The 57158-nt window shown below is 73.2% G+C and carries 50 protein-coding genes and 1 pseudogene (2 of these 51 running past the window's edge); 21 read left to right on the forward strand and 30 right to left on the reverse strand.

The annotated features are described in order from the left end of the window. Positions 1 to 821, reverse strand: partial view of a YndJ family protein gene (locus tag ACZ5ON_RS02845; protein WP_465584341.1) — the 5' portion only. Its footprint begins 7 nt before the window's first position; the window shows 821 of its 828 coding nt (coding positions 1–821); its start codon is at positions 819 to 821; the stop codon falls past the left edge of the window. Between the two features lie 560 nt (positions 822 to 1381). On the opposite strand from ACZ5ON_RS02845, the gene ACZ5ON_RS02850 reads away from it, so the two are divergent. Continuing rightward, complete coding sequence (locus ACZ5ON_RS02850; protein WP_344635589.1) at positions 1382 to 1621, forward strand: DUF1876 domain-containing protein; 240 nt, start codon at positions 1382 to 1384, stop codon at positions 1619 to 1621. 154 nt (positions 1622 to 1775) lie between these two features. Here the strand turns inward: ACZ5ON_RS02850 and ACZ5ON_RS02855 are convergent, their stop codons facing one another. Continuing rightward, the gene (locus ACZ5ON_RS02855) at positions 1776 to 3005 is read right to left on the reverse strand and encodes an NAD(P)/FAD-dependent oxidoreductase (protein ID WP_465585302.1); all 1230 of its coding nucleotides are present in this window, start codon (positions 3003 to 3005) and stop codon (positions 1776 to 1778) included. Positions 3006 to 3330: 325 nt separating this feature from the next. Between ACZ5ON_RS02855 and ACZ5ON_RS02860 the strand changes: the two genes are divergently transcribed. Together ACZ5ON_RS02860 and ACZ5ON_RS02865 are read left to right on the forward strand one after the other, a co-directional pair. Further along, positions 3331 to 4707, forward strand: coding sequence for a serine hydrolase domain-containing protein (locus tag ACZ5ON_RS02860; protein ID WP_465584349.1), 1377 nt, complete (start codon positions 3331 to 3333; stop codon positions 4705 to 4707). Between the two features lie 208 nt (positions 4708 to 4915). Next, positions 4916 to 5683, forward strand: coding sequence for a VOC family protein (locus ACZ5ON_RS02865; RefSeq protein ID WP_465584352.1), 768 nt, complete (start codon positions 4916 to 4918; stop codon positions 5681 to 5683). Positions 5684 to 5812: 129 nt separating this feature from the next. On the opposite strand, the gene ACZ5ON_RS02870 is transcribed toward ACZ5ON_RS02865, so the two are convergent. Both ACZ5ON_RS02870 and ACZ5ON_RS02875 read right to left on the reverse strand, forming a co-directional pair. After that, complete coding sequence (locus tag ACZ5ON_RS02870; RefSeq protein ID WP_465584357.1) at positions 5813 to 6067, reverse strand: hypothetical protein; 255 nt, start codon at positions 6065 to 6067, stop codon at positions 5813 to 5815. 36 nt (positions 6068 to 6103) lie between these two features. Further along, complete coding sequence (locus ACZ5ON_RS02875; RefSeq protein ID WP_465584360.1) at positions 6104 to 6961, reverse strand: SDR family oxidoreductase; 858 nt, start codon at positions 6959 to 6961, stop codon at positions 6104 to 6106. 131 nt (positions 6962 to 7092) lie between these two features. Between ACZ5ON_RS02875 and ACZ5ON_RS02880 the strand changes: the two genes are divergently transcribed. Further along, entirely contained in the window at positions 7093 to 7989 is an 897-nt protein-coding gene (locus tag ACZ5ON_RS02880; protein WP_465584363.1) for a LysR family transcriptional regulator, read from the forward strand. 88 nt (positions 7990 to 8077) lie between these two features. Here ACZ5ON_RS02880 and ACZ5ON_RS02885 read toward each other — a convergent pair whose 3' ends face one another. Beyond that, positions 8078 to 8998 (reverse strand): phosphorothioated DNA-binding restriction endonuclease, encoded by a 921-nt coding sequence (locus ACZ5ON_RS02885; RefSeq protein ID WP_465584366.1) that lies wholly within the window; start codon positions 8996 to 8998, stop codon positions 8078 to 8080. Between the two features lie 183 nt (positions 8999 to 9181). Further along, a complete protein-coding gene (locus ACZ5ON_RS02890; RefSeq protein WP_465584369.1) occupies positions 9182 to 9817 on the reverse strand; it encodes a TetR/AcrR family transcriptional regulator in 636 nt (211 codons plus the stop codon). A gap of 198 nt (positions 9818 to 10015) precedes the next feature. Here ACZ5ON_RS02890 and ACZ5ON_RS02895 point away from each other — a divergent pair, with 198 nt between their 5' ends. The 3 genes from ACZ5ON_RS02895 to ACZ5ON_RS02905 are packed head-to-tail and all read left to right on the forward strand — an operon-like array spanning position 10016 to position 12527. Continuing rightward, positions 10016 to 10765: an SDR family oxidoreductase gene (locus ACZ5ON_RS02895; RefSeq protein ID WP_465584371.1), complete on the forward strand. Its 750-nt coding sequence runs from the start codon at positions 10016 to 10018 to the stop codon at positions 10763 to 10765. Next, entirely contained in the window at positions 10762 to 11562 is an 801-nt protein-coding gene (locus tag ACZ5ON_RS02900) for an SDR family NAD(P)-dependent oxidoreductase (RefSeq protein WP_465584373.1), read from the forward strand. Before ACZ5ON_RS02895 ends, ACZ5ON_RS02900 begins: the two co-directional genes overlap by 4 nt. Beyond that, positions 11559 to 12527: an NADPH:quinone oxidoreductase family protein gene (locus tag ACZ5ON_RS02905; protein ID WP_465584376.1), complete on the forward strand. Its 969-nt coding sequence runs from the start codon at positions 11559 to 11561 to the stop codon at positions 12525 to 12527. The genes ACZ5ON_RS02900 and ACZ5ON_RS02905 overlap by 4 nt, the downstream gene beginning before the upstream one ends. Positions 12528 to 12651: 124 nt before the next feature. Here ACZ5ON_RS02905 and ACZ5ON_RS02910 read toward each other — a convergent pair. The 3 genes and pseudogenes from ACZ5ON_RS02910 to ACZ5ON_RS02920 form a co-directional block, all read right to left on the reverse strand. Next, positions 12652 to 12852: pseudogene (locus ACZ5ON_RS02910) on the reverse strand (acyl-CoA dehydrogenase family protein); the annotation flags it as partial. Between the two features lies 1 nt (position 12853). Further along, positions 12854 to 14113, reverse strand: a complete 1260-nt coding sequence (locus tag ACZ5ON_RS02915) for an acyl-CoA dehydrogenase family protein (RefSeq protein WP_465585304.1) — start codon at positions 14111 to 14113, stop codon at positions 12854 to 12856. Between the two features lie 2 nt (positions 14114 to 14115). Continuing rightward, the gene (locus ACZ5ON_RS02920) at positions 14116 to 15144 is read right to left on the reverse strand and encodes a phosphotransferase family protein (RefSeq protein ID WP_465584381.1); all 1029 of its coding nucleotides are present in this window, start codon (positions 15142 to 15144) and stop codon (positions 14116 to 14118) included. Positions 15145 to 15371: 227 nt separating this feature from the next. Here ACZ5ON_RS02920 and ACZ5ON_RS02925 point away from each other — a divergent pair, with 227 nt between their 5' ends. Beyond that, a complete protein-coding gene (locus ACZ5ON_RS02925) occupies positions 15372 to 17054 on the forward strand; it encodes an FAD-binding oxidoreductase (protein WP_465584386.1) in 1683 nt (560 codons plus the stop codon). A 400-nt stretch (positions 17055 to 17454) separates the two neighbouring features. Here ACZ5ON_RS02925 and ACZ5ON_RS02930 read toward each other — a convergent pair whose 3' ends face one another. From ACZ5ON_RS02930 to ACZ5ON_RS02950, 5 genes are all read right to left on the reverse strand, one after another. Beyond that, a complete protein-coding gene (locus tag ACZ5ON_RS02930) occupies positions 17455 to 19116 on the reverse strand; it encodes an APC family permease (protein ID WP_465584393.1) in 1662 nt (553 codons plus the stop codon). Positions 19117 to 19493: 377 nt separating this feature from the next. Further along, positions 19494 to 19883 carry a hypothetical protein gene (locus ACZ5ON_RS02935; protein ID WP_465584397.1) on the reverse strand — a complete coding sequence of 130 codons (390 nt, stop codon included), beginning with the start codon at positions 19881 to 19883 and terminating at the stop codon, positions 19494 to 19496. 86 nt (positions 19884 to 19969) lie between these two features. Next, entirely contained in the window at positions 19970 to 20884 is a 915-nt protein-coding gene (gene ligD / locus ACZ5ON_RS02940) for a non-homologous end-joining DNA ligase (RefSeq protein ID WP_465585306.1), read from the reverse strand. Positions 20885 to 21243: 359 nt separating this feature from the next. Continuing rightward, complete coding sequence (locus ACZ5ON_RS02945; protein ID WP_465584404.1) at positions 21244 to 22641, reverse strand: NADP-dependent succinic semialdehyde dehydrogenase; 1398 nt, start codon at positions 22639 to 22641, stop codon at positions 21244 to 21246. Between the two features lie 4 nt (positions 22642 to 22645). Continuing rightward, entirely contained in the window at positions 22646 to 22927 is a 282-nt protein-coding gene (locus tag ACZ5ON_RS02950; protein ID WP_465584407.1) for a DUF6158 family protein, read from the reverse strand. A gap of 229 nt (positions 22928 to 23156) precedes the next feature. On the opposite strand from ACZ5ON_RS02950, the gene ACZ5ON_RS02955 reads away from it, so the two are divergent. The 6 genes from ACZ5ON_RS02955 to ACZ5ON_RS02980 all read left to right on the forward strand — a co-directional run bounded on the left by ACZ5ON_RS02955 (position 23157) and on the right by ACZ5ON_RS02980 (position 32411). Beyond that, positions 23157 to 24200 carry a PHP domain-containing protein gene (locus ACZ5ON_RS02955; RefSeq protein WP_465584412.1) on the forward strand — a complete coding sequence of 348 codons (1044 nt, stop codon included), beginning with the start codon at positions 23157 to 23159 and terminating at the stop codon, positions 24198 to 24200. Then, a complete protein-coding gene (gene ligD, locus ACZ5ON_RS02960; protein ID WP_465584417.1) occupies positions 24169 to 25101 on the forward strand; it encodes a non-homologous end-joining DNA ligase in 933 nt (310 codons plus the stop codon). The genes ACZ5ON_RS02955 and ligD (ACZ5ON_RS02960) overlap by 32 nt, the downstream gene beginning before the upstream one ends. Positions 25102 to 25188: 87 nt before the next feature. After that, on the forward strand, positions 25189 to 25722 hold the full coding sequence (locus ACZ5ON_RS02965; protein ID WP_465584420.1) for a CU044_2847 family protein: 534 nt from the start codon (positions 25189 to 25191) through the stop codon (positions 25720 to 25722). Positions 25723 to 25730: 8 nt separating this feature from the next. Beyond that, entirely contained in the window at positions 25731 to 28037 is a 2307-nt protein-coding gene (locus ACZ5ON_RS02970) for a VMAP-C domain-containing protein (protein ID WP_465584423.1), read from the forward strand. A 16-nt stretch (positions 28038 to 28053) separates the two neighbouring features. Next, on the forward strand, positions 28054 to 29058 hold the full coding sequence (locus ACZ5ON_RS02975; RefSeq protein WP_465584426.1) for an AAA family ATPase: 1005 nt from the start codon (positions 28054 to 28056) through the stop codon (positions 29056 to 29058). A 14-nt stretch (positions 29059 to 29072) separates the two neighbouring features. Further along, positions 29073 to 32411 (forward strand): SAV_2336 N-terminal domain-related protein, encoded by a 3339-nt coding sequence (locus ACZ5ON_RS02980; RefSeq protein WP_465584430.1) that lies wholly within the window; start codon positions 29073 to 29075, stop codon positions 32409 to 32411. 144 nt (positions 32412 to 32555) lie between these two features. Here ACZ5ON_RS02980 and ACZ5ON_RS02985 read toward each other — a convergent pair whose 3' ends face one another. The 12 genes from ACZ5ON_RS02985 to ACZ5ON_RS03040 form a co-directional block, all read right to left on the reverse strand. Then, positions 32556 to 33161, reverse strand: coding sequence for a vitamin K epoxide reductase family protein (locus ACZ5ON_RS02985; protein WP_465584433.1), 606 nt, complete (start codon positions 33159 to 33161; stop codon positions 32556 to 32558). A gap of 4 nt (positions 33162 to 33165) precedes the next feature. Next, the gene (locus ACZ5ON_RS02990) at positions 33166 to 33957 is read right to left on the reverse strand and encodes a DsbA family protein (RefSeq protein WP_465584436.1); all 792 of its coding nucleotides are present in this window, start codon (positions 33955 to 33957) and stop codon (positions 33166 to 33168) included. A 98-nt stretch (positions 33958 to 34055) separates the two neighbouring features. Then, a complete protein-coding gene (locus ACZ5ON_RS02995) occupies positions 34056 to 34715 on the reverse strand; it encodes a hypothetical protein (RefSeq protein WP_465584439.1) in 660 nt (219 codons plus the stop codon). A gap of 176 nt (positions 34716 to 34891) precedes the next feature. Then, positions 34892 to 35380, reverse strand: coding sequence for a MarR family winged helix-turn-helix transcriptional regulator (locus ACZ5ON_RS03000; protein ID WP_465584442.1), 489 nt, complete (start codon positions 35378 to 35380; stop codon positions 34892 to 34894). A 168-nt stretch (positions 35381 to 35548) separates the two neighbouring features. After that, on the reverse strand, positions 35549 to 35968 hold the full coding sequence (locus ACZ5ON_RS03005) for a nuclear transport factor 2 family protein (protein WP_465584445.1): 420 nt from the start codon (positions 35966 to 35968) through the stop codon (positions 35549 to 35551). Between the two features lie 2 nt (positions 35969 to 35970). Next, on the reverse strand, positions 35971 to 36777 hold the full coding sequence (locus ACZ5ON_RS03010; protein ID WP_465584448.1) for an MBL fold metallo-hydrolase: 807 nt from the start codon (positions 36775 to 36777) through the stop codon (positions 35971 to 35973). A gap of 56 nt (positions 36778 to 36833) precedes the next feature. After that, complete coding sequence (locus ACZ5ON_RS03015; RefSeq protein ID WP_465584451.1) at positions 36834 to 37442, reverse strand: DsbA family protein; 609 nt, start codon at positions 37440 to 37442, stop codon at positions 36834 to 36836. Positions 37443 to 37985: 543 nt separating this feature from the next. Next, positions 37986 to 38897 carry a DUF2797 domain-containing protein gene (locus tag ACZ5ON_RS03020; RefSeq protein ID WP_465584453.1) on the reverse strand — a complete coding sequence of 304 codons (912 nt, stop codon included), beginning with the start codon at positions 38895 to 38897 and terminating at the stop codon, positions 37986 to 37988. A gap of 192 nt (positions 38898 to 39089) precedes the next feature. Next, positions 39090 to 39644, reverse strand: coding sequence for a nucleotide exchange factor GrpE (gene grpE / locus ACZ5ON_RS03025; protein ID WP_465584456.1), 555 nt, complete (start codon positions 39642 to 39644; stop codon positions 39090 to 39092). Next, positions 39641 to 41497 carry a molecular chaperone DnaK gene (gene dnaK / locus ACZ5ON_RS03030; protein WP_465584458.1) on the reverse strand — a complete coding sequence of 619 codons (1857 nt, stop codon included), beginning with the start codon at positions 41495 to 41497 and terminating at the stop codon, positions 39641 to 39643. Before dnaK ends, grpE begins: the two co-directional genes overlap by 4 nt. Before the next feature lie 360 nt (positions 41498 to 41857). Then, positions 41858 to 42784, reverse strand: a complete 927-nt coding sequence (locus ACZ5ON_RS03035) for a DUF6895 family protein (protein WP_465584461.1) — start codon at positions 42782 to 42784, stop codon at positions 41858 to 41860. Further along, positions 42784 to 43566: a hypothetical protein gene (locus tag ACZ5ON_RS03040; protein WP_465584463.1), complete on the reverse strand. Its 783-nt coding sequence runs from the start codon at positions 43564 to 43566 to the stop codon at positions 42784 to 42786. Before ACZ5ON_RS03040 ends, ACZ5ON_RS03035 begins: the two co-directional genes overlap by 1 nt. A 320-nt stretch (positions 43567 to 43886) precedes the next feature. Here ACZ5ON_RS03040 and ACZ5ON_RS03045 point away from each other — a divergent pair, with 320 nt between their 5' ends. Beyond that, complete coding sequence (locus ACZ5ON_RS03045) at positions 43887 to 44150, forward strand: dsRBD fold-containing protein (RefSeq protein ID WP_344635545.1); 264 nt, start codon at positions 43887 to 43889, stop codon at positions 44148 to 44150. 24 nt (positions 44151 to 44174) lie between these two features. Here the strand turns inward: ACZ5ON_RS03045 and ACZ5ON_RS03050 are convergent, their stop codons facing one another. From ACZ5ON_RS03050 to ACZ5ON_RS03060, 3 genes are read right to left on the reverse strand one after another with little or no spacing between them, the layout of a single operon-like run. After that, positions 44175 to 45245: a TolB family protein gene (locus tag ACZ5ON_RS03050; RefSeq protein ID WP_465584470.1), complete on the reverse strand. Its 1071-nt coding sequence runs from the start codon at positions 45243 to 45245 to the stop codon at positions 44175 to 44177. Between the two features lie 2 nt (positions 45246 to 45247). After that, a complete protein-coding gene (locus ACZ5ON_RS03055; RefSeq protein WP_465584474.1) occupies positions 45248 to 46534 on the reverse strand; it encodes an MFS transporter in 1287 nt (428 codons plus the stop codon). A gap of 3 nt (positions 46535 to 46537) precedes the next feature. Continuing rightward, complete coding sequence (locus tag ACZ5ON_RS03060; RefSeq protein ID WP_465584477.1) at positions 46538 to 47455, reverse strand: glycosyltransferase; 918 nt, start codon at positions 47453 to 47455, stop codon at positions 46538 to 46540. Between the two features lie 359 nt (positions 47456 to 47814). Between ACZ5ON_RS03060 and ACZ5ON_RS03065 the strand changes: the two genes are divergently transcribed. From ACZ5ON_RS03065 to ACZ5ON_RS03090, 6 genes are all read left to right on the forward strand, one after another. Further along, positions 47815 to 49167 (forward strand): sugar transferase, encoded by a 1353-nt coding sequence (locus ACZ5ON_RS03065; protein WP_465584480.1) that lies wholly within the window; start codon positions 47815 to 47817, stop codon positions 49165 to 49167. 64 nt (positions 49168 to 49231) lie between these two features. Further along, positions 49232 to 50326: a Gfo/Idh/MocA family protein gene (locus ACZ5ON_RS03070; protein ID WP_465584485.1), complete on the forward strand. Its 1095-nt coding sequence runs from the start codon at positions 49232 to 49234 to the stop codon at positions 50324 to 50326. Beyond that, complete coding sequence (locus tag ACZ5ON_RS03075) at positions 50320 to 51015, forward strand: acetyltransferase (protein WP_465584488.1); 696 nt, start codon at positions 50320 to 50322, stop codon at positions 51013 to 51015. The genes ACZ5ON_RS03070 and ACZ5ON_RS03075 overlap by 7 nt, the downstream gene beginning before the upstream one ends. A 22-nt stretch (positions 51016 to 51037) precedes the next feature. Beyond that, positions 51038 to 54505: a DUF4082 domain-containing protein gene (locus ACZ5ON_RS03080; protein ID WP_465584491.1), complete on the forward strand. Its 3468-nt coding sequence runs from the start codon at positions 51038 to 51040 to the stop codon at positions 54503 to 54505. A 110-nt stretch (positions 54506 to 54615) separates the two neighbouring features. Beyond that, entirely contained in the window at positions 54616 to 55653 is a 1038-nt protein-coding gene (locus ACZ5ON_RS03085; protein WP_465585309.1) for a glycosyltransferase family 2 protein, read from the forward strand. A 67-nt stretch (positions 55654 to 55720) separates the two neighbouring features. Continuing rightward, a complete protein-coding gene (locus ACZ5ON_RS03090) occupies positions 55721 to 56701 on the forward strand; it encodes a class I SAM-dependent methyltransferase (protein ID WP_465584494.1) in 981 nt (326 codons plus the stop codon). 52 nt (positions 56702 to 56753) lie between these two features. Here ACZ5ON_RS03090 and ACZ5ON_RS03095 read toward each other — a convergent pair whose 3' ends face one another. After that, positions 56754 to 57158 carry the 3' portion of a glycosyltransferase family 2 protein gene (locus ACZ5ON_RS03095; RefSeq protein ID WP_465584501.1) on the reverse strand. The gene runs 393 nt beyond the window's last position, so only the last 405 of its 798 coding nucleotides appear in the window; its start codon lies off the right edge, out of view; it ends in the stop codon at positions 56754 to 56756.

The raw sequence follows: 57158 nt of genomic DNA on the forward strand, positions 1-57158 counted from the left end.
TGGAGCTCCTTGGTCCGGCGCCAGGCGAGCAGTCCGCAGAGCGCGAAGCCGAGCGCGTTGCCGAGGCCGTGGGTGGCGGCCATCCAGGTCAGTGTGGGGTGCGGGAAGCCGGCGGCTCGGCCGAGGGCCCACCAGAGTGCGAGCACCATGGTGGCGACGAGCACCGCGGAGGAGACGGCGAACAGCCGGCCGGTGAGCAGATCCCTCGAGCAGGTGCGGGAGCGCAGGTCCCGCCAGGTGAGCAGTCCGACCAGCCACATGCCGGTGGTCAGCACGACGGCGCCGAGGAGTTGGGCCCAGTCGTCGACGAAGTACCCGGCGAGGACCAGCAGGGTGCCGACCGGGACGCTGAGTGCCGCGGCCCGGGCTGCGAGCCGGTCGGGGGAGGTGCGGCAGAGGAGGCCGGCGATCAGCGCGGCGGTGAATCCGGCGAAGTGGAAGTGCGGCACGGTGAGCGCCAGGATCCTGAGGTCGAAGCCGAACAGCCGGTGCCCGGAGCGTTCGGCGACCAGCGCGACGCCGGCCACCGAGGGTGTCACGAGCGCGGTCAGAGTGGCGATCTCGGCGGGGGCGAGGGATCCGGTGAGGCGCAGCCGCAGCGGGGCCAGCGCGGCCAGCGCCAGCGTGGCGCAGGCGTAGCCGCAGCCCAGAACGGCGGCGCCCGGCCCGCGCGGCAGCCAGAGCGCGAGCGCGCCCGCGGCGGCGGCGATCGGCCAGAGCCGGGCCGCCCGGGCGGTGCCGGGGCCGTCGATGAGCGTGAGCCCGATCGGTATCACGACGAACATGCCGAGCATGACGATGAGGTTGACCAGTGCGGTCACGGTCCCACCCCTTGTGTGGACGCGCGCGGGCCTGGCCGTCGCCGGTCGGCGCCGCGCTTGAGCGTGTTCAAAACACTGCCGCAGCAGACTCTACGGCAAAACTGAACGCGTTCAACATAGCCCCTCGGTTGCCCGCCGACCGTCCGGGGACACTGGGGCGAGGGCCGCACCCGCCCGGACCTGCCCCAGACCGCTACCGCTCCACCCTGCCGCCGCCGGGATCACGGTCTGGACGGCAGTCACGCCCCGGACACCGCTGCTCCGTCCACGGTGCGGACGCCCCCGGCGCGTCCTCCCCGGCAGCCCGGCCCGCACCGCCGGAGTGGTGCACGCCGAGACCGAACGGGAGGCCTGCGAGCCCGGCGGCCCCACCGCAGCCGGCCCGAGCCGAGTCCCCGGCGGCGGTGCCGCGGCCGGCGGAGGCACTCCACCTCCGCGAGTCGCACCGCCCGCGCCGCCGGGGCGCTGAGTCCTCCCCGGCCGTCGGGTCACCGGGGCGGGTGGCGAGCGCCCGCAGCCCGGAGCACGCTGGATAGCGGAAACCCGTGGAGGTGGCGATCATGATGCACACACTCGTCGGATGGCACGTGGAGCTGGAGTTCCAGGAAGAAGGGGACCGCACCAAGGCCGTCGCGCTGGTCCGGCTCCCGGACGGTACGGAGGTCCGCTCCCATGGCTACAGCACCCGGCACCACGCCGACGCGCCGCAGCCCAGAGTCGGTGAGGAGGTCGCCGGGGCCAGAGCGCTCAACGACCTCGCGATGCAACTGCTGACCAAGGCGCACGACGAGCTCAAGTAGCTCGGCGCGATGAACTCGGGCACCGGCCGGGCCGGTTGAGCGCGCCGTCGGCGTAACCGCCCGGGCCCCGACTCCCGTCTCGGCCCCGAGTCCCGTCCCGTCCCGGCCCTGCCCTGGCTCCGGCTCCGACCGGATCCGGCTCCGACCGGATCGGTCAGCCCTGCCGGGGCCGGCCGGTCCGGTCGAGCGGCGTGTCCGGGTCGGCCAGGGCGTCCGGGTCGACGGGGCGTCCGGAGCGGACCAGGTCGCGGATCGCGTCGGTCACGTCCCAGATGTTGACGTTCATTCCGGCGAGCACCCGGTCACCGGAGAGCCAGAAGGCGATGAACTCCCGCCCCGGCACGTCGCCCCGGAAGACCACCCGGTCGTAGCCGCCGGGCTCGACGTAGCCCGTGTACTCCATGCCCAGCTCGTACTGGTCGGTGAAGAAGTACGGCACCCGGTCGTGCACCGCCTCCTCGCCGAGCATCGAACGCGCCGCCGTCCTCGGCTGGTGCAGCGCGTTGGCCCAGTGCTCGACCCGGACCGGCCTGCCGTACAGCGGGTGGAAGGCGTTGACCACGTCGCCGGCCGCGAACACGTCCGGGTGCGAGCTCTGCAGGTGCTGGTCGGTCAGCACGCCGTTGTCGACCCTCAGCCCGGCCGCGGCGGCGAGTCGGGTGTTCGGGGTGACCCCGATGCCGACGATCACCGCGTCCGCCTCGACCAGCGTGCCGTCGCCGAGCCTGACCCCGTGCTCGGTGATCTCCGTGGCCTGGACGGCGAAGCGCAGCTCCACCCCGTGGTCGCGGTGCAGATCGGCGAAGACCTGCGCCGCCTCCCGGCCCAGGGCGCCCAGCAGCGGTAGCTCCGACCGCTCCAGCACCGTCACCTCGCAGCCGGCTTCGCGTGCGGCGGACGCGGTCTCCATGCCGATCCACCCGGCACCGATCACGGCCACCCTGGCGCCGGGCCGCAGGAACGCCTGGATCCGGTCGCTGTCCTCGACCCGGCGCAGGTAGCACACGTTCTCCCGGTCGGCGCCCGGCACCTGCAGCCGGCGCGGGCTCGCGCCGGTGGTGAGCAGCAGCTTGCCGAAGCCGATGCTGCTGCCGTCGGCCAGCGTCACCCGGTGCGCGGCAGGGTCCACGGCGGTGACGGTGGTGCCCAGGCGGAGGTCGATCGAATGCTCCTGGTACCACTCGGGGGAGTGGACGTCGATCTTCTCCCGCGCGGTCTTGCCCATCAGGTACCCCTTGGAGAGCGGCGGGCGCTCATACGGGCGCTCCTGCTCGTCCCCGATCAGGACCACCGGCCCCTCGAAACCCTCCTCGCGCAGGGTTTCGGCCGCCTTGGCCCCCGCCAGGCTGGCACCCACGATCACGTACGCGCTCTCCATCCCCAGCTCCTCACGTCCGTCGGCCCGCTACCGCATCCCCATCACACTCTCTTCTCCGTGCGGTCGCGCGGCGAACCGTGAATCTGATCGGGTGGTGACTGTGCGGCACCGGCGGCCGGACGGCGCCCGTGCCGCCGGGGCGCGCCGCTCCCCGCTGCCCGTGCCGCCCGGAACCACTCCGCCGCCCCGCCCACCCGGCGGCCGGATCGGCGGCAGCACCGCCCGGGCCGTGCACGGTCGTACGGCGCCCCGGGAAAAGGGAGGCGGGTCCGGCGGAGCCCGGGTATGGTCGGCCGCTCCGAGCCGGACACGAACAGGAACGAGGGGTCAGATGTCCTTTTCGGTCGATGAGTTGCTGCCCGCCACCCGGCGCGCCCTGTTGCACCGGCTGGCCGTCGGGCAGGCGGAGGGGCGCACACCGTCGCTGGTGGGCGCGGTGGTCCGGGGCGGGCAGCTGATCTGGTCCGACGGACGGAGCATGATCGACGACCACCGGCCGGACGAGAACGTGCAGTACCGGATCGGCTCCCTCGCCAAGAGCTTCGCCGCCGTGCTGGTCATGCGCCTGCGGGACGAGGGCCTGCTGGAGCTGACCGACCCGCTGGAGCGACACCTGCCCGGTACCTCCGTCGGCCGGCTGACCATCGCCCAACTCCTGTCCCACACCTCCGGCCTGGCCTCCGAGACGCCGGGTCCCTGGTGGGAGCGGACACCGGGAGCCCTGCGGCCGGCACTCGCGGACGTGCTCGGCGAGCAGCCGATGCGGCACCCGGCCGGCCGCCGTTACCACTACTCCAACACCGGCTACGCCCTGCTGGGCGCCCTGGTCGAGCGGCTGCGCGGGAAGCCCTGGGGCGACGTGCTGCGCCGCGAGGTGCTGGACCCGCTCGGCCTCACCCAGACCACCCTGTCACCCCGGCCGCCGCACGCCGGAGGGTTCGCGGTGCACCCGTGGGCGGACGTCATGCTGCCCGAACCGCTGGAGGACACGGGGTTGATGGCACCGGCCGGTCAACTCTGGTCCACCGCAGCGGACTTGTCCCGCTGGGCGGCGTTCCTGGCCGCCGGGCACGAGCAGGTGCTGAGCCCCGCCGGCGTCGCCGAGATGCGCCGTCCCGCGGCGCAGCCGGACGGACCGGAGTGGACCTCCTCGTACGGGCTCGGTGTGCAACTGTGGCGGGAGGACGGCAGGGTGCTGTTCGGCCACACCGGTTCGATGCCCGGCTTCCTGGCCACGCTCTGGGTGAGCGAGGAGGACGACCTGGCCGCCGTGGTGCTGTCCAACGCGACCTCCGGGACCTCCGTCCCGGTGATCGCCGCCGATCTGATCCGGATCGTCGCCGAGCACGAACCCCGCCTCCCGGAGCCCTGGCGCCCGTTGCCAGAGGCCGATCCGGAGCTGGTCGCACTGACCGGCCCCTGGTACTGGGGGCCCTCGGCCCACGTCCTGCGGCTGCGCGCCGACCGCGCGCTGGAGCTCGCACCGATGGGCGGCGCGGGCCGGGGATCCCGCTTCCGGGCCGAGCCGGACGGCACCTGGACCGGCCTGGACGGCTACTACGCGGGGGAGACGCTCCGGGTGATCCGGTCGGCGGACGGTGCGGTGAGCCACCTGGACATCGGCAGCTTCGTACTGACCCGCGCCCCCTACGACCAGGCCGCGCCGATCCCCGGCGGTGTCGACCCGCAGGGCTGGCAGCCCAGTTGAGCCGGAGCGCGGCGCGGCCGCCGAGGGCGCTCCGCCGCGCCGGGCGCGTCACGGGTACCGTCGGGCCGTCCCCCGGCGTCGGCCGTAGCCGGACGATCGGCGCCCGCCTCGGCGCCCGACCTGCCCGGGGCCCCGCGAGGCGGACCGTGCCGTGGCCCGGTGCTGCCCCTACGCTGAGACCTGCCGGCACCGGAAGGGGTACGTCCGAATGAGCGAGCAAACCGTCACCGTACGCTGCGTACCGGCCACCCCCTGCTGGGTCAGCCTGATGGCGCGCGACCTCAAGGACGCCCGGGCCTTCTACGGGCCACTGCTCGGCTGGACCTTCGAACCCGGCCCCGACCGCTGGGGGCCGTACCTGCGCGCGGTGGTGGACGGCGTGGAGGTCGCGGGCATCGGCGTGGCCGCCGGGGACTGGCAGCCGCCCGTCGCCTGGACCACGTACTTCGGCATCGAGAGCGCCGACGAGGCCGCCGCCCGGGTGAGGGAGCGCGGCGCGACCGTCGCGGTCGGCCCGCTCGCCTTCGACGCCGGACGCGTCGCGCTCGCCGCCGACCTGTTCGGTGCGGCCTTCGGCATCTGGGAGGGCGACCTCGGCTGCGCCGCCTGGGTGGACTCTCCCGGTGCCGCCGTCTGGATCGAGCTGCGCACGGTGGACCCGTTCGCCGCCGCGCTCTTCTACGGCGAGGTCTTCCTCTGGGACAGCCGCGACCCGGCGCACTTCGAGGTGCGCTACGAGCACGAGCGGGTCGTGCTGCGCTCCGAGGGCCGCAGCGTGGCCGCGCTGCGTACGGCCACCGAGGTGGTCCCGCACTGGGAGGTGTTCTTCTCGGTGGCCGACACGGATGCCGCGGTGCACCACGCGATCGCCCTCGGCGGGGCGGTGGTGGACGACCCGAGCGACTCCCCGTACGGGAGGGTGGCCCGGCTGCGCGACGCGGAGGGCGGCGTGTTCTCGGTCATCAGCAACCAGTAGGCGTGATCGGCTGGGTGGGCGCGATCGGCGGCGGCTTCACGGAGCCCGCGCCGGCCGTACGGAGCCCGCGTCGGTGGTGCGGAACGACGTCCCCGGTACGGAACCCGCGTCCGTGCCACCGGGAGCCGGTCAGTGCCCGAGGTGGCCGAAGATCCGGTGCATCGCCTCGGGCAGCTGCTCGGCGCCGGTGAGCGGGTGGTCGAAGTCGAAGCGGGCGTCGGTCCGGGTGGTGGCGTGCTCGTCCGGCCCGGTGGGAGCCCGTCCGGCAGTGGCGCGCTCGGACCGCGGTGCGCCTCGCGTCCGCGGGCCGGCCGGCGTGTGAAGGCGCGGCTCGCGCCCCTGCCGGCCGGCCCGCCGGTCCGCGATGACGGGCGGTTCGGTCAACCGTTCACCCGGTCATCCGCCCGCAGGATCGGTTGCTCACTCAAAGACCGCCGAGTGCTCGGCGGCGAAGTCGGCGAAGGAACGCGCCGGCCGCCCGGTCAGCTTCTCCACGTCCGCGCTCACCGTGGCGGCGTGCCCGGCCGCGTAGAGCCCGTACAGCTCCACCATTCCCTCGGCCCGCCAGGCGTCCCAGCCCGCCTTGAGCATCTCGGTGAGCGCCGCCTCGGGCTCCACGGCCAGGTACTCGACCGTCCGCCCGGCGACCGTGCCGAGCTCGGCGGCGATCTCGGCGTGCGTCAGCGCGGCCGGGCCGGTCAGGGTGTAGATCCGGCCCTCGTGCCCCTCGGTGGTCAGCGCCTGTACGGCCGCATCGGCGACGTCGCGCGCGTCGACGTACGACACCGCGCCCTCGCCGCCCGGAACGGCCAGCCGGCCGGCCTTCACCGACTCGGCCTGGCCGAGGAAGTTCTGGTAGAAGCCGTTGGGCGCCACCACGGTCCAGGGCAGCCCGCTGGCCAGCAGGTGGTCGTACCCGGCGACGTGCGCGCCGACGAACCGCACCCCTTCCGGGCGGTGCTCCAGCCCGGCGGCGCCGTGCAGCACGATCCGCGGGCGCCGCCCGGTGCGGACCGCGGCGTCGATCACGTTCCGCTCGTGCGCGGCCATCTCCGAGTGCACGGCGACCAGCAGGTAGATCACGTCCGCACCCGCCAGCGCGGCGTCCAGCGAGGCCGGATCCGCGAAATCGGCGGCGACCCGTTCCACTCCCCCGTCCCACTCCGCCGGGACGTCGGCGGTGTTGCGGACCAGCGCCCGCACGTTCTCACCGCGCTCGCGCAGCCCGGCGACGACCTTCGAACCAACGGTGCCGGTGGCACCGGTGACAACGATCACGAATGACTCCACGTCGAATCGTTCAGCTAGGTGACTGTTCGTCACCGCCAGCCTGGCAGCGGGTCCATGGACGATCAATGTCGAACTGGAGCACAATCCATCAGCCACGCTGATCGATACGGGGGATGGCGATGGACCTGACGGAGATCGAGACCTTTCTCGCCCTGGCGGAGGAACTGCACTTCGGCCGCACGGCGGAGCGGTTACGGCTGTCCCAGTCCCGGGTCAGCCAGCTGATCCGGGCGCTGGAGCGCCGGATCGGCGGACTGCTGTTCACCCGCACCAGTCGGCGGGTCGCACTCACCCCGTTGGGCGAACACACCCGGCGCAGCCTCGGTGCCGCCTACGAGGGCCTCAGGACGAGCTTCGAGGAGGCGCGCACCATCGCCCAGGGGGTGGTCGGCACGCTGCGGGTCGGCTTCCTCGGCTGTCTGAACGGCCCGCCGCTGTCCGAGGTGGTCGCGGTCTTCGGACGTCGCCACCCGGCCTGCGACATCAGCACGGTCGAGGTGCCGTGGGCCGATCTGCACGGGCCGCTGCGCGGTGGCGAGGTGGACGTGCTGCTGACCCTGCTCCCGGTCGCCGAGCCGGACCTGAGAGTCGGCCCGGTCCTGGTCTCCTACCGGCGCGTCCTGGCGGTCGGCACCGGCCACCCGCTGGCTGTCCACGAGAGCGTCGACATCGAGGACCTGGCGGACTGGGTGGTGCTCGACGGCCCGGCCGGCCTGCCGGAGGCGCTCCGCCTCGACCTGCTACCCCCGTTCACCCCGCTCGGGAAGCCGCTGACCCGGGGAGCCGGCGGCCGGACCTACCAGGAGGCGTTCAGTCGGGTCGCCGCCTTCGACATGGTCTGGGCCACCCACGAAGGACTGTTCCGCCTCTACCGCCACCCGGACGTGACGCACCGGCCCCTCACCGGCATGGCACCCGCCAACGGCGCCCTGGTCTGGCGCACCGACACCGAGAGCGCCAAGATCCGCGCCTTCATCTCCCTGGCCTCCCAGCTGACCGCAGGGTCGAGGCTCTGACCCGGGCCCGGGCCGAGGGAGGTCCGTCCGATCGGTAGCCGACGGCAACGGCGGGAGTGCTCGACACCATGGCAACTCGCCGCCCCTGCTAGCCGGTGTGCACGGGCCGGTCCACGGGTACCCGGGGTGTGCCGTGGAAGACCTGCCGGGCGTGCCACTCGCGGTGCCGCCTCGCCACCGGTGGGACGCCCGGCTGCGGGCCGACGACCGGCCGGCCGGCGAGCGCGAGCACGTGCTGTCGGCTGGCCTCGCTGCGGCCGACGAACCGTTGGGAGACGAGGATGCGGTGGCCGTCCCCAAGGCCCAGGACCCCCTTGTCGAAGAGCTTGTGGTGCAGCGAACACAGACACAGGCCGTTGTCGACCTCGTCCGGCCCGTCGTGCGACCACCAGCGCACGTGTGCGGCCTCCAGCCCGACCGTGCTCGCTCCCAGCGCCCCGTCGTAGCCGCAGAACGCGCACTGGAACTCGTAGGCGGTGAGTATGAGTTCACGCATCCGCCGATCACGTTGCCGCCGCGCCGCGGCATCCGCACCGTGCACGGCCCCGGTCTCGGCGAGCTCCAGGTCGAGGCCGACGGCTTCGCACAGGTCGACGTGCAGGGACGGCGGGAAGTGGGTGTCCAGCAGCACCCGGACCAACCGGCCCAGCAGCGACGGCTCCCTGGCGAGCGCCGTCCGCAGGTCGGACGCGAGCCTGCCGGTGGCTCCGCTGGAGCGCAGGACCCCGACTCCGCTGCCTGGACTCCCCTGCCCCTGGTCGGTTCTGACCTCCCACACGCCGTCGCTGACCAGGTGGTGGAAGGGGTAGGCCGGGGTCGTCGGGTGCGACGGCCCGTACTCGGCGAGCAGCCGCTTGAGCTCCTCCTCGACCACGCTGTAACGCAGTTCGCCGTCGGTGTCCTGCTGGTAGCTCCCGAGGGCGTAGAGCAGCAGCAACGGCTTGTGCGGAGCGCGGACTTCGTTGTTCGTCCACCGTCTCAGCTTCGCCACCCGTTCGAGCCAGTCCATGGCCGCCAGGGTAGCTTCCGGTGCTGACACCGCATCATGTCCGGCTGGGGCGGGGCGCTGACCGGCAGGGCCGAGTAAACGGGAGTCGCCCGAGGGCGCCGCTGTTCTGAGCCGCCTGCCAGGCTCGGGCCGTGGTGGCCGACAGCCTGCGAGCGGTCGAGGTCCGGCGGCCCGGCACCCGGCTCAGACCGTGGCGCCGAGCATGCGGAGGACCAGGATGCCGTAGCGGCGGCCGAGTTCCTCCGGGGTTTCGGTGCTGCGTTCGCTGTACCAGCGGGAGACGTCGATGCCGAGTGAGGTGACCGCGCGGGCGGCGGTGCGGACGTCGGGGACCGTGAAGGCGCCGGTGGCGACGCCGGCCTCGATGATGCGGCGGACGGTGTCCTCGATCCGGCGGCGCAGTTCGGCGACGAGCGCGAAGTCCTCCTCCGGCAGGGCGTGCAGCTCGTGGTTGACGATCCGCCCGACGGTGTGGCCGCGGGCGTGCCAGGTGGTGAACTCCTCGGCGAGGCGGCGCATCCGCTCGACCGGGTCGCCGCCGGCGGCCTCGGCTCGCTCGACCAGGTCGAGGGTCGCCTGGTGGCCGGTCCGGCTGATCTCGGAGAGCAGGGCGGCCTTGGAGGAGTAGTGGATGTAGAGCGCGGCGGGGCTCATTCCGGCGGCGGTGGCGATGTCGCGGGTGGTGGTGGCGTGGTAGCCGCGCCGGGCGAAGGAGTCCACGGCGGCGAGCAGCAGCCGCCGGGCGGCCTCGGTTCGCTCGCCGGCCGGTACTTCGAGGTGATCCCAGGGGTGGGGATCGGCGGCTGCCTGATCGGTCATGGCGCAATCCTCGCAGATGGGCTCGGTCCCTCCCGTCGCCCGGGGCTTCCCGGGGGCGGCGGTGGTTGACAGTGTCGCGCGTGCCCAACATGCTAAGCAAGCGCTTAGTCAGATGCCCGCAGCTTGGTCACGGGCCCGCAGGCCGCTCAGCCGGACCGGTAAGGCCCGGATGCCCTGCTGCTGTCGAGAGGAATGGCGATGACCCCTTCGTTCAAGGGCCGGGTGGCCGTGGTCACCGGAGCCAGCCGGGGCATCGGCCTCGGCATCGCGCGCACGCTGGTGGAACGCGGCGCCAAGGTCTGCATCACCGCCCGCAACCCCGAACCGCTCGCCGAAGCCGTTCGCGACCTCGGCGGCCCCGCCATCGCCGTGGCCGGCAAGGCGGACGACGACGCGCACCAGCAGGAAGCGGTCCAGCGCACCGTCGAGGCCTTCGGACGGCTCGACTACCTGGTCAACAACACCGGTATCAACCCGGTGTACGGCTCGATCCTGGACGCCGGACCGAACACCGCCGCCAAGATCCTCGGCGTCAACGTGCTCGCGCCGCTCGCCTGGACCAGGCTCGTCCGCGACGCCTGGATGGGCGAGCACGGCGGCGCGATCGTCAACGTCGCCTCCGTCGCGGGCATCCGCAGCTCGGTCGGGATCGGCATGTACGGCGTCAGCAAGGCGGCGCTGATCCGGCTCACCACCGAACTCGCCGCCGAACTCGGCCCCGGTGTCCGGGTGAACGCCGTCGCCCCCGCCGTGGTGAAGACCAGGTTCGCCGAGGCCCTGTACGACGGCCGTGAGGAGGAGGTCGCCCGGGCCTACCCGCTCGGACGGCTCGGCCTGCCCGAGGACGTCGCCGGAGCCGTCGCCTTCCTGCTCTCCGAGGACGCCGGGTGGATCACCGGCCAGACCCTGGTGGTGGACGGCGGCGTCACCCTCGGCGGTGGGATGTGAGTGCCTCGCTCGCCGGCCAGGGCGTGGTCGTCACCGGCGCCGGACGCGGCATCGGCGCCGCCATCGCCGCGGCCTTCGCCGCCGAGGGAGCCCGGGTGGTGGTCAACGACCTGGACGCCGAGGCGGCCGAACAGGTCGCGGCCCGGATCGGCGGCATCCCCGCGCCGGGTGACGCCGCGGCGGCCGAGGGCGTCGCCGCGCTGATCGGCGCAGCCCGGACCGCACTCGGCCGGATCGACGTCTTCTGCGCCAATGCGGGAGTCGCCCCGGCCGGGGGCGCCGACGCCTCACCCGCCGCCTGGGCCAGCGCCTGGGAGGTCAATGTGATGGCCCACGTCCGCGCGGCCGAACTGCTGCTCCCCGACTGGCTGGAGCGCGGCGAGGGCCGGTTCGTCGCCACCGTCTCCGCCGCCGGGCTGCTCACCATGCTCGGGTCGGCGCCGTACGCCGTCAGCAAGCACGGCGCCCTCGCCTTCGCCGAGTGGCTCGCGGCCAGCTACCGCCACCGGGGCCTGCGGGTGCACGCCGTCTGCCCGCAAGGCGTACGGACCAGGATGCTCGCCGACTCGGGGCCCGCCGGGCAGGTGCTGCTCGCCGAGTCCGCGCTCGAACCGGCTAATGTGGCGGCCGAGTTGCTGCGCGGCATCGAGTCGGAGACCTTCCTGATCCTGCCGCACCCCGAGGTCGGCGACTACTACACGGCCCGGGCCGGCGATCCGGACCGCTGGCTGGACGGCATGAACCGGCTTCAGCAGCGCATCGACGGGTACCAGGGCGAGAAGGGACGAACGGAATGAGGGCTTGGCAGGTCGGCGCGCTCGGTGAGCCGCGGGACGTCATGGAGTTGCGCCTGGACGTTCCGCAACCCGAGCCGGGGGCGGCCCAGTTGCTGGTCAGGGTGCGGGCGGCGGCGGTGAACTTCCCGGACGCGCTGCTGTGCCGGGGCCACTACCAGGTGCGTCCGCCGCTGCCGTTCACCCCGGGGGTGGAGCTCTGCGGCGAGGTGGTCGGCGGGGAACGGGCCGGGGAGCGGGTGATCGGGACGCCGCTGCTGCCGGCCGGAGCCTTCGCCGAGTACACGCTGATGGCCGCCGACGGCGCCTTCCCGGCACCCGCCGCACTGGACGACGCCGAGGCGGCGGCGCTGCATATCGGCTACCAGACGGCCTGGTTCGGCCTGCACCGCAGGGCCGGACTCCGCCCGGGGGAGACCCTGCTGGTGCACGCCGCGGCGGGCGGGGTCGGCAGTGCGGCCGTCCAGGTCGGCAAGGCGGCCGGGGCCACCGTGATCGGGGTGGTCGGCGGGCCGGAGAAGGCCGAGCGGGCGCGGGAGCTGGGAGCCGACCTGGTGATCGACCGGCGGGCCGAGGACTTCGTGACGGTGGTCAAGGAGGCCACCGACGGGCACGGCGCCGACGTCGTCTTCGACCCGGTCGGCGGCGACGCCTACACCGGCTCCACCAAATGCATCGCCTTCGAGGGCCGCATCCTGGTGGTCGGCTTCGCCGGCGGCGGCATCCCGTCCCCGGCCCTCAACCACGCCCTGGTGAAGAACTACTCGATCCTCGGCCTGCACTGGGGCCTCTACAACACCAAGGATCCGCAGGCGGTCCGGGCGGCGCACACCGAACTGACCGAACTGGCGGCCAAGGGCGTGGTGCGGCCGCTGGTGAGTGAACGGCTGCCGTTCGAGCGCGCCGCGGAGGCGGTCCAGCGCGTCGCGGCCGGCGACTCCGTCGGCCGGATCGCCGTCCTCGCCTGAGCCCGGAAGCCACTTACTCGCCCGCTCGCCTCCGGGCGCTCCCCGCGGCGGAGCCGCTGATCGGCGGGGTCGGCGCCGACGGTCGTCGCTCGCCCGCCTTGCCCGCCATCGGGCGGGGTACATCCCCCCAGCCTTCGGCCTGGTGGACTGCGTCCACCAGGGCCTGCTGGGCCCGCGGTGCGCCGAGTCCGCCGAGCCCGACCGGGAAGTGCACCCAGGCGAGGCCGGCGTCGAAGCGGGCCCGCAGGAAGTCCGGGCGCCCGGTGGTGGCGGGATCGTGGGCCGCCAGCAGTGCCCCGATGCGCGCTCGGAGGTCCGATGACAGCTCAGCCCACCTCTTCCGATCGCTCGTCGGACCGTTCGTGGCGCCGCAGCTCGCGCCGCGCCAGCGAGCGCTTGTGCACCTCGTCGGGTCCGTCCGCCAGGCGCAGGGTGCGGATGCCGGCCCAGAGCTGGGCCAGCGGGGTGTCCTGGCCGACCCCGGCCGCGCCGTGGGTCTGGACGGCCTTGTCCAGGATCCACTCGACCGCGGCGGGTACGGCGATCTTGATGGCCTGGATCTCGGTGTGCGCGCCCCGGTTGCCGACGGTGTCCATCAGCCAGGCGGTCTTCAGCACCAGCAGCCGGGCCTGCTCGATGCGCACCCGCGACTCGGCGATCCAGTCCTGCACCACGCCCTGCGCGGCCAGCGGTTTGCCGAAGGCGACCCGCTCGGAGGCCCGGCGGCACATCAACTCCAGTGCGCGTTCGGCGATTCCGATCGCCCGCATGCAGTGGTGGATCCGGCCGGGGCCGAGCCGGGCCTGGGCGATGGCGAAGCCGGAACCGCTTTCGCCGATCAGGTTGGCTGCGGGGACCCGGACGTTCTCGAACACGATCTCGGCATGGCCGCCGTGGTCGTCGTCCCGGTACCCGAAGACCGTCATCCCGCGCTTCACCGTCACGCCGGGGGTGTCGCGCGGCACCAGGATCATGCTCTGCTGCCGGCGGGTCTCGGCGGTGGGGTCGGTCTTGCCCATCACGATGAAGATCCGGCACTCGGGGTTCATCGCCCCGGTGATGTACCACTTGTGGCCGTTGACGACGTACTCGTCGCCGTCGCGCTCGATCCGGGTGGTGATGTTGGTGGCGTCGGAGGAGGCGACCTCGGGCTCGGTCATCGCGAAGGCGGACCGGATCTCGCCGGCCAGCAGCGGCTCCAGCCACTGTTTCCGCTGGGCCTCGTCACCGAACTGGGCCAGCAGCTCCATGTTCCCGGTGTCGGGCGCGGCGCAGTTGAGCGCGGCCGGCGCGAGCAGCACGCTGCGCCCGGTGAGCTCGGCCAGCGGCGCGTACTGGAGGTTGGTCAGACCCGCGCCCGGCTCGCCCGGCAGGCTGTGCTCACTGTGGAAGAACAGGTTCCAGAGCCCGCGCGACCTGGCCTCGGCCTGCAGCTCGCGGATCACCGGCGGTACGGTCCACGGCTCACGCGCCGGATCGGCGAGCTGCGCGGCCAGCACGGGCTCGGCGGGGTAGACGAACTCGTCCATGAAGGAACCGAGTTGCCCGAGCAGCTGCTCGGTCCTGGCGTCGTACGAGAAGTCCACGGTCACCGCTCCTTCAGCGAGGTGAGGCCGAACCGCACGAAGACCGGCACCAGTTCGCCCACCCGGTCGAACCCGGTGCCGACCGTGCCGCCCCGGGTGTAGCGGTAGTGGATGCCCTCCAGCACCACGGCCAGCTTGAACGAGGCGAAGCCGACGTACCAGCCGAGCGCGGAGACGTCCCGTCCGGAACCGGCGGCGTAGCGGCCGACCAGCCCCGCGCTGTCGGGGAAGCCCTCGGAGAGGGCCGCGCCGGGCAGGATCCCGTCGTAGCGGCGGGCGAGCTCGGTGTACATCACCAGCAGCCCGAGGTCGGTGAGCGGGTCGCCGACGGTGGACATCTCCCAGTCCAGCACCGCGGTGATCCGGTCGTCCGCGCCGACCAGGACGTTGTCCAGCCGGTAGTCGCCGTGCACCAGGGCCGGCTCGGGGGAGGCCGGGAGGGTCCTGGCCAGCTGCTCGTGCAGCTCGTCGATGCCTGCCAGCTCGCGGCTCCGGGAGGCGTCCAATTGCTTTCCCCAGCGGCGCAGTTGCCGCTCCAGGAAGCCGGCCGGGCGGCCGAAGTCGGCCAGGTCGACGGCGGCGGGGTCGACGGCGTGCAACTCGACCAGGGTGTCCACCAGGTGCAGCCCCAGTGCGTGCACCCGCTGCGGTCCGAGCGCGGTGAGCGCCGCCGCGTCCCGGTGCGGGGTGCCCGGCACGTACTGCATCAGGTAGAACGGCGCGCCGATCACCGACTCGTCCTGGACCAGCAGCAGCGGCCGTGGCACCGGCACCCGGGTCGGGTGGAGTGCGGCCAGGACCCGGTGCTCGCGTCCCATGTCGTGCGCGGTGGCCAGGACGTGGCCGAGCGGCGGACGGCGCAGCACCCAGCGGTCGGTGCCGTCCTCCAGCAGATAGGTGAGGTTGGACCTGCCGCCCTCGAAGAGCCGTGCGCGCAGTGGTCCGTGGACGGTGCCGGGCAGCTCGGCGTCGAGTCGGTCGCGCAGCCGCGCGAGGTCGAGGCCGGGCGGGGTCTCGGGGGAATCGCTCATGGACTTCCTCGTCTGGGGGGCGGTGGCGGAGGCGGTGGTGGAGGGCGGGCGGCCGCACCGGGAGCAGTGACTAAGCGCTTGCTTAGCATCCGGGTGCCGATGCCGAGCTGTCAACGGATCGGTCGGCCCGCGGGGATTTCGCCCGAACGGGGGGGTGACGCGCCGCATTCGAGTGCTAGCGTTCGGTAGCGCTCCGTAGTCGTCCTACTGCAGTCCGAGGGGTTGCCATGCCGGCGTCGAGACCGATCGAGGTGGGTCCCAGGGACCGCCGCTACGACGCGCTGCGTCGGGGGTTCAACCAGCGGTGGATCGCCGAGCCGGAGTACATCGTGGTGGCCACCAGGACCGACGACGTGGTGGCGGCGCTCGGTGACTACCTCGCCAGTCCGGAACTCCGCAAGCGCCGGATCACCGTCCGCTCCGGCGGCCACTGCTACGAGGACTTCGTCTCCTCCGCGGACGTCGGGGTGATCATCGACGTGAGCCAGATGAGCCGGGTGTACCACGACCCGGCGATGAAGGCGTACTGCGTCGAGGCGGGCGCGAGCAACTGGCACAGCACCACCCACCTCTACCGCCCGTACGGCCTAGCCCTGCCCGGCGGTTCCTGCTACTCGGTCGGTCTCGGCGGCCACGTCTCGGGCGGGGGCTACGGTCTGCTCTCCAGGCTGCACGGCCTGACGGTGGACTACCTCCACGCGGTGGAGGTGGTCACGGCCGCCGACGGCAGGACACCGCGGATCACGATCGCCACCCGGGAGCCGCACGACCCGGGCCGCGAGCTGTGGTGGGCCCACACCGGTGGAGGCGGCGGCAACTTCGGAGTGATCACCCGGTACTGGTTCCGGGACCTGCCCGCACCGCCGTCCCGAGTGCTGTGCAGGTCGCTCAGCTGGGACTGGGACGGCTTCAAGAAGCGCCCCGACCGGTTCAAGGCCATGCTGCGGCGCTACGGCACGTTCTTCGAGTTCGAGCGGGAGCGCGGCGAACGCGACTTCCAGGGACCCGACTTCATCCGGGACTACGACTACCGGGACATGTTCACCCTGCTGAAGCTGACGCACATGAGCAACGGCAAGGTCGGCCTGGTCGTCCAGATGGACGGGGACCGGGACGACTCGGCGGCGCGGCTGAACGCCTTCCTCGACTGGATCACGCCGGAGTTCCGGACGGGTGACGCGTCCGAGATCACCGAGGGCCCATTGGACAGCGAGATGGGCGAGCACCCGGCGCAGACCGCCCTGTACGTGCCGACCCGCCTGCCCTGGCTCACCGCCACCCAGAGCCTCAACTCCTCCGGGCCCAACCGCTGCGGCAAGTACAAGTCCGCCTACATGACGGCGGGGTTCACCGAGCACCAGATCGACGCGATCTACCGCAACCTCACCGATCCCGGCTACCAGAACCCCGACGCCCTGCTCCAGGTGGACTCCTACGGCGGCAGGGTGAACGACGTCCCCCGGGACGCCACGGCGGTTCCGCAGCGCTCGTCGGTCATGAAGCTGCAGTACCAGGCGTACTGGACCTGGGGCTCCGACGTGACCGGCGACCAGGTCCGCGACTACCAGGACGCCCAGCCGGAGAGCGAGAACGTCCACCTGCGCTGGATCCGGAGGTTCTACCAGGACGTCTACTCGCCCACCAACGGCGTCCCCGCCTCCCTGGGCGAGGTCTTCCCCACGAGCAACACCGACGGCTGCTACGTCAACTATCCGGACGTCGACCTCTCCGACCCGGCCTTCAACCCCCCTGACAAGAAGGGCCACCAGCCCTGGCACGAGCTCTACTACGGGCGCGAGACGTACCGGCGGCTGCAGCGGGTGAAGGCGGTGTGGGATCCGTACGACGTCTTCCGCCACGCCCAGTCCATCCGGCTCCCCGGGCCGGACCAGGACTCCGGGCAGCGGTAGCCGGCAGCCGGGAAGCGCTCCGGGCGGTCCTCGTCCAGGGCGGTCCTCGTCCAGGGCGGTCCGCGCGGTGGGTGCCGGCCGGTGCTGGTCACCCGCTCGCCTCCGGGCGCTTCCCGGGGCGGAGCCGCACCGACGGGGCCGGTGGCGGCTCCCGCTGCGGCCGCTTCCACACGAACACCGACCGGCCACTCCCACAACCGCAGCATTCCCCTCCTACGGGCCCGGACCCGGCCGGCCGGAACGCGGAAGCCCGGTCGGGCCCTCCCGAAGGAGGGCCCGACCGGGCTGGGTTTCCGGGCCGCTGGTCGAAGGTGCCGGCCGGCCGTGGGGCTCTGCGACCTGGAGGTCGACGGCCGGATCGGCGGTCCGCGGACAGTGGCCGGTGATCAGTCGAGGGTGATCAGTGGCCGCCCTCGTCCACGACCTCGACGTCCTCGATGTTCTGCTCGATCGCGTCGGAGGGCAGCGCCACCCGGATCGCCCACTGGTAGATGCCCAGGGAGAACGCGGTGACCAGCGCCATGTCCCACCACATCGGGATGTTGCCGGTGCCGTTGCCGAAGCCGCCCTGCCAGGAGATGACGCCGAGGCCCAGCAGGTAGACCGGCAGCCACTGGGCGGGCTTCCAGTCCAGGCGCGGAGCGTTCGGCAGGCCCTTCTTGGTGGCGTACAGGGCGTAGGAGCCGAGCAGCAGGTAGCCGATCACGATGGCGGCACCCAGGCGGGCCAGGGTGGTCCAGCCGGTCCAGTAGATGATCAGGCTGGCGACCACGAAGGACAGCGGGGCGATGACCTCACCGAACGGCAGTCGGTAGGAGCGCTCGCGGTCCGGCAGCCGGCGGCGCAGGGCGCCGAAGGCCAGCGGGGCGCCGGCGTACATCAGCACGCTGGCGGAGGTGATGAAGCCGACCAGCTCCTGCCAGCTCGGGAAGGGCATGAAGCAGATCACGCCGGTGACGAAGGAGATGATCAGACCGAACCACGGCACACCGCGCTTGTCGACCTTCTCGAACAGCTGCGGCGCGTAGCCGTTGCGGCTCAGGCCGTAGGAGATGCGCGAGGTGGAGGTGGTGTAGATCAGGCCGGTGCCGCCGGGGGAGACGATGGCGTCGAAGTACAGCACCGCCGCCAGCCAGCCGAGGCCCACCACGGTGGCGAGACCGGCGAACGGACCGCTGATGCCCGGGAAGTCCAGGTTGGCCCAGCCCTTGGCGAAGGCGGAGACCGGCAGGGCGCCGATGAAGACCACCTGCAGCAGGGTGTAGATCAGGGTGCCGATGGCGACCGAGCCGAGCACCGCGCGGGGGATGTCCCGCTTGGGGTTCTTGCTCTCACCGGCCAGCTGGATGGCCTGCTCGAAGCCCAGCAGGGCGAAGATGATGCCGCTGGTGCTGATCGCCGCGAGCACGCCCTTGGCGCCGAAGGGCATGAAGCCGTGCGAGGTGAAGTTGCTGCCGTGGAAGTGGGTGACGGCGAGCACGAAGATCGTGAACAGCGGGACGAAGATCTTCAGCCAGGTGGCGATGCTGTTGGTGTGCGACAGCACCCGGACACCGAGGAAGTTCACCGCGACGAAGACGCCCATCAGGATCACCGCGACGGTGAACCCGCTGGCGGTGAGGGTGCCGTTGGCGGCCAGGAAGCCCTTGGCGAAGTCCCAGTGACCGGCGTAGCCGATCATCGCCTCGACCTCGATCGGGGCCACGGTGGCCGCCTGCAGCCAGGAGAACCAACCGAACGACATGCCGGCCAGACCGCCGAAGGCGTAGTGGGGGTAGCGGGCGGTGCCGCCGGCGACGGGGAAGAGCCCGCCCAGCTCGGCGTGGACGAAGGCCAGGAGGACGATCGCGACGGCGCCGATGCCCCAGGAGATGGTCGCGGCGGGGCCGGCCGCGACCACGGCGTTCTTGGCGCCGTAGAGCCATCCGGATCCGATGATCGAACCGACGGAGGCCCAGAGCAGCCCGATCAGACCGACCTCACGGCGAAGGGAGCGGCCGGATCCGGAAGACGAACCGGTCGGCGGGGAGACTGACGGGGCGAGCTGGTCAACATGTGCCATGGGGGAGGTGACCTCTCGGGTGATGGCAGGGGGTTGAGAGTTGCCCAAGGTTAGGCGCGCGGGAATCCCCGAGAACAGCCCATGACTCCGAATAGTTATATTCCGAGCCGCTCCGCCGATGAATGACGGATGAATCCTGGCGTCAATTTGCCTCCCTGTGTGCGGAGTTGTGGGCCGGTGGGGCCGGGGGACTGGTCGAGATTTGAGGGTTACTTGAGAGTGGCCATGGCCTGCGCAGACTCTCCGCTGATTGCATACCGGTACGGGAATTCGCCCTGGGATTCAGAGGTGTGAAACGGGTGTGCGGGGCGCATCTGAATAGCTTCATACCAAGCGGGTTTGTTACGCGACAGTACGCGAGCAGCACGGCTAGGTAACTACTCGGCGGGTTCGGGTGCCGTCGTCGGTTCCACGGGGGAGGTGTTCCCGCCCGCGGTACCCCCGGAGACGGTCTCCTCCGAGACGGTCTCCTCGGAGGTGCTCCCCCCGGGCCCGGTCGGCGGCTCCCCGGGACGAGGGGCGGGCTCGGCGGACCAGACCGTACGGCCGCCACCGCGCCAGCCGACCAGATCCGGGTCGTCCAGATCGGGATCGTCGACTCCGGCGCGGCGGATGAACTCGGACACGTCGGCCTCGTCGTACGCCTTGCCGACCAGGCGGCCGTAGATCTCCACCCGGCGGTACGGCCGCGCGCCACGGGTCGGTGGGCGCACGACCACGGGCGGGGTGAAGATGTCCCCCTTGGCAGGCCGATGCGACTCGTCCATGCCTTCAGTGTCACTCGTCACACTCCCCGATGCCTCGGACCCCGCTGCCCCCGCTCCCGGGCCGGGAAGGGCGGCACGGGCGCGGGTCAGGGCTCGCGGACCACGTCGCCGGGTGGTTTGTCCTCGCGCAGGCCGAGGAAGCGCGGGTGGCGCAGCCGGCCGTCGCGGGTCCACCCGGTGAAGGCGACCTGGGCGACCAGCTCGGGCCGGACCCAGTGGGCGGTGCGCTCCGGCACCGGCCCGGCGAACGGGGAGGCGGGCTGGGCGAGGGCGTCGAGAGCGGTGCGCAGCCGGTGCAGGGTGGCGGTGTCGAAGCCGGTGCCGACCTTGCCCGCGTAGTGCAGCCGCCCGTCGCGGTAGTGGCCGAGCAGCAGCGCGCCGAAGCCGACCCGGCTGCCCGCGGGGGCGGTGAAGCCGCCGATCACCAGTTCCTGCGCGGCCGAGCACTTGAGTTTGAGCCAGTCGGGTGAACGCCGCTGCACATAGGGGCTGTCCGCGCGTTTGGCGATCAGGCCCTCCCAGCCCCGGGCGCAGACCTCCGCGAGCGGTGCCGGGCCGTCGCCGTTGCGGTGGACGGTGAAGCGCAGCGGTCCGCCGTACCGGATCGCCTGCCGCAGCAGCTTCTTGCGTGAGCGCAACGGCAGCCGGGTGGTGTCGTACCCCTCCAGGTGGAGCAGGTCGAACAGGTAGTAGGTGACCTGCACCCCGGTGGCCCGGGCCCGGCGGGCGTCGCGCAGCTGCATCCGGCGCTGGAGCAGTTCGAAGCTGGTCACGCCGTGGTCGAGGGCGACGATCTCGCCGTCGACCACGAAGCGCTGGACGGGCTGTGCGGCCAGGGCGGCGACCAGTTCGGGGTAACCGGCCTCCAGCGGCTTGCCGTTGCGGCTGACCAGCCGGACCAGCTCGCCGTCGCGGTAGGCGAGCGCGCGGATGCCGTCCAGCTTCCGCTCCAGGATCCAGCCGGCGTCGAACTCCCGGCGGGTGCCGGAACTGGCGAGCATCGGGCTGAGCGACTCGGGGAGCGGCCCCGGTCCGGCGGACGGGCGGGCGGATGTGCTCACCCCTCCAGGGTGCGTCCGCACGCCGTCCACCCGCCCCGCGGACCCGCCCCTGCCACCCGTCCGGCGGACTCAGGGCCGCTCCGGCATGACCCGGGACGAACTCCAGCAGGCCCTGGAGGGGGCGGCCCGCCCGAAGCGGCGCCTGCACGCGGTCTCCTGACCGGCCCCACGGCCCGCGCGTCGCAGCCAGGCCGACACCACCGCCGGCGTCCGGCGCCGCGTCGGCCGGGGAGCGCGTGGAGACGCTCCCCGGCCGGCGGACGAGCCTCGCGGTGGCGGACGAGCCTCGCGGTGGCCTGCTACGTGGGCCCCAGCCAGACCGTGGTGGCGTTGCAGAACTCGCGGATGCCGTGCCCGGCCAGCTCGCGGCCGTAGCCCGAGCGCTTGACGCCGCCGAAGGGCAGGGCGGGGTGCGAGGCGGTCATCCCGTTGAAGAAGACGCCGCCCGCCTCGATGTCGCGCACGCACCGCTCCTGCTCGCCCGGGTCGGTGGTCCACACGTTGGAACTCAGGCCGAACGGGGTGTCGTTGGCCAGCGTCACCGCCTCCTCCAGACTGTCCACCCGGTACACGGAGGCGACCGGTCCGAACGCCTCCTCCTGGTGGATCCGCATCGCGGAGGTGACCTGGGTGAGCACGGTCGGCGGGTAGTACCACCCCTGCCCCAGCGCCCCGGCGAGCCGCTCACCGCCGCACTCGGCGACGGCACCGCGCGCGAGCGCGTCGGAGACCAGTGCAGACAGGTCGTCCAGCCCCTGCCGGGTGGCGAGCGGGCCGATGTCGGTGTCCGGTTCCAGCGGGTCGCCGATCCGCAGCGCCCCCATCGCCTTGGCGAACTCGCCGGTGAACCGGGGGTAGACGTCCGCGTGCACGATGAACCGCTTCGCCGCGATGCAGGACTGCCCGTTGTTCTGGGTGCGGGCCTTGACGGCGGTGCGGACGGCGGCGTCCAGGTCCGCGCTGGGCAGCACCACGAACGGGTCGCTGCCACCCAGTTCCAGCACGGTCTTCTTCAACTCGTCGCCCGCCACGGCCGCGACCGAGCGGCCGGCCGGTTCGCTGCCGGTGAGGGTCACGGCCGCCACCCGGCGGTCCCGGATCACCGCCGCGACCGTGCCGGAGCCGATCAGCAGGGTCTGGAAGCAGCCCTCGGGCGCCCCGGCCCGGTGGAACACCTCCTCCAGCGCCAGCGCCGTCCGGGGCACGTTCGAGGCGTGCTTCAGCAGGCCCACGTTGCCCGCCATCAGTGCGGGCGCCGCGAACCGCACCACCTGCCAGAGCGGGAAGTTCCACGGCATGACGGCCAGCACCGCCCCGAGCGGGCGGTAGCGGACGTACGCGGCCGTCGCACCCGAGTCGGCGACGTCGTCCTCGGCGGGCCGCTCGTCCGCGATCAGCGCTGCGCCGTGGTCGGCGTACCAGCGCAGGGCACGGGCGCACTTGGCGGTCTCGGCGGCGGCCTGGGCCAGCGGCTTGCCCATCTCGACGGTCACGGTACGGGCCAGCCGGTCCCGGTCGTCGTCCAGCACCTCGGCGGCCCGGCGCAGCAGCCGGGACCGGAATTCGAAGGTGGTGGTGCGGTACTCGCGGAAGGCGGCCTCGGCCCTGGCCAGGCGCAGCTCCAGCTCGTCCGGGCCCAGCGGTTCGAAGGTCTCCAGGGTCTCGCCGGTGGCGGGGTTCACGGTTGCGATGGGCATGGCCTCACTCCGGGTGTGCCTCGGCGCGGGCGGCGGCCTCGCGGGCGCGGGCGCCGGTCCTGGTCCGCCCGGAGGTCACCTGGCGGAGCGGAAATCGCCGCAGGTACTCGGCCTCCAGCTGACCGGTGCGCAGGGTGTGGCGCTGCAGCGCCTCCTCGGAGCCGTACAGGAACGTCTCGTGGCGGGTGCGGTGCAGCTGGGAGAGCTCGCGCAGCAGGACGTCCGTCTCCAGGGCGAGTGGCGGGATGCCCTCGGAGCGGTGCTGCGGAGTGTGGGGGTCATGCATGGCAGTTCCTCCTAGGCCCCCCGGGACGAGCCCCCCGGATCCCCCCTCGACTGGATCGCCGTACCGGATCGCCGGACGGCCGGGCCGCCGCGCCCGGCCGCCTGGCGGATCCCCCGGACGGAGCTGCCCGGGGATCCCCCGAACGGCCGCCGCGACATCCCGGCGGCGCCCCGTGCGAGCTGCCCGAACGCCGGGTTTCCGCAGCTGCCGCACCGGGCACCTCCGGCACATGGACCCCGTTCGGGCGCTTGAGCGGATCGCCTTTCTGCTGGAGCGCGAGCAGTCCTCGACGCATCGGGTGCAGGCCTTCCGGCGCGCCGCCGAGGCCGTCCGGGCCCGGCTCGCGGCCGACCCCGATGTCTCCACTCTGGCTGCTGGGGCCGCTGCTCTCAAGGGCATCGGTCCGACCACGGCCAGGGTGATCGCCGAGGCCGCCGCCGGACACACCCCTGCCTACCTCGCCGAGCTGGAGCAGCGCGCCGCGCACCCGCTGGCCACCGGCGGCGAGCGGCTGCGCGCCGCCCTGCGCGGCGACTGCCACCTGCACTCCGACTGGTCGGACGGCGGCAGCCCGATCGAGACCATGGCGCGCGCCGCCCGCGAGCTCGGCCACTCCTGGGCCGTGCTCACCGACCACTCGCCGCGCCTCACGGTCGCCCATGGACTCAGCCCCGACCGGCTGCGCCGACAGCTCGACGCGGTCGCCGAGGTCAACGAGCGCCTGGCGCCGTTCCGGCTGCTCACCGGCATCGAGTGCGACATCCTGGACGACGGGAGTCTCGACCAGGAGGACGAGCTGCTCGACGAGCTCGACGTGGTGGTCGCCTCCGTCCACTCCAAGCTGCGGATGGAGCCGATGCCGATGACCCGCCGACTGCTCGCCGCCGTCCGCAATCCGCGTACCGACGTGCTCGGCCACTGCACCGGCCGGCTGGTCGGCGGTGGCCGGGACGGGAAGACCCGCCCCGAGTCGCGGTTCGACGCGGAGCAGGTGTTCGCGGCCTGCGCCGAGTCGGGCACCGCCGTGGAGATCAACTGTCGGCCCGAGCGCCGCGACCCGCCCATGCGGCTGCTCCGGCTCGCCGCCGGGGCCGGCTGCCTGTTCGCCATCGACACCGACGCCCACGCACCCGGTCAGCTCGACTGGCAGCCGTACGGCTGCGCCAGAGCGGAGGCCGCGGGGATCGGGCCGGAGCGGATCGTCACCTGCTACACCGCCCGCCGGCTGCTCGGCTGGGCCGGTGGCCGCCGTGGCCCCCGGCCTCGGCGGTGACGCGGTGCCCGCCGTCCCGGGCCCCAGCGCCACCGTCACCGAGATCGACGGACGGCGGCTGCGGCTGACCCACCTCGACCGCGTCTACTACCCCGAGACCGGCTGGACCAAGGCCGCCGCCCTCCAGTACTACCTGAAGGCCGCGCCGCTGCTGCTGCCCCACCTGGCCGGGCGGCCCGCCTCCTTCCTGCGCCTGCCCGAAGGCGTCGCGGGCGAGCGCTTCTGGGCCAAGCGGGTGCCGCCCGGCGCCCCCGACTGGCTCACCACCCTCGACGTCGAGCACCGCGCGGAGACGTTGCGGCACGTCGTCGTCGCCGACCTGCCCACCCTGCTCTGGGCGGCCAACCTCGGCGCACTGGAGATCCACGTCCCGCAGTGGCGGTACGACCCCAAGGAGCACGACCGGCTGATCGTCGACCTCGACCCGGGGCCCGGCACCACGATCGTGGACTGCTGCACCGTCGCCCTGCTGGCCCGCCGGGAACTCGCCGCCGACGGCCTCACCGCCTGGCCCAAGACGTCCGGTGGCAAGGGCCTCCACCTGCTGGTGCCGCTGCGCCCGGTGCCGGAGCGGGCCGCCACCGACTACGCCCGCAGGCTCGCCGCCCGGCTGCGCGCCCACCGGCCCGACCTGGTGGTGGACCGGATGGACAGGTCGCTGCGGGACGGCCGGGTCTTCGTCGACTGGTCGCAGAACAGCAGCGCCAAGACCACGGCCGCCCCCTACTCGCTGCGCGCCGGGCCCACGCCCGCCGTGTCGGTCCCCTTCACCTGGACCGCCGTGCGCAACTGCCGCAGCCCCGAGGACCTCCGGCTCACCCCCGAGCAGGTGCTCGCCCGGCCCCGCGACCCGATGGCGGGCCTCACGGACCCGGCCAAGGCCGGAGAACTCCCGGGCTGACGGGGAGTCGGGCGGGTGACCGGCCCAGGAGTCGTGATCTTGCTGATCCGCCTGCGGGGACCGGCGGAAGTGGGCAGAATCGGGGACATGTCATCGTTCCTCGAATTCGCCTTCACTGACGGTACGTCAGTCATGCTGCACGCCTTCCCCGCCACCGAGCCGGCGGCGGATCCCGCACCGGCTCCCGTCCCGGCCCCGGCTCCGGCCCCGGTTCCGTACGGGAGCCTGCCGCCCGGGATGGCGGGCGGTCGTGCGGTGGGGCGGGACACCGAGGGCGAGGGGTCACAGGAGGACGGCGAGCGGCGGGCCGGGCGGGTGACCAGGCTCGCGCAGGGCTCGCTGCGCGCCGCCCTGCGCCCGCTGGTGCCGCTGCTGCAGGAGGTGCACGACACCGTGGCCGGGGTGCCGGACCGTCCTGACACGGTGTCGGTGGAGTTCGGCGTGCGGTTCGGCACCGACCTCAAGCTGGCCGTGGTGGGCGGCAGCGGGGAGTCCAGCCTGAAGGTCTCGGCGACCTGGCAGCTCCCGCCGCAGCCGGCTGCCGGCGGTACGGACAGGGCCGGCGGCGCGGCCGTGCCGCCCGGTCCGGCCGCCCCGTCGGCCGTGCCCTCGGCACGGTAGCCGGGGGCATGGGCTGGTCCGAGCACGGGGCGTGCGCGGCGGAGCAGGTGCTGCTCGACTCGTACGCCTCGGTACTCGACGCGCACACCGGCGAGGTGTGCGGCGGTGCGGTGTTCCTGTCGGGGCGTTCGGTGCTCACCTGTGCCCATGTGGTCAACATGGCGCTGCGGCGGAAGGGGTTCGACCCCGGCCACCCCGGGCCGGTAACCCTGCGGATCTCCTTCCGGGGCGGGATCGTCGACGGTGAACTCGCCTCCTGGATCCCGCCGCGCACGCCCGAGGGCGAGCGGGTGCCCGAGGGCGCCTTCGGCTGGCAGGGCGACCTGGCGGTCCTGAGCCTCGTCGCGGCCCCGCCCGCCGGCGTCCGCCCCCAGCGCTGGGGCCCGATGGCCGGACAGCAGAAGGTCCGCGCCTGGTACGGCAACGGGCTTCCGATGTCGTACGTGGACACCCGGGTCCAGTACACCGGTCCGGACGTCTGCTACCTGGACGTCGAGGCGAGTGGCGGGCCGGTCATCGGCCCCGGCTACAGCGGCGGGCCGCTCTGGTCGCCGGAGGACGAGGCGGTGGTCGGGCTGGTGGTCGGTCAACTCCGGTCCACCGAAGGCACGGTGGGACGAGGATTCCACGACCGGAGCTTCGCGATCTCCTGGCAGCGCATCGCCGAGGAGCTGAGGAACGCCCTAGGTCCTCAGGCGGCGGCCGCCCTGCTCCCGACCGACGGCCCCTTCGGCGGTGACGGCCCGGGGCCGGTGGACCCGCTGCAGCGCCGACTCGCCATGCTGATACGCCAGTTCCTGCCCGGTGCGGAAGGCGCGGACGTGCCCGCCCGGTCCGTCGCCCGGGAGTGCAGCCGGCACGTCCCGCCGGGGTGGCGGCCGGACGCGGACGGCTTCGCGCACCTGCTCGCCACCGAACCGCGCGGCCTGGCGGCCCTGGTGGAGCACCTCGGTGCCCGGCACCCGGGCGCGGCCGAGTTCCTGGCCGTCGGTCGGTCGACCGGCCTGGCCGCCCTGCTCTCGCCGGGTGAGTACGGCTGGCTGCGCGACGCCCTCGCGGACACCGATCCCGCCGTGTTCGTCCGGGCGATCGGCCAGGCGGCCCCCGAGGTCCGGCTACCGCCCGAACTCCTGCTGCCCGCCGACGAACCGGCGGCCCAGGACGCGTACCGCCGCGACCGGGCCGCGCGCCTGCTGGACGGCCTGATCGCGCAACTGGAGCGCCACACCGGAGGCAACTCGGTGGACCGGCCCGGAACACCCCGGGTGCCACCGCTGCTGCGTGCGGTCGAGTACCACGCCGCCTGGGCCGACGGGGCCCGGGAGCCCCAGCACGGCGCGGAGCTGCGCTCCTGGTGCGGACGGGTGGCCGCCCGGCTGGGCATCGGCACCGACGTGCTGCACGAGTACCGGGCCACCGCCGCCGAGTGGGCCGCGTCCCGGCAGGCCTCGGCCCGGACGGACGGCACGACGGCGGGGCCCCGGATCGCCGTGAGCCTCACCCGCTACGAGTACCCCGGGCAGAGCGGGGAGGGCAGGTTCCGCTGCGCCGCCTGGGCCGACAGCGGCGACCGGATGCTGCGCCCCGTCCCCGCGCCCACCCCCGGGCCGCTGACCCCGGACGAGGTCGCCAGGTTCATCCGGACCGTCCTGGCCACCTGGGACGAGGACCTGCCCGCCGTCGAACCGGCCGCCGAGGACCCGTTGGTGGAGATCTTCCTCGACGAGCCGGAACTCGGCCTGCCGGTAGAGGCCTGGGACAGCGCCGACCCGCAGGACCGGCACGCCGACACCGAACCCCTCGGCATCGCCTACCGGATGGTGGTCCGACTGGCCGGGGAACTCCCCCCGGTCCAGGCCAAGGAGCGCGCCAGGCGGCTGCGCCGCCGCTGGCAGTACCTGGACGCGACGGCCGCACTCCACCTGGACGAGCGCTGCCGGGAGCGCCGGCACGTCACCGGCGCGGTGCAGCGCGAGCAGCAGGCGGCCAGGGTGGTGCTGCGCACCGCCGACCGGGCCCGCCGCACCGCCTTCGCCGCCGACTGCCTGCGGCTCGGCGTACCCGTGGTGCTCTGGGACCGGCAGTGGCACACCGCCTACCGGGCCGAGGACTTCGAACCGCTCGCACCGGACGGCCCGGCCCTCGGGCTACCCGAACGGGTCCGCCGCTACCGGACCGAGGTCTTCGCCGACGGCTCCCGGCCGCTGCGGCCCGTGCTCGCCTGGGAGGACCCGGACCGGCCGCCGCCGCCGGTACTCGAACTCGGCGACCCGGACGACCTGTACGACAACGACCTTGCCCAGGAGGGCGAATGACGAGGGACCGCGAACGATGAGCCCGTACCAGCCGTCCGAAAGCCCGAACAGCCCCTGTGACCCACCGCCCGACTGGTGGCTGTTCCGCGGCGACAACCGGGCCAGGACACCCGCCATGCCCCCGGCCCCGCCCTGGCGCAGCTTCGGCCGGACGCCCGACGGCGCACCGGCCGGCCGCTACCTGATCGACCGGACCGAGACCGACATCGTCAACGCCGCACTCCACCTGCGCCGTCCCCTGCTGGTCACCGGCCACCCCGGCACCGGGAAGTCCTCCCTCGCCCACGCCATCGCCCATGAACTCAGCCTCGGCGAGGTCCTGCACTGGCCGGTGAACAGCCGCTCCACCCTCCAGGACGCCCTCTACCGCTACGACGCCATCGGCCGCCTTCGGGAGAGCACCCTGCTGCGCGAGAGCGCCCTCCCGCACGAACGGGCCCGTGCGGAGCCGGACATCGGCAGCTTCGTCCGCCTCGGGCCGCTCGGCACCGCGCTGGTCCCGGCCGAGCGCCCCCGGGTCCTGCTGGTGGACGAGCTCGACAAGGGCGACGTGGACCTCCCGAACGACCTGCTGACCGCCTTCGAGGAGGGCGCCTTCGAGATCCCCGAACTCGCCCGGCTCCCCGAGGCGGAGGCCGAGGCGGACGTGCTCACCGCGGACGGCGGGGGCCGCCGCACCCGGGTGGTCCGGGGACGGATCCGCTGCACCGAGTTCCCGGTCGTGGTGATCACCAGCAACGGCGAACGCGACTTCCCGCCCGCCTTCCTGCGCCGCTGCCTGCGCCTGGACCTGCCCGACCCGGACGAGGCCCGGCTGCGCAGCATCGTCGCCGCCCATCTGGGCCCCGACGCACTCGAGGGCGCCGAGGACGTGCTGCGCACCTTCCTGGAGCGGCGCGCCGAAGGGGAGCTGGCCACCGACCAGCTGCTCAACGCCGTCTTCCTGCGCAAGGGCGGCATCGGCCTGGACGCGGGCGAGCTGCTCGACGCGGTGCTGCGCAGGCTCGGCGGAGCGGTCTGAGAGGGGAGGCGGCGGTGGAGCTACGTTCGGTACTGGACGTGTTGGCGAGCGCGGGCGTCGAACTCGCCCCACAGGAGCTGCTCGACGCGCTCTGGCTGGCCGGCCGGCTGCCGGCGGACCACCGCGCCCCGCTGGCCGCCGTCGCCAACGCCCGTCCGGAACAGGCGCGTCCGGCACCGCCCGCCCCCGCGCCCGCCGCCAGCGCCTCGGCCGCCCCCGACCCGCTGCCACGGTCGGAGGCCACACCGCCCGCCCCCGCGCCCCCCGCCCGCCCGCTGCACGCCACCGACCGCCCGACGGCGGACCGGCTGACGGGCACCGCCCGGCTCCAGCCGGTGCGCGTCCCCGAACTCCACGGCCTGCCCGACCAGTTGCCGCTCGGCCGGGCCCTGCGCCCGCTCAAGCGGCACCGGCCCAGCCGGCGCCGTACCGAGATCGACGAAGCGGCCACGGTGGCCGCCACCGCCGACGGCGGCCTGCTGGACGTGGTCCTCCGCCCGGCCCGGGAACGCTGGCTGCGCTGCGACCTGGTGGTGGACGACGGCATCTCGATGCTGCTCTGGCAGCGGACGGTGACCGACCTGCGGCTGCTGCTGGAACGCAGCGGCGCCTTCCGCGACGTGCGGGTCCACGGGCTGCGAACCCGCAACCCGGGCGGGATCCGCCTGGTGAGCAGCCCGTACGGAGCCGAGCCGGCGGGCGCGCTCGACCCCGCGGTGCTGGCGGACCCCACCGGGGAGACCCTCGTCCTGCTGTTCAGCGACGGCGCCGGAGCGGCCTGGCGGGACGGCCGGATGCACACCGTGCTGCAACGGTGGGGCAGTTCGGGGCCGACCGCCGTGCTGCACGCCCTCCCGCGCCGGATGTGGCCGGGGACGGGGCTGGCCGCCGGGCAGGGCGCCGTGCGGGCCCCGCACCCCGGCGCACGCAACGCGGACTGGCAGCCGGCCGGGGAAGCCGCGACCGGCATCCCGATCCCGGTACTGGACCTCACCCCGGCCGCGCTGACGGACTGGTCCCGGTTCCTCGCCGCACCCGGCGGCGGGGTGCGGCTGCCGCTGTGGGAACCGCGCTCCACCGCCGCCCGGCGGACCGCCGCGATCCGGCCCGATCCGGACACCCTGGCCCGGCTGCGCCTCGACCGGTTCCAGCGCGCGGCCTCCCCCGAGGCGCATCGCCTCGCCGCCCACCTCGCCGCCCGCGCACCGGTCACCGTCCCGGTGATGCGGCTGATCCAGGCCACCCTGCTCGGCACCACCGATGCCGTGCCGCTCGCCGAGGTCGTCCTCGGCGGTCTGCTGCGCCCCACCGCCCCCGCTGCCGGACGGCCCGCCGCCCAGCGGGCGTTCGACTTCCCCGGGCCGGTCAAGGACGTGCTGCTGGACTCGGTGCCGACCGCCGAACTGCTCGACGTCAGCCGCCAGGTGGGCAGGCTGCTCGACGCCCTGGTCGGCCGCTCGGCGGACTTCCCGAGCTGGCTCGACACCGGCGCCGGCCCGGCGGAGCCCGAGGCGGACACCCCGTTCGCCTGGGCCGGCCGAACCCTGCTGCACCGCCTCGGAGTCCGGGAGTCCGCAGCACCGGCGCATTCGGCGGCCGGCCCGGCCGACCATCCGGTCGAACTCCCGCCGCTGGCCGCCGCCCTGGCGGCGAGGGGCAGGATGCTCCCACGGGCTCCGGGAGACCCGTACGCCGCCGGCCCCTACCGGGTGCTCGGACGGTCGGCGACCGAGGAATGGACGTACGTCGGTGCGGACGACCGGGGGGAGGTGGTGAGCCTGCGGATCATCCCCGGTCACGAGAGCCAGCGCATCCGGCTGATCCGGGCCGAAGCCCGGAACCTGCACGGTGTCGGTACCCGCTACGCCCCGAGGGTGGTCGCGGTCGGGGCGGACGACTTCGATCCCTGGCTGGCCACCACCGTCCCGCTCACCCCCGCCGGGCGCCCCGCGCCGACCCTGCGGGAGTTCGTCGACGGCTGCGGGCCGCTGCTGAACTCCGAGCTGTTGCACCACCTCGCGCTGCACCTGGCCATCGCCCTGCGCCGAGTGCTGGACACCGGGATCGCCCCGGCCCGCCTCGACCTGGACCGGATCGTCGTCACCGGGGACGCGCCCGTGATCCTGGACTGGCGGGGGGACCCTGCCGTCTCCCGTCTGCTGAGCGACGAGCGGTCCTGGGCCGCGGTCTTCCGCAGGCCGCCCTGGCTGTCCGTCGGCAGCCTCGTCCACGCGCTGGGGGAGGTGCTCTACTACTGCGCGACCGGACGCGAGTTCGACCCGGCGGTCCGTGAATGGGACGACTACCGGCTGATCTGGGGCGAGATGGTCGGCAAGCCGACCCTGCAGGACCGCAGTTGGCTCACCCTGGTCGCGCACTGCCTGCGGGAGGACGCCGGGAGAAGGCCCGGCCTCGACCGGATCGTCGCCGACTTCCGCGGCCGCGTGGGCCCGGGGGCCGAGGACGGCCGGCTGACGGCCTGGATGTCCCAGCGCGGACGGGCGCTGCTGAACGGGCACCAGTCGGTGGGCCCACGGCCGGTGGCGGCCCCCGGTGGCGCCACCGCGGGCGACGCCGCCCGGGTCCGGTCGGCCGGTGAGCACGGCGGCGGAGCCGAGCCGCCACCGCCGCCGGCCCGGTTCCACCGGATCGCCGTGCTCTCGCCCACCGTGGGCGTCGGGCTGGCGACCACGGCCGTGGTGCTGGGAGCGGTGCTCGCCCGCTCCGGCGGGCGGCCGGTGGTCGCCCTGGACTCCGGCCGGGGCGCTCACGCCCTGAGCGCACTGGGGCAGAAGACGGTGTCCGACGGGCTGTGGCGGCTGGCCGAGGACGAGGACCCACCCGCGTGGACCGCACTGCGGGAGTACCTGAGCCCCGGTCCGGACGGAGTGCACATCCTGGGCGGAGGCCGCCGTGAGGACGCGCTGACCGGGGAGCAGTACCGGAAGGTGCTGGGCGTCCTGCGGGAGCACTACGAGACGGCGGTCACCACCTGCCGGGCACCCACGCTCGACACCCACGTCCGGGCCGTCCTGGACACGGCCGACCGGCTCGTACTGGTGGACGGTCCGGAGCGCGGCCTGCGGGACACGGCCGCGCTGCTGGAACTGCTCGAATGGGAGGGTTACCGGGCGCTCGCCCGGTCCAGCGTGGTGGCGGTGGTGCACACCTGGCCCACCCATGCCGACCGCGGCTTCAGCCCGGTGCCCGAAGTGGCGGAGAGCTGCGGGGAGATCGTCACCATTCCCTACGACGAGGGCCTGCACGACATCGATCTCGGGGGATGCTTCGCACCCGACCGGGCTACCTGGTCCGCCTTCGAGCACCTCGCCGAGCTGGCCGACGCGGACTGAGCGGTCGGGTCGAGGGCACCCCGGTTGCCGGGTTTGCGGCCGGCTCCCGGGCCGCCGTGCGTGATCGGTGCTGCGCCTGGTGCCGAAAACGCCGCGGCCCGGGCAGACGGCCCGGGTCGCGGCGCGCAGTGTTCGGGCGGAGCGTCAGATCAGCGTCCGCCAGTAGTACCAGAACCGGTCCAGGATCAGCAGCGCGATCACCGCGTACCAGAGCACCGGAACGGCCCAGTGGTAGCGGTCCGCCTCCCGGACCACCGGGCGCAGGCCGCGCGGCACCGGGATCACACCGCTGCGCAGGTTGTGCAGGGTGGTGTACCAGAACAGCGAGATCATCGCCGTCCAGACCACGATGCAGTACGGGCAGAGCGCGCCGATCGAGTACAGCGTCTGGGTCATCAGCCAGGTGACGAAGCCGACCCCGAAGATCACGCCCGCCTGCAGGCCGAGCCAGAACCAACGCCGGTACGCCGCGCCGGCCAGCACCGCGGCGCCGATCGTGATCACCACACCGAAGGCCACCAGCCCGATCAGCGAGTTGGGGAAGCCGAAGACCGCGGCCTGGGCGCTGCGCATCACCGAGCCGCAGCTGATGATCGGGTTGATGTTGCAGCTGGGGACGTAGGACGGGTTCTGGAAGATCCGGATCTTGTCCAGGGTCAGCTCGACCGAGGCGGCCAGCCCGACCACGCCGGTGACCACCAGCAGCCAGGCCAGCCTGCGGCCGGCGGGAACGGTGTCGGTACGAGGCATCGGCTCAGCCCGCCGAGACGGTCTGCTGGACCAGCGCCTGGTACTGATCGGGGCTGACCGGGGTGCCGCTGCCGTCGAAGACGTTCAGCGTCTTGCCGTCCAGCACCAGGGTGGGGGTGCCGCTGACGCCGCTGTCGTTGAACGCCTGGGAGACCTTGGCGGCCCAGGGGGCGTAGGTGCCGTCCTTGACCGCCTTGACGAAGGCGTCGGTCTTCAGACCGGGGACCTTGTCGGCCAGGTCGAGCAGGTGGTTGACGTCGCCGAAGCCGTCGGTCCGCTCGTCCGGCTGGTTCGCGTAGAGCACGTCGTGGAACTGCTTGAACTTGTCCGTGCCCTCGTTCAACGCCGCACCGGCCGCCGCCAGCGCGTTGTGCGAGCCCTTACCACCGAGGTTGGCGTCCAGGAAGGTGGCGAGGTGGTACTCGACCTTGTAGGTGCCGTTGTCCGCGAGCTGCTGGATGGTCTTGCCGTCGGTGGTCTCCAGCCGCTCGCAGATCGGGCAGCGGAAGTCCTCGTAGATCTTCAGGGTGTGCTTGGCGTCGGCCTTGCCGTAGGTGATCACGGTGCCGTCCGGGCCGGAGGTGTTGGCCGGGGCCACCACTGGCCCCGCGGCGGCACTGCTGCCCCCGCCGTGCTGGCTCACCACTATCGCCACGCCCGCCGCCAGGGCCACCACCACGGCGGAGGCCACGCCGAGCACGACCCGGCGGCGGGTCTTCTCGGCCTTCTCCTCGCGGAGCCGCTGCTCGCGCAGGCGCTCGGTGGCCGACTTGTTCGACTTCTGCTGGTTGCTCATGGTGGTGCGGTTCCTGTCTCACGCGGTCCGGATACGGCTGGGCACGCTCCGGCGAAGCGCCGGGAGCGGTGGGGCCTGCGTGAGGTGCGGGACGGTGCTCAGCAGGCCGGCGCGAAGGCCGGCGGCCCCCGGCGGACGGCGGGGCGGAGCAGGACCGGCTCGGCGGGGATCCGCTCGCGGCTGGCGCGGGGGATCCGCAGCCGGAGCACCGGCCGGGCCGGGAGCGGGGCGCGCAGACGCAGCACCCGCCAGCTGCCGGCGAGCAGTTCGCCGAGCGCCCGGGCGACCGTGGCCTGGCCGCGCAGCGCTCGCTCGCTCTGCCGCAGCCACCAGGAGGCGAGGACGGCGAGCAGGACGTGCCCGAGCAGTACGGACAGGCCGCCGACCGACGTCACCGTGGCCGCCGGATCGGTGAGGAAGCCGCCGACCGAACCGCCGCCGCAGATCAGCTCCTCAAGGCTGCTGCGGCTGCCGTGCAGCGCGGCCTCGCCGCTCGGACAGGTGGCCTGCCCGAGGTCGAACAGGACGTTGACCGCCAGCTCGGTCGGAAGGAAGAGGGCCAGGATCCGGCCGAAGCCGCGCTCGGCGCCGGAGCAGACGAACGCGACCAGGAAGGTTGCGAGCGCACCCCCGCCGAGGACGCTGACCGGCAGCGGCCGGCCGCTCAGCACCACCTGGCTCAGGGCAGCCAGCAGCACGACCAGGGCGGCGAAGACCGCGGCCCGGATCGTCCTGGACGCTTGGCTGGTGGTGTGCACGAGTCCCGAGTGTGCCATGGAGAGGTGTCGGTTCGGAATAAGGGGCCGCGCCCGGGGATGCGGGGAAAAGCGCTGAGGGCAAGGCGACCGCCCCGTGCTGAAGGGGGTGCGAGGCCGTGCGCTGGAGAGCCCGCGACCCGGCGCCCGGCGGTCACCGACGTCATGACCGAGGAGACCTAGCGCAGTGGCGGAAGGAGCGAGCGGGCATGCCGCCCGACCTGGTCGAGCGCGCCGATCATGGCAGTCAGCTCCTCGGGCGGCAGCGCCGCGTACAGCTGGCGATCGGTCTCGCGGACGTGGGCACGGGCGGCCCGCACCAGGGCCGCCTCGCCCTGCTCGGTCATGGTGACCAGCTGGACCCGCCGGTCGCTCGGGGACGGCCGGCGTTCGACCAGCCCGGCCTGGACCATCCGGTCGACCAGCCGGGTCGCGCCGCCGCTGGTGACGACCAGCCGCCCGGAGAGCTCGCTCATCGGAGCGCCGTCCGGCCGCTCGGCCAGGATCAGCAGGATCTCGAACATGGAGTGGCTGATCCCGGCCTCGCGCTGGATCGCGGTGCCGAGCTGGTGCTCCAGCAGGGCGGACGCGCTCAGCAGGACCCCGACCGCCCGGATCCGGGGGTCGGCGGCGGCCTGCGCCCCGCTGCTGATCTGCTGCTCCGCCACCGCGAGCCCTCCCTGGTTGATCGAACTGGTGCCCGGACCAATCGTCCCGGGCGGCCGCACCGGCCGTCCAATCGCGTGAGACCGACCGGCGACGGGGCCGGCACACAACGACGTCGCGGGCCCTGCCGCCGGTCGGTCCGAGTGCCGGCGGACCGGGCGGGGCCGGCCTCAGGGCCGCATCGCGGCCAGCACCTCCGCGGTGTCCACGAACTGCTCGAACCGGACGATCAGACCGCCCCGGACCACGAAGTGGTGCGCGACCCGGACGTCGAGCGGCTTGCCGGTGGCCCGGTTGACGGCGGTGTAGCGGGCCAGCACGACGACGTTCTCGCCGTCCACCACGTAGCGGTCGTCGTGGACGACCCAGCCGTCCCAGTCCCGGGCCAGCCGCTCCATCACGTTGGCGGTGACCCCGGCGGGCGTGCGGTACGTCCCGGCCAGCGGGAAGCCGGCCATCTCGGTCCACTCGACGTCGGGGGCGAGGGTGGCCCGCAGCGCGTCGAGGTCGCCGCTCGCCGAGGCCAGGTACTGCCGCCGGACCACATCGGCGGGGGCGGTGGAGAGCACGGCGGTCGCGGTCGAGTCCATGGTCAGCCCCACGCCATCTCGCCCTTGGCGACCTTCGGGCCGATCTGGGCCGCGATCAGCATGCCCGCGCCCGGGTAGCGCTCGACCAGCTCCTCGGTGACGGTGGTGCCGTTGGCGGCCGCGGGGAGCATCGCCTCGAAGGCCAGCAGGTAATCGCGGGTCCAGGCGATGGCGCTGGCGTCGGCCGGCGAGTCGGGCAGCCGGTGACCGGGGACGACCAGGCGCGGGTCCAGCCCCTCCATCTCGTTCAGCTGCTCGATCCAGGCGGTGCGCTGCTCCGCCCGAGGCGTGTCCGCCGTCCAGACGTGCTCCCGCTGGAAGACCAGGACGCCGCCGAGCACCGCGCGGTGCTCCGCCTGCCAGAGGTAGTGGCGGTCGGGAAGCGCCGGGGCCCCGCCCATCAGCTGGAAGCGGTGGCCCTCCAGGTGGAGGTCGCCGGCCAGCGGCTCCAGGTCGAGCAGCCGGGTCGGCCGGTTGGCGCCGACCGCCTCCCAGGCCTTCAGCTTGCCCTCGAAATTGGCCCGGATGTGGCTGATCACCGGCGCGGTGGCGACCAGCCGGGCGGCGGGGAAGGCGTCGGCGAGGACCTCGGCGCCCCAGTAGTAGTCGGGGTCGCCATGGCTGACGAAGACCGTCGTCAGCTCCTTGCCCGAGTCGAGCACCTCGGCCACCAGGCGGTGGCCGTCGGCCCGGGTGAAGCCGGTGTCGATCAGCAGCGCCTCGCGCTCGCCGGTGACCAGGGTGGCGGTCTTGTTCTTGCTACCGACCGGGAAGTCCAGGTCGATGACCTTGAAGTCGAGGGTGCTCATCGGGATCTCCTGAGGATGGTGGGATCGTGGGCGACTCATGGGGCCGAAGCGGACGCTCAGAGCGCCGCGAGGCGGCGGTCCACCTCGGCGACGGTGGCGTGACCGACGGCCAGGACGGTGGCGCGGCGGCCGTCCACCGCGAGCAGGGTGGGGAAGCCTTCGACGCCGAGCTGCGCCGCACGGCGGAAGTCGGCGGCGGCGTCGGCCGCGGCGGCGGGGGACTCGAAGTAGCGGACGACCGCGTCGGCGTCCAGGCCCGCGTCGGCGGCGACCTTCCGGTAGGTGTCCGGGTCGGAGAGGCTCAGGCCGTCCCGGTAGAAGGCCTGCTGCAGGTCGGCGGCCAGCTCGACGGCCCGGGCCGGTGCCGCCGAGCGCAGCGCGGCGAGACCGCGCGCGGCGTCCTCGGAGTCCATCACGAACGAGCCGTCGGCGATCAGCCGTTCGTACGCCGGGCCGAACTCGACGCCGGTCAGCTCGGATATCCGGGCGTTCGCGCCCCGGACGTAGCCGAACTCCCGGATCGGCACCCGGCGGGCACCGGTGAACAGGCCGCCGGAGACCGCCTCGACCGGGAGCCCGGGGTGGCGGTCGGCGACGGTGGCCATGGTGCGGGCGAAGCCGTAGGACCAGCCGCAGTAGGCGTCGAGGACGTAGACGAGTCGCATGGGAAACCTGCCTTGGAGAAGGGTGCGGGCGATTCACCTGACACAACAGTAACTGACTCGTCAGATATTTCCAGAGTCTGGAACACCTCGTCCGGGAGTGGATCCGGCTGACCCTCTGCCCGTTCTCCGACGTGCGGCTGCGCTGCGTCGACGCCCTCGCCGACCACCCGCTGCGGCGGATGCTGGACGCGGGTCCGGTCGCCACCGTCAACTCCGACGACCCGGCTACGTCGACCGGAACCCCACCGGGGCGGCCGCCGTCCTCGGGCTCACCGGCGAGCAGATCCGCAAGCTGGCGCGGAACTCCTCCGAGGCGTCCTTCCCGGACGAGCCGTCGACCCGCGCCCGCCACCTCGCCGAGGTGGACGCCTACCCGCTCCGATCACACCGGCCGCCCGGCGGCCACCCCGCGGTCGTACGGCCCTCGCGGCAGCCGCCCGCCGCTCACGCCGCCCGTACCACGGTGGTGGCCGCGTGGAACTCCGTGTTCTCGCGACCGGGCGGCATCCGTACGGCGCAGCGCGCCCGTCCCCCGTCGGGGTGCTAGAAGAGCGCGTCCTGGGTGGTCGGTGCCTCGGGGCGGCGGCGCGGGCGGAGGTCCAGGCCGGGGCCCGCCGGGCGGTCGGTGGCGGAGAGCGTCCAGCCGGCCAGGCGGCGGGTGTCCAGCAGCAGCGGCACGCCGTCGGACTGGTCGAGGAAGAGGTGGCGGCCGATCGGGCGGCGCAGTGTCCCGGCCAGTACGGCACCGTCGGACAGGCCGGCGACCTCGCGGTACTCGGTGGGGGCGCCGTCCGTGAGCCCGAACAGCTCGACGTGGTCGGTGATCTCGCCGTCCGGGAAGCACTCGATGCGGTGGTCGGCCAGCATCCGCAGCGCCTCGCCGCGCGCCTCGGCCAGGTCGCCGTGCCGCCGTGCGGGGCCGGGCAGATGCCACCAGCCCTCGGTCTTCGCCGGGCTGCGGTACCGCTCGCGCGCCAGGCCCGCGCCGGAGAGCGTCAGTTCGGCGCGGCGGATGCCGGGCAGCGGGCCGCGGGCCAGGAAGGTGAAGGCGAGTGCGCCCTGCTCCAACAGGCGGCTGGTGCCGCGCTGTTCGGCGGTCAGACCGACCTTGAGCAGGCCGGTGCCGAGCCAGGCGAGGTAGAGCCGGTAGGTGCGGCCGTCGTCCAGGATCTGGTCGCGGGCGAGGGCGAGACCGCGGTCCGCGCTCTGGCAGGTCGGGCACTGGACGGCGGCGCCGTCCGGGGCGATGGTCGCGCCGTGCGGGCAGGGGCGGCGCTGCGGCTCGCCGGGGAGCCGGACGCCGGTGCAGCGGCGGGGGCCGGTGAGCAGCCAGCCGATCCGGTCGCCTGGAGCCACCGCGCGCTCGTGCTCCCGCTCGCCGTTGCGCGCGCTCAGATACGGGTGGCCACTGTGCCAGTGCAGCCCGTTGGCGGTCCAGCCTGCTTGCTCCCTCACCCTCACCACGCTACCCGCAGGCACCGACAGCCCCGGGGCACGGGGCAGTCCCCGGAGGAGGGGCGGTGCGCGGGACTATCGGACGTCCCCAACTCCCCTACGACAACCCGGTGTTGATCCAGCGCAGCTGCGATGCCCGGCCCGGCGGCGGACGGCTCAAGATCATCGCCCGTGTGCGCGGCGCGAAGGCCGTCAGCCGTGCTCGGGCGGGGCGGTGACCGTCACCTGGGCCGGGCGCAGCAGATGGCCGCCGACCCGGTAGCCGCACCGGTGGACGGCGGTGCAGACCGGGGCGGCCGCCTGCGGGGAGTGGAGGTAGGCCAGGGCCTCGTGCCGGGTGGGGTCGAAGCGCTCGCCCACCTCGCCGAACGCGAGCAGGCCGAGTGCGGCGAGGTGGTCGGCCAGCTCGTCCGCGACGGCCTGGAACCCGCCGGTGACCTCGCCGAACTCGCGGGCCCGGTCGAGGGCGTCCAGCACCGGCAGCAGGCCGAGCAGGACGTTCGTCACCGCGATCTCCCGGACGGCCAGCCGGTCCCGCCGCACCCGCTTGCGGTAGTTCTCGAAGTCGGCCTGTACCCGCTGGAGATCGGCGGTCCGCTCGGCCAGCAGGGCCGTCAGCTCCTCGGGGGTCGTCGGCACCTCCTCATCGGCGCGCGACCGGACGGGCGTGAACTCGGGCTCGGCGCGGTGCCGGGCGCCGCAGAGCACCAGTTCGCCGGAGGGCTCGCCCTCGTGGGAGTCGTTCACGGTGACGTCCCCTTCGGCCGGTCCTCGTCGACGATCTCGGCGTCCACCACCTCGTCCTCCCTGGCCCCGCCGGTGGCGCCCTCGCCCGCCTGGCCGCCTGGCGCCTGGGTCTGCGCGTACATCGCCGCGCCGATCCGCTGCGCCGCCGTGCTCGCCCGCTCCAGCGCGGTGCGGATCGCGGCGTCGTCGGTGCCCTTCAGGGCCTCCTTGAGCTCGGCCACGGGCTGCTCGACCTCGCTCTTCACATCCTGGGGGATCTTGTCCGGGTTCTCCCGGATCAGCTTCTCGGTGGTGTAGACCAGCTGCTCGGCCTGGTTGCGCGTCTCGGCCGCCTCGCGCCTGCGGCGGTCCTCCTCGGCGTGCTGATCCGCGTCGCGCATCATCCGGTTGATGTCGTCCTTCGGCAGCGCGGACCCGCCGGTGACGGTCATCCGCTGCTCCTTGCCGGTGCCGAGATCCTTCGCGGCCACGTGCATGATGCCGTTGGCGTCGATGTCGAAGGTGACCTCGATCTGCGGCAGGCCGCGCGGCGCGGGCGGCAGGCCGGTCAGCTCGAACATGCCGAGCTTCTTGTTGTAGGCCGCGATCTCGCGCTCGCCCTGGTAGACCTGGATCTGCACGGACGGCTGGTTGTCCTCGGCCGTGGTGAAGATCTCCGAGCGCTTGGTCGGGATCGTGGTGTTGCGCTCGATCAGCCTGGTCATGATGCCGCCCTTGGTCTCGATGCCGAGGGACAGCGGGGTGACGTCCAGCAGCAGGACGTCCTTGACCTCACCCTTGAGCACGCCCGCCTGCAGCGCGGCGCCGATCGCGACGACCTCGTCCGGGTTCACGCCCTTGTGCGGGTCGCGTCCGGTGAGCTCCTTCACCAGCTCGGTGACGGCGGGCATCCTGGTCGAGCCGCCCACCAGGATCACGTGGTCGATGTCCTTGACCGTGATCCGCGCGTCCTCGATCGCGTGGTGGAACGGCGCCTTGCAGCGTTCCAGCAGGTCGGCGGTGAGCTGCTGGAACTCCGCCCGGCTGAGCCGCTGTTCCAGGTGCAGCGGGCCCTCGGGCGAGGCGCTGATGTAGGGCAGGTTGATGGTGGTCTCGGTGGCCGAGGACAGTTCGATCTTGGCCTTCTCGGCGGCCTCGCGCAGGCGCTGCGAGGCCATCTTGTCCTTGGACAGGTCCACGCCGTAGCCGTTCTTGAACTCCTTGACCAGGTGGTCGACGACCCGCTGGTCCCAGTCGTCCCCGCCGAGGTGGGTGTCGCCGTTGGTGGACTTCACCTCCACCACGCCCTCGCCGATCTCCAGCAGCGAGACGTCGAAGGTGCCGCCGCCGAGGTCGAAGACCAGGATCGTCTGCTCGTTCTCCTTGTCCAGCCCGTAGGCGAGCGCGGCCGCGGTCGGCTCGTTGACGATCCGCAGCACCCGCAGACCGGCGATCTCGCCCGCTTCCTTGGTGGCCGTCCGCTGGGCGTCGTTGAAGTACGCCGGGACGGTGACCACGGCGTCGGTGACCTCCTCGCCGAGGTACGCGGAGGCGTCCCGCTTCAGCTTCTGCAGCACCCGGGCGGAGATCTCCTGCGCGGTGTACCGCTTGCCGTCGATGTCGCCGGACTCCGGGAAGTGCCAGTCGGGTTCGCCCATGTGGCGTTTGACCGAGCGGGCGGTGCGGTCCACGTTGGTGACCGCCTGGCGCTTGGCGACCTCGCCGACCAGCACCTCGCCGGTCTTGCTGAAGGCCACCACGGACGGTGTCGTCCTGGCACCCTCGGCGTTCGGGATCACCGAGGGCTCGCCGCCCTCCAGGATGCAGACGACGGAGTTGGTGGTACCGAGGTCGATACCGACTGAGCGGGCCATGTCCGCGCTCCCTCCCTGGGAGGTCACCTCACCCCATTCTCGCGCGCACCACGGGTACGGTCACGCCGTGTGCCGCCCGTAGGGGGAATGAATAGTCACCCGCTCGCCTCCGGGCGCTCCCCGCGGCGGAGCCGCTGATCGGTGGGGTCGGAGCCGACAGTCGTCGCTCGCCCTCCTTGCCCGCCATCGGGCGGGGGTACATCCCCCAGCCTTCGGCCGGGGGGTGCCCCCCACCCGGCCGGAGGCTGGGGGCGAGGGGCCCGCGCTCCTCCCTTTCGGCACCGGCGGCGGAGGTGAGTTCGGCGCTTCGGGCCGGCTGGCCGGCTGGTGGGAGGAGGTGCGCCCAGGGGCTTCGCTCGCTCAACTGGCCACCCCCGCCGCTCGGGGACTGCCGATCGCCCGGGAGGCCGCCAGGGTGCCGGCGACTGCGGCGGTGATCGTCGGGCGGTGGCCGCGGTAGGCCCGCTCGGGGCCGGAGGGCGGCCGGGTGGCGCCGCCCGGCAGCATGCCGTTCGCCTGCTGTGCCCGGGCGAGGGCCGCCCACGCCTCGGCGTGGAACAGCGGCTGCTCCAGGCAGGCGCCGACGGCGAGGAGTTCGCCGAGCAGGTCCCAGCTGCGGGTCTCGGTGAAGGCCTGCAGCCAGGCCGGGAGCCACTGGTGCAGATAACGCTGCAGGTGTGCGGGCAGGCCGGCCGGGTCGGCGCCCCGGTCGGTGAGGTGGAAGACGGTGCGGGTGACCCCGCGGGCGCCCCGGCCGTCCAGCATCCAGGGCTCGGGGACGCCGCCGAGCCAGGTGCGGCGGGTCAGCTCGGCCAGGTCGTGGTGGCCGGGCAGCCCGATCCGCCGGGCGGCGGCGGCCGCGGCGAGTCGGCGGCCCGGTGAGTGCTCCGGCACCTGGGCGGCCCTGGTGGCGGACAGGTGGGCGAGCAGCCGGTCCAGGGCGCGGTGGCGGTAGCCGAGTGCGGCGAGCGGCGAGTAGATCTCCATCGGGTGAGTGGCCGCGGGCGTCTGCCGCTGGAGCTCGTACAGCAGCTCGCCCTCGTGGAACTGCCGCCAGCTGAAGGCCAGCAGTCGGTCGGCGGTCCGGGCGGTCTCCGGGTTGCCCACCGACTCCCGCCGGACCGTCGCGGCGGCCAGCGCCAGTTCGGCCAGCGCCCCGAGGGAGGGCTCGTCGATCTCGTACCAGGGCACGGCCGGGTCCAGCGCGAGGGAGCCGTGGCAGCGGTCCAGCCACTCAAGGGCGCGGGCGCCCACCTGGCGGGGCAGGTGCAGGTCGAGCGGGTCCATCAGCGCGCCCCCGTCCAGTACCGGTCGGTGTCGGCCGTCCGGTGGGCCAGGGTGGTCTCCAGCAGCGTCCTGGGCTGGTCGGCGGCGAGCACCTCGATATGGGCCAGCGCGGCGCCCAGCAGCGGCTCGGGACGGGTGGCGCTGTCCAGGGAGAGCCAGCGGGCCAGCCGGGCGGCGCGCAGCAGGTCGCGGCGGAGCAGCGCGTGGGTGAGGCCCCGGCCGAGGTCCAGCCGGCGGCGCCTGGCCTGGTCGCGCTGCGGGCAGTGCAGTCCGGGCAGGGCCAGCGAGGACAGCTGCGTCAGTCCGGCCGTCCAGGCGGGCCACGGTTCGTCGGCGGGCCGGGGCTCGATCCGCTGGACCGGATCGACGGGTGCGGGTGCGGGTGCGGCGAGGCCGTACCGGTGGATGTCGGCGAGCCCGTCCCAGCCCTCGGGGTCGACGCCGAGGGCGGTCAGGGTGCGGCACAGGGCCCAGTCGCGCAGGCCCCAGAGCCGGTCGATGGCGGGGTCGAGCGACCGTGGGGCGGGGACGGCGCTGACGGCCTCGGTGAGCAGGGCGACGTCGCCGGGGCCCAGGGTGTGCGGGCCGACGACGAAGGGGGTCAGCGCGTCGGCTCCGAGCGCCCGTACGGCACCGAGGTGGGCGGCCTCGGTGCCCTGCGGGTGCTGCTCCAGCCGGAACGCGACGTCGCCCGCGCCCCTCAGGGCGCGGGCGACGTCACTCGCGAGCCTGAGGGTGGCCGTCTCGACCGCCTCGGGCTTCGAAGGGTGTGGGGTGGGCAAGGCCGGGACGCCCTCAGTCTCCGGTGCGGGACCCGACCGGCCGGATCCCGGCTGCGCGGTCCTGGACGGTGACGGGCTCATGCGGGGACATGCGGATCACCTCGCGGATAAACATGGACATAAGGCCCCAAACATAACCATTCGTTCTCGAGTGGCCGCTCCGGCACACGTGGACCGATCGGGTGGTGGAGCATTCTGACGGTCGGTCAACGCGCGGCGCCCGCGCGGCGGACGGGGCCCGGGCAGCCGTGCCTTGCAGGCGGCGGGGGCGGGGCGCACGCTTGGGGTAGCGACGGCAGCAGGGGGTTTGGGAGGTCGCCATGCAGAACCAGTGGGATGTGCAGCTGAGTTTCTCCGAGGACGGGGTGCACACCGTCTGCGAGGCGTCCCTGGTCGGACCCCGGGCACCGGGGCTGCGCGGGCACGGCGAGGCGACCCGCAGCGTGGAGGACCGCCCGCTGGCGCGGATCGGGGAGGAACTGGCGGCTTCACGCGCGCTGGAGGACCTCTCGCACCGGCTGAAGGCCCAGGCGAACGGCGAGATCGCCGACGAGGGGCACCGGCCGGGCTACCTGATCTACTGAGCTGCGGAAGCAGCGGCCACCGGGCTACGGCAGCAGCGCGGGGGAGAAGCCGCCGTGCAGCAGCAGGGCGGGGCTGCCGGTGCCGTCGGCCGGGACGGTCCACAGGTCGGAGCCGGTGCCGCCGGCGGCCGGGAGGGTGTAGGCGAGGGTGGTGTCGTCGAGCCACGCGGCCTGGTCGTCGACGCTGCGCGTCTCGGTCAGTTCGGTCTCCCTGCCGCTCGCCAGGTCCAGCACGTACAGCCGCCAGGGGCGGACCGGATCGCTGGAGACACGCTTCTTGAAGGCGATCCTGGTGTTGTCGGGGGAGAGCGAGGGGCACTCGACGTTCTCCCGCAGCACGGTCATCCGGCGTGCCGCCAGGTCTCCCCTGACCAGGTACGTCTTCCCGGTGCTCACCGGGGACATGGTGGCGTAGAAGGTGTTGTCGTCCGAGGTGAAGGTGACGCCCCAGAAGTTGCGGTCCGCCGGCAGGTAGGACTTCCCGTCCTTGCTGACGGAGAAGTCCTCCAGGGTCGCGGTCAGCGCTCCGGTGCGCACGTCCAGGACGGAGGTGCGGGTGGAGAAGGAGTTGGCGGCGTAGGAGTCGCCGGAGGTGAAGACCGTCCAGGAGGCCATCCGGCCGGAGGCGGAGATCCTGGCGCGGTTGGGGGCACCCGCGCCGAGGTCGATCCGGCGCCGCTCGCGCAGGGTGGCGTCCAGGATCCTGACGTGGTGGCTGGGGATCGCGCCGTACTCGGTGGTGAGGCAGACGACCGTGCCGGCGGCGGCGTAGACGCGCTCGCAGGGGGTGTGGCCGACGGTGCGCGGGCCGGTGGGGTCGGCGCGGTCGACGGTGGCCAGCAGGCCGAAGCCGGGGCCCGGTTCGGTGTCGCGGAACAGCAGCTCGCCGTGTGCGCCGGTGAGGTCGAGCTCTCCGGCGGCGGGGGCCGCGCCGGATCCGTGGTGCATGCCGCGGTCGGCGCGGTGCGCGGCGTGCAGGCCGTAGCCGATGCCGAGGCCGGCGAGCAGCACCAGGGCCACGGCGAAGACGGCGACGCGGCCCCTGGTGAACAGCGGCCCGTCCTGGTCGGTCTCGGACGGGACTTGGCGGGTCAAGGTCAATTCGCCTCTTTCGCGGTCGGCGCGTTCACGGGGCGGGGCAGGGCCGTGCGGACCAGTACGGCCGACGCCACCAGGCAGACCAGCAGGCCGAGGCCGAAGGCGTACAGGGTCGGACGCGGCCCCAAGTAGCGGTACGCCAGGCCGAACAGCAGCGAGGAGGCGAACATCCCCAGCGCCTGGAGGCTCTGCAGCACCGCGAAGCCCGAGGTGCGGGAGTGCGCGGGCAGCAGGGCGGCGGCATGGGCCATCAGCGGGGCGTCGGTGGCCGCGTAGAAGACGCCGTGCAGCACGAGCACCGCGACCAGCACCACCGGCCCGCCCCGGGAGGAGACGAGCAGCGCGAGCACGGCGAGGAAGCAGACGTGTCCGGCGAGGAAGAGCCGCCAGGGCCCGAGCCGGTCGGACAGCGAACCGAGCGGCAGCGAGAGCAGCAGGTACGGCGCGGCGGTGCCGAGGGCCAGCAGCGGGAACCAGCGGGCGGCCAGGTCGTCCTGGCGCTGGAGGGACAGGTAGACGAAGGCGTCGCTGATGGTCGCGGTCTCCAGCAGCATCACGCACAGGCAGGTGCGGCCGAAGGCCCCCACGCGCAGCAGGCCGAAGGCGGCGCCGAGGGTGAGCGGCCGGCGTTCGGCGCGGGGGCCGCGCCGCTCGCGGACGAAGAGCAGCAGCACCAGGAGGCCCACGGCGGCCACGCAGAAGCTCGCCATGAACACCGCGTCATAGGCGGTGGCCACGGCCGAGAGCACCGCGAAGGCGATCAGCGGACCGCCGAAGGCGCCCGCGGTGTCCAGGGTGCGGTGCACACCGAAGGCCCGGCCCTGTGCCCCGGGGGTGCTGGAGAGCGAGATCAGCGCGTCGCGCGGGGCGGTGCGCAGGCCCTTGCCGCTGCGGTCCACGGCCAGCACGGTGCTGATGCCCGGGAGCGAGGCGCCCGCCGCCGGCAGGCCGAGCTTGCACACGGCGGAGAGCGCGTAACCGGCCACCGCGACCGGCTTGCGGGCGTGGAACCGGTCGGCGAGGTGGGCGCCGGCGAGCCGCAGGAAGACCGATGCCCCGTTGAACAGCCCGTCCAGGAAGCCGGTTTGGAGCATCGTCAGCCCGAGCACCGAGGTGTAGTACAGCGGCAGCACCGAGCTGACCATCTCGGAGGAGATGTCGGTGAGGAAGCTGACCACCCCGAGCGCCAGCACGTTGGCGGCGACCCGGCGCCCGGCGCGGGAGCCGGGAGATCCGGTGCCGGTCCCGGCCGCGGAGTCGGCGGCCCGACTGGAGGAGAGGTACACCGGTCAGACCAGGTTGTCCGCGGTCGGCCGGGTGCGCAGCCTGGCGGGACTGAGCAGGGCCGCGGCGGCCCGCCGGCTGCGCTCCTGGCCGAGCAGCGCCCGGGAGCCCTCGCGCAGCAGCATCGCCGCCCAGAACACGGCGGTGGCGGCGGCGGAGTTGCGGCGGTGGAACAGCCGGACCTTGTTGAGGGTGAGCAGGGTCCACAGCCGGGGCGAGACCTCGGAGTCGCCCTCCAGGTGCACGGCGTGGGCGTCGGGGGCGAGCCGGGTGCGGTGGCCGAGATCGCGGGCGCGCAGCGCGTACTCGGTCTCCTCGGAGTAGAGGAAGAACGATTCGTCCCAGAGGCCGCAGTCCCGCAGACAGTCCCAGGAGATCAGCAGGGCCGCACCGGTGGCCCAGTCGGCGGTGGTGGCGGCGCGGTAGGCGGCCCCGGCGGTGATGGTCTCGCCGAGCAGCGACCAGCGTCCGGCCCGCCGGTTGCCCAGTACGGCCTCGCCGATCGCCCGCAGTACGGCGGGTTCGCGGCGCAGCGAGTGGGTGAGGACGCCGCTCTCGCCGTGCAGCCGGGGCACCACGATGCCGGTGCCGGGGCGGTCGAGGTGCGGCAGCATGGCGGCGACGCAGCCGGGGGAGAGGCGGATGTCCGGGTTGAGCACCAGGACGGCGGTGCGGGGTTCGAGAACGGCGAGCGCGGCGTTGATCGCCGCCGCGTACCCGGCGTTGTAGCCGGTCCGGACGATCCTGGCCCCGGGTATCCGCTCCTGAATGAGCGTCAGAGTTCCGTCTGTCGAGGCGTTGTCGGCCACCGTCAGCCGCCATTCGACTCCCTGGAGCCCCTGTTCCAGGGAGTCCAGCAGTCCGGGCAGGACCTCGGCACTGTTCCAGGTGACCACGATCACCTCGACCGTCGCAGGCTTCATCATTCCCCTCCAGCAGGCGCGAGCCCAGTATGCGACGGATTGCGGACCTCGGTCAGGGATTCGCCTCAACATCATCTCCACGGTACGGCTACATAGTTGGAGAGATTGTTTGCGATTTGTCCTCGCGGGAGGTGAGCGGGCCGCTACCTTGCTCGGTGGGGATCGCATGGTGCTACGCGAGCGACACGGCCTTCGGTGGGGGATGTCGGTGTCCGGCGCTCGTATTCGCAGTTCGGGGCAACCTTTGTCGGACGCACCAGGGGGGAAGCATGGCCGTCGAGTCGGCCGCACGTTCGGAGAGTATTCGTGATGTCATCACACCCCGGGAGCCGCAACGGCGGTGGGAGTACGACCATTTCGTGAAGCTCGTCGCCCTCGACCTGGGGGCAGCGGCCGCCACCGCCGCGGCCGCCCAGTTCTGCGGCGCGCGGCGGGAGGTCGTCCTGCCGCTGCCGCTGCTGTGGCCGCTCGCACTGCTGGCCGTCCGCGCCTACGGGCAGCGGCAGTTGGCCGGAGGCCTGGAGGAGTACCGCCGAATAACCAGGGCCGCCCTGGTGCTCGGCGCCATCGCCGTGCTGGGCTCCGGACTCGCCCTCGGCCGCGACGAACTGGTCTACGACGCGGTGCTCGCGCTGGCCGGCGCGGCCGCCCTGACCCTGGCCCTGCGCCGGGTCCTGCAGTGGCGGGTGGCGGCCGCCTGGGCGGCCGGTCGCAACCTGCGTCGGGTGCTGGTGCTCGGCCACCCCGGCGGGGTGGCCGAGCTGGCCGAGTCCCTGGCGAGGCAGTCGCCGCACGGCCTGCGGCTGATCGGCGCCTGCCTCACCGCTGCACCCGCGCCGGACCGGCGGCCCGACCCGCAACTTCCCGTACTGGGCGGCCGGGAGAACGTGGTCTCGGTGGTCCGCCGCACCGGCTGCGAGATGGTCATCGTGCTGCCGGACGCGGCCCTGGACCAGATGGCGCTGCGCCGGCTCGGCTGGGACCTGGCCGCTGAGGGAGTCCAGCTGCTGATCAGCCCGCAGCTGACCGATGTCGCCGCCGCCCGGCTCAGCGTCCGCAGCATCGGTGGCCTGCCGTTGCTGCACCTGCGGGCCCCCGTCGGCTCGGCCCTGGTCCGGCTGCCGAAGGAGATCCTCGACCGGCTGATCGCTGCCGTCGGGCTGTTGCTGCTCACCCCGCTGCTGCTGGTGGTCGCGGCCGCCGTGCGCAGCACCAGCCCCGGGCCCGCGCTGTTCCAGCAGCGCCGGGCGGGCCTGGGCGGCGAGCAGTTCACCATGCTCAAGTTCCGCACCATGGTGCAGAACGCCGAGGAGCTCAGGGACGAGCTCGCCGAGCTCAACGTCAACAGCGACGGTCCGCTGTTCAAGCTGCCCGGGGACCCGAGGACCACCGGCGTCGGCCGCTTCCTGCGCCGCTACTCGCTGGACGAACTCCCGCAGCTGATCAACGTGTTGGCCGGGCACATGTCACTGGTCGGGCCCAGGCCCCCGCTGCCCGAGGAGACCCTCGACTACGACGAGGTCACCCGCCGCCGGCTGCTGGTCAAGCCGGGACTGACCGGGCTCTGGCAGGTCAGCGGACGCTCCGACCTGCCCTGGAAGGAAGCCGTCCGGCTCGACCTCAGCTACGTCGACAACTGGTCCCACGTGCTGGACGCGCGGATCCTGCTGCGCACCACGGGCGCCGTGGCCCGCGGCAAGGGTGCCTACTGACACACCTGCCGGATGGGCAGCAATGATTGACGTATCGTCAGTTTCCTCCGAAAGGAACCGTCACGTGATAGCCACTGCGCCGACCGCCCGGACGCAAGCCCCTCCGCTGGGCCTGGCCGTGGTCGGGGCCGGCTACTGGGGCCCGAACCTGGTGCGCAACTTCCAGGCCTCGCCGGAGTTCCGGCTTCGCTGGCTCTGCGACCTGGACCTGGCCAGGGCGCGGCGGGTGCTGGGCGAGTACTCGACGGTGGCCGCCACCGACGACTACGCCGAGGTGCTCGCCGACCCCGGGGTGGCGGCCGTCGCCGTCGCCACCCCGGCCGGCACCCACCTGGAGGTGGCGCTGGCCGCACTGCGCGCGGGCAAGCACGTGCTGGTGGAGAAGCCGCTCGCGGCCACCGGGGAGGAGGGCCGGCTGCTGGTCGCCGAGGCCGAGCGGCGCGGCCTGGTGCTGATGTGCGACCACACCTACTGCTACACGCCGGCGGTCAGCCGGATCCGTGAGCTGGTCGGCTCGGGGGAGCTCGGAGACATCCAGTACGTGGACTCGGTCCGGATCAACCTCGGCCTGGTCCAGAAGGACGTGGACGTGCTCTGGGACCTCGCCCCGCACGACCTGTCGATCCTGGACGCGGTACTGCCCGAGGCCGACCGGCCGGTCGCGGTGGCCGCACAGGGCGCCGACCCGCTCGGCGTCGGCCGGGCCTGCGTGGCGTACCTGACGCTGCGGCTGGCCTCCGGGGCGATCGCCCACGTGCACGTCAACTGGCTCTCACCGACCAAGGTCCGCACCACCATGGTCGGCGGCTCCAAGCGCACCGTGATCTGGGACGACCTCAACCCGCAGCAGCGGATCGCCCTGTTCGACCGGGGCGTCGACCTCGCCACCCCCGAGCAGCTCGGCGACGGGGAGCGCCGGGAGCGGCAGGTCAACTACCGCTCCGGCGACATGGTCGCGCCCGCGCTCGGTGAGAAGGAGGCGCTGCGCGGGGTGGTGGAGGAGTTCGCCGCCGCCATCCGACAGGGCCGCGCCCCGCTCACCGACGGCCGGTCGGGGCTGCGGGTGCTGGAGATCCTGGAGGCGGCCGAGCTGAGTCTGGAGCGCGACGGCGCGCTGGTGCCGCTCGCCTCGGCCCGGGTGGGAGAGGCCGCGTGCTGAGGCGGGACCTGGTGATCGTCGGCGCCGGGGGCTTCGGCCGGGAGGCCGCCGAGGCGGCCCGGGCGGCCGGCGACAGCTGGCGGCTGCGCGGCTTCCTGGATGACAACGAGGCACTGCACGGCAGCGAGGTGGACGGCGTCCCGGTGCTCGGCCCGGCCGAGGCGGTGCACGACCTGCCCGACGCGCAGGTGGTGCTGTGCACGGTCAACCCCCGGGTGTACAGCAGTCGTTCGGACCTACTGGAACGGCTGAAGCTGCCCGAGGACCGGTACGCCACCCTGGTGCACCCGAGCGCACAGATCGCCCACGCCGCCGAACTCGGGCCGGGCAGCGTGCTGCTGGCGAACGTGGTGATCACCGCCCGGGCGACGGTGGGCGCGCACGTCGCCGTGATGCCGCAGACGGTACTCACCCATGACACCGAGGTCGCCGACCTGGTCACGCTGGCCACCGGGGTCCGCCTCGGCGGCGGGGTGCGGCTGGAGCGCGGCTGCTACCTCGGCGCGGGCGCGATGGTCCGCGAGTACACCACGGTCGGCCGTTGGTCACTGGTCGGCATGGGCTCGGTGGTACTGCACGACGTGCCTCCGTACCAGGTCTGGGCCGGCAGTCCGGCCCGGTTCCTGCGCGCGGCGGCTGGGGCAGCCGAAGGGGCGACGAAGCCCCGGCCGGTGCCCGGGAGTTCATAGGCACATCAGGGGAGCGACGGCAATGAAGAACGGCAGCACGATGAACACATCCCCACCCCGTCCAGCCATCAGGCGCGGCGGACACGGCACGGCGGGGCTCCTGCGAGCCCTGCTGGCCGCCGTGCTGCTGCTCGCGGCCACCGGCCTCGCGGCGGTGCCGGCGGCGCACGCGGCGGGCGACCCGTGCGCCCCGCCCGTCACCAACAAGGTCGCCTGCGAGAACACCAAGCCCGGTGACCCGATGTCGGACTGGTACTCCCCGAACGCCTGGGGCGCCATCCAGGGCTTCACCACCCACGAGAGCGTCAAGGCCGGCGACAGCCTCCAGTTCAAGGTGAACTCGCCCACCCCGTACACCATCGACATCTACCGGCTGGGCTGGTACCAGGGCAACCGGGCCCGGCGGATGCCGACCTCGCCCACCGCGACCTTCCCGGCCAAGAACCAGCCCAACTGCCTCTCCGACAGCTCCACCGGGCTGGTCGACTGCGGCAACTGGAGCGTCACCGCCAGCTGGACGGTCCCCGGCGACGCGGTCTCCGGCCTGTACATCGCCAACATCTCGCAGTCGGACGGCACCGGGCTGATGCCCTACCCGTTCGTGGTCCGGGACGAGGGAAGCCACAGCGACGTCGTGGTGCAGACCAGCGACGAGACCTGGCAGGCGTACAACACCTGGGGCGGCCAGAACCTCTACCTCGGGTCCGGCCCGGCACCCGACGGCCGCGCCTACAAGGTGAGTTACAACCGCCCCCTGGACATCGGCGCCGACAACGGCGTCTACGGCTCCGAGTACGCGATGATCGGCTGGCTGGAGCGCAACGGGTACGACGTCAGCTACCTCTCCGGCATCGACGTCACCACCAAGGGGCTGTTGCTGCAGAACCACAAGGTCTTCATGTCCAACGGCCATGACGAGTACTGGAACCAGGCGCAGCGCGACAACGTGACCGCCGCCCGGGCCGCCGGCGTCGACCTGGCCTTCTTCTCCGCCAACGAGATGTTCTGGCGCACCCGGTTCGAGAACTCCATCGACGGCACGGCCACCCCGTACCGGACCATGGTCAGCTACAAGGAGACCAAGCTCCAGATCCCCGGGGTGGACGGCGTGCCCGACCCCAGCGGCCAGTGGACCGGCACCTGGATGGACCCGGTCGGCGCCGGACGCGGCGGCGGCAAACCGCAGAACGCGGTGACCGGCCAGCTGTTCCGGGTCAACGGCTACCGCAACGACGCGATGACCGTCCCCGCCGCCTACGGCAAGCTGCGGATCTGGCGCAACACCTCGATCGCCGACCTGCAGCCCGGACAGGTCGCCACCTTCCCGACCGGCACCCTCGGCTACGAGTGGGACGTGGACGAGGACAACGGCTTCCGGCCGCCGGGCGCCATCGACCTCTCCTCCACCACCGTCACCATCACCGACGGCACCTACCTGCTGGACAACGGCAACACCTACGGCAACGGAGTCGCCACCCACAGCCCGACCATCTACCGCGACCCGGTCTCCAAGGCACTGGTCTTCGGGTCCGGCACGGTCCAGTGGTCCTGGGGCCTGGACACCCTGCACGTGGGCAACGCCACCAACGAGGACCCCAGGATGCAGCAGGCGACCGTCAACCTGCTGGCCGACATGGGTGTCCAGCCGACCACCCTGCAGTCCGGCCTGGTCAGGGCCAGTGCCTCCACCGAGCTCACCGGCCCCACCGTCACCGTGAACACCCCGGCCGCCGGCGTCACGGTGCCCGTGCTCAAGCCCGTCACCGTCAGCGGCACCGCCGCCGACCTCGGCGGAGGCCAGGTCTCCCGGGTCGAGGTCTCGGTCGACGGCGGCACCACCTGGAAGGGTGCCACCGGCCTGGCCAACTGGAGCTACACCTGGACCCCGCTCACCCAGGGCGCGGCCTCGATCCAGGTCCGCGGCGTCAACGACTCCGTCAACACCGGGCCGGTCGCCACCGTCAACCTGACCGTCGGCCCGCAGCAGTGCCCCTGCACCATCTGGCCCAGTTCCGCCGTGCCGGCCCACACCGACTCCGGTGACGCCGGGGCGATCGAGCTCGGCACCAAGTTCCGCACCACCGTCAACGGCGCCGTCACCGGCGTCCGCTTCTACAAGTCCGCGCTGAACACCGGCATCCACACCGGCAGCCTGTGGAGCACCGACGGCACCCGCCTGGCGACCGGCACCTTCACCGGCGAGAGTGCCAGCGGCTGGCAGCAGCTGACCTTCGCCACGCCCGTCCCGGTCAAGGCCAACACCACCTACATCGCCTCCTACTACGCCCCGGGCGGCCACTACTCCTACGACGACGGCTACTTCACCAGCCAGGGCGCCGGGATCGACCCGATCAAGGCGCTGATGTCCGGAGCCGACGGAGACAACGCGCTCTACCGCTACAACACCGGCGGCGGGTTCCCGAACTCCAGCTACCACAGCTCCAACTACTGGGTGGACGCCGTCCTCGACACCTCGGTGGACACCATCACCCCGCCCGCCGTCACCGGGACCACACCCGCCACCGGCAGCACCGGCGTCGCCATCACCGCGACCCCGACCGCCACCTTCAACCACACCATCGACACCGGCACCCTCAAGTTCACCCTGACCGGCCCCGGCGGCACCCCGGTCACCGCGAGCACGAGCTACGACTCCGCGACCGCCACCGCCACGCTGCGCCCCAACGGGCAGCTGGCGCTGAACACCACCTACACCGCCACCGTCCAGGCCACCGACCCGTGGGGCAACCCGATGGGCGGCCCGAGGACCTGGACCTTCACCACCAGCGCCACCCCGCCCGCGGTCAACTGCCCCTGCTCGCTGTGGGACTCCACCGCCGCGCCGGCCAGCATCGACTCGGGCGACGGCGCCGCCGTCGAGCTGGGCACCCGGTTCACCTCCACCCTGGACGGCTGGATCACCGGCGTGCGGTTCTACAAGTCGGTCGCCAACACCGGTACCCACACCGCCACGCTGTGGAGCAACACCGGCACCCAGCTGGCCACCGGCACCTTCACGGGCGAGAGCGCCTCCGGCTGGCAGCAGCTCAACTTCACCACCCCGGTGGCGATCACCGCGGGCACCAGCTACGTGGTCTCCTACCACGCGCCGAACGGGCACTACTCCGCCAGCAACGGCTACCTCGCCGCGGGCTACTCGGCGTACCCGCTGCGGGCCGTCGCCGACGGCGCGGGCAGCGCCAACGGCGTCTACAAGTACGGCTCCGGCGGCTTCCCGACCAGCACCTTCAACTCCACCAACTACTGGGTCGACCCGGTCTTCACCAACGTCCGGCCGGCCGCCGCGGCACAGCCCGCCGTGCTGAACCTCGCCGCTCCGCTGAAGCCGCTCACCGACGTCCTCGGCGGTGCGCTGAACGGCCTGCTGGGCAAGGCCAAGGGGCCGCAGACGGCCGTCCCTGGCCGGGAACCGGCGCCGCTCGCCCCGCCGAGCGGGTCGGCCACCCCGGCGGCCCGCCGCGCGGGGTGACACCTCCCCTGCTCCGGTCCGGTCCCGCCGCGCGGCGGGACCGGACCCCTTTCCCCACCCGGACCCCTTTTCCCACCCGATCCGAGAGGACGAGAGCCAAGTTGAGCACCGTGAGCGTGGTCATCCCGTGCTACAAGTACGGGCACTATCTCGCCGACTGCGTGAGCAGCGTGCTGGACGAACAACCCGGCGTCGACGTCCGGGTACTGATCATCGACGACGCCTCTCCGGACGACTCCGCCGAGGTCGCCCGGAAGCTGGCCGCCACCGACTCCCGGATCGAGGTCCGGGTGCACGAGACCAACAAGGGCCACATCGCCACGTACAACGAGGGCCTGCTGGAGTGGGCCGACGGCGACTACACCGTGCTGCTCTCCGCCGACGACCGGCTCACCCCCGGCGCACTCACCCGCGCCGCCGCCCTGCTGGACGCCAATCCTCGCGTCGGCTTCGCCTACGGCCACCCCATCCACTTCCAGCACGGCGAGCCGCTGCCGCCCGCCCGCACCCGGCTGCGCGGCACCACCGTCTACCCGGGCGGGTGGTGGCTGGAGCGCCGCTTCAAGGAGGCGCACGGCTGCATCACCTCGCCCGAGGTGGTGGTCCGCACCTCGTTGCAGCGTGAAGTCGGCGGCTACGACCCCGAGTTGCCGCACGCCGGGGACGTGGAGATGTGGATGCGGCTCGCCGCGCGTGCCGACGTCGGCTACCTCAGGGGCGTCGACCAGGCGTACTACCGGCGGCACGGCGAGAACATGTCCGCCACCGAGTTCGGCGGGCAGATGGACGACCTGCGGCAGAACAAGACCGCCTACGACTCGGTGATCGCCAAGTGCGGCGACCGGATCCCCCGGGCGCGCGGGCTCGCTGACACCGTCAACCGGAAGCTCGCCCGGCTCGCGCTGCGGCGGGCCGTCCGCGCCTACGACCGGGGCCGCACGGACGTGGTCCCCGAGGCCGAACTCGTGGCCTTCGCCGCCGAGTGCTGGCCGGCCTACCGCACGCTGCCCGAGTACCTGGGTCTGCGGCTGCGGCGGCGGATCGGGGCGCGGGCGATGCCGTACCTGCAACCGCTGGTACTCACGGCCGTGGTGGCCAAGGGACGGGAGTGGCTGTGGTGGAAGTCCTGGCGGTTGCGGGGGATCTAGAAGAACCGCGGGGCGACGGCCGACACGCCCGGGAACGGTGCAACTTCTGCGAGGGGAAAGGGAGTCCGTGTTCAACAACCTGGTGAACCGTCATGACGTCTACCGCGTCGGGCGGAAGCTGCGGCGGGGGCAGCTCGACCGACTGGTGTCCAAGGTGCGGATCCGTGGTGCGGAGCGGGTGGTCGCCCACTGGTCCGCCGTGGACCCGTCGCTGCAGGAGTGGTGGGCGATACCGGCCGTGGTCCGGCGGTGGAACACCTTCGCCAGCGGCGATCCCGAGATCGGGTTCCCCGAGTACGTCGCCGACCGGTGGCTGACCGGCCGTACCGGCCTGCGCGCCCTGTCCCTGGGCTGCGGCACCGGCGGCAACGAGGTGATCTGGGCCCGCCTCGGCGTCTTCGACCACATCACCGGCATCGACATCTCCCCGGACCGGATCGCCCACGCCACCGTCCAGGCCAAGGAGCTCGGCCTGGACGACGTACTGGGCTTTAGGACCGCCGACGTCCGCGAACTGCTGCAGGCGGGCGAGAAGTACGACATCGTCCTCGGTCTGCAGTCGCTGCACCACTTCGACCGGCTGGACCGGACCATGGACCGGATCGCCGGGCTGCTGAACCCCGGCGGACTCCTGATCGTGGACGAGTTCGTCGGGCCGACCAGGTTCCAGTGGACCAGTGGCCAGCTGCGCGCGGTCGACCGGTTGCTGGCGGGGCTCCCGCCCGAGCGGCGCAGACTGGCGGACGGGAGGATCAAGCGCCGTGCGGTGCGGCCGAGCCTGCTGTCGATGCGGCTGGACGATCCCTCGGAGGCCGTGGACGCGGCCCGGCTGCTGCCCGCGATCCGCAACCGCTACCGGGTGCTGGACGAACGCCCCTACGGCGGAACGGTGCTGCACGTGGCGTTCTCCGGGATCGCGCAGAACTTCCGCGACGGCGGCGAGGAGGAGGCGGGACTCATCGAGCGTTGCTTCGCCGCCGAGGACGCCGTACTGCCCTCGCTCGGGCACGACTTCGTCTTCATGGTGTGCGAGCCGAAGCCGACCTGAACGCGGACGTCGCCGGCCGCGTGAGGGCGGCCGGCGACGGTGCGGGCGGGAGCTATCGCTGCTCGGACCAGCTGGACCAGTAGCTGTCCGGGTTGACCAGGTAGCGCACGGTCGGCACGGGTAGGTGTTCGACCCGGTGGGTCCGGCTGTAGCGGAACACCAACTCCCAGTCCTCGCGCGGGATCACCTCCGGCGGCCGCCGCAGCCGACTGAACCGCAGCGCGCGGGTGCGCCGGGCCACCACCGCGTTGGTGTCCAGGAAGCCCTCCTCGGCAGCGTGCCGCCGGTCGAAGGGGACGGACAGGACGTCCATCTCGCTGCCGTCCGGGTGCAGTCGGCGCAGCGCCGTGTAGACGGCGTCCGGACCGCCGGGAGCGCTCAACGCCTTGACGGCGCGCTCCAGATGGTCGGGCTCCCATTCGTTGTCGTCGTCCAGGAAGGCGACGTACCTGGATGA

The sequence above is a fragment of the Kitasatospora sp. NPDC032150 genome (assembly GCF_055579945.1).

Excerpts from the sequence above, each read along its gene's own strand:
- ACZ5ON_RS02850 (WP_344635589.1), top strand. The coding sequence starts at position 1,382 with ATGATGCACACACTCGTCGGATGGCACGTGGAGCTGGAGTTCCAGGAA.
- ACZ5ON_RS02860 (WP_465584349.1), top strand. The coding sequence starts at position 3,331 with ATGTCCTTTTCGGTCGATGAGTTGCTGCCCGCCACCCGGCGCGCCCTG.
- ACZ5ON_RS02865 (WP_465584352.1), top strand. The coding sequence starts at position 4,916 with ATGAGCGAGCAAACCGTCACCGTACGCTGCGTACCGGCCACCCCCTGC.
- ACZ5ON_RS02880 (WP_465584363.1), top strand. The coding sequence starts at position 7,093 with ATGGACCTGACGGAGATCGAGACCTTTCTCGCCCTGGCGGAGGAACTG.
- ACZ5ON_RS02885 (WP_465584366.1), bottom strand. The coding sequence starts at position 8,998 with ATGGACTGGCTCGAACGGGTGGCGAAGCTGAGACGGTGGACGAACAAC.
- ACZ5ON_RS02890 (WP_465584369.1), bottom strand. The coding sequence starts at position 9,817 with ATGACCGATCAGGCAGCCGCCGATCCCCACCCCTGGGATCACCTCGAA.
- ACZ5ON_RS02895 (WP_465584371.1), top strand. The coding sequence starts at position 10,016 with ATGACCCCTTCGTTCAAGGGCCGGGTGGCCGTGGTCACCGGAGCCAGC.
- ACZ5ON_RS02905 (WP_465584376.1), top strand. The coding sequence starts at position 11,559 with ATGAGGGCTTGGCAGGTCGGCGCGCTCGGTGAGCCGCGGGACGTCATG.
- ACZ5ON_RS02920 (WP_465584381.1), bottom strand. The coding sequence starts at position 15,144 with ATGAGCGATTCCCCCGAGACCCCGCCCGGCCTCGACCTCGCGCGGCTG.
- ACZ5ON_RS02925 (WP_465584386.1), top strand. The coding sequence starts at position 15,372 with ATGCCGGCGTCGAGACCGATCGAGGTGGGTCCCAGGGACCGCCGCTAC.
- ACZ5ON_RS02930 (WP_465584393.1), bottom strand. The coding sequence starts at position 19,116 with ATGGCACATGTTGACCAGCTCGCCCCGTCAGTCTCCCCGCCGACCGGT.
- ACZ5ON_RS02935 (WP_465584397.1), bottom strand. The coding sequence starts at position 19,883 with ATGGACGAGTCGCATCGGCCTGCCAAGGGGGACATCTTCACCCCGCCC.
- ligD (WP_465585306.1), bottom strand. The coding sequence starts at position 20,884 with ATGCTCGCCAGTTCCGGCACCCGCCGGGAGTTCGACGCCGGCTGGATC.
- ACZ5ON_RS02945 (WP_465584404.1), bottom strand. The coding sequence starts at position 22,641 with ATGCCCATCGCAACCGTGAACCCCGCCACCGGCGAGACCCTGGAGACC.
- ACZ5ON_RS02950 (WP_465584407.1), bottom strand. The coding sequence starts at position 22,927 with ATGCATGACCCCCACACTCCGCAGCACCGCTCCGAGGGCATCCCGCCA.
- ACZ5ON_RS02955 (WP_465584412.1), top strand. The coding sequence starts at position 23,157 with ATGGACCCCGTTCGGGCGCTTGAGCGGATCGCCTTTCTGCTGGAGCGC.
- ACZ5ON_RS02965 (WP_465584420.1), top strand. The coding sequence starts at position 25,189 with ATGTCATCGTTCCTCGAATTCGCCTTCACTGACGGTACGTCAGTCATG.
- ACZ5ON_RS02970 (WP_465584423.1), top strand. The coding sequence starts at position 25,731 with ATGGGCTGGTCCGAGCACGGGGCGTGCGCGGCGGAGCAGGTGCTGCTC.
- ACZ5ON_RS02975 (WP_465584426.1), top strand. The coding sequence starts at position 28,054 with ATGAGCCCGTACCAGCCGTCCGAAAGCCCGAACAGCCCCTGTGACCCA.
- ACZ5ON_RS02985 (WP_465584433.1), bottom strand. The coding sequence starts at position 33,161 with ATGCCTCGTACCGACACCGTTCCCGCCGGCCGCAGGCTGGCCTGGCTG.
- ACZ5ON_RS02990 (WP_465584436.1), bottom strand. The coding sequence starts at position 33,957 with ATGAGCAACCAGCAGAAGTCGAACAAGTCGGCCACCGAGCGCCTGCGC.
- ACZ5ON_RS03005 (WP_465584445.1), bottom strand. The coding sequence starts at position 35,968 with ATGGACTCGACCGCGACCGCCGTGCTCTCCACCGCCCCCGCCGATGTG.
- ACZ5ON_RS03010 (WP_465584448.1), bottom strand. The coding sequence starts at position 36,777 with ATGAGCACCCTCGACTTCAAGGTCATCGACCTGGACTTCCCGGTCGGT.
- ACZ5ON_RS03015 (WP_465584451.1), bottom strand. The coding sequence starts at position 37,442 with ATGCGACTCGTCTACGTCCTCGACGCCTACTGCGGCTGGTCCTACGGC.
- dnaK (WP_465584458.1), bottom strand. The coding sequence starts at position 41,497 with ATGGCCCGCTCAGTCGGTATCGACCTCGGTACCACCAACTCCGTCGTC.
- ACZ5ON_RS03035 (WP_465584461.1), bottom strand. The coding sequence starts at position 42,784 with ATGGACCCGCTCGACCTGCACCTGCCCCGCCAGGTGGGCGCCCGCGCC.
- ACZ5ON_RS03045 (WP_344635545.1), top strand. The coding sequence starts at position 43,887 with ATGCAGAACCAGTGGGATGTGCAGCTGAGTTTCTCCGAGGACGGGGTG.
- ACZ5ON_RS03060 (WP_465584477.1), bottom strand. The coding sequence starts at position 47,455 with ATGAAGCCTGCGACGGTCGAGGTGATCGTGGTCACCTGGAACAGTGCC.
- ACZ5ON_RS03080 (WP_465584491.1), top strand. The coding sequence starts at position 51,038 with ATGAAGAACGGCAGCACGATGAACACATCCCCACCCCGTCCAGCCATC.